This is a genomic window from Deinococcus cellulosilyticus NBRC 106333 = KACC 11606 (assembly GCF_007990775.1).
Lineage (GTDB): Bacteria > Deinococcota > Deinococci > Deinococcales > Deinococcaceae > Deinococcus_C > Deinococcus_C cellulosilyticus.
In genome coordinates this window covers 1-57,671 of the sequence record NZ_BJXB01000005.1, presented here as the reverse complement: position 1 = coordinate 57,671, position 57,671 = coordinate 1, and the positions used below count along the sequence as shown (strand labels likewise).

At 57.3% G+C, this 57,671-nt stretch carries 55 protein-coding genes (1 of these 55 running past the window's edge); 29 read left to right on the top strand and 26 right to left on the bottom strand.

The window, feature by feature from the left end; all coding sequences use genetic code 11:
- From DC3_RS06795 to DC3_RS06745, 11 genes are all read right to left on the bottom strand, one after another.
- Window positions 1-1,376, bottom strand: the 5' portion of a protein-coding gene (locus tag DC3_RS06795) for an ABC transporter ATP-binding protein (protein WP_146883346.1). Its footprint begins 403 nt before the window's first position; only the first 1,376 of its 1,779 coding nucleotides appear in the window; it begins with the start codon at window positions 1,374-1,376; its stop codon lies beyond the left edge, outside the window.
- 4 nt (window positions 1,377-1,380) lie between these two features.
- Entirely contained in the window at window positions 1,381-3,135 is a 1,755-nt protein-coding gene (locus tag DC3_RS06790) for an ABC transporter ATP-binding protein (RefSeq protein ID WP_146883344.1), read from the bottom strand.
- Between the two features lie 334 nt (window positions 3,136-3,469).
- Window positions 3,470-4,816 (bottom strand): M1 family metallopeptidase, encoded by a 1,347-nt coding sequence (locus DC3_RS06785; protein WP_146883342.1) that lies wholly within the window; start codon window positions 4,814-4,816, stop codon window positions 3,470-3,472.
- Window positions 4,813-5,691, bottom strand: a complete 879-nt coding sequence (locus tag DC3_RS06780; protein WP_146883340.1) for a carbon-nitrogen hydrolase family protein — start codon at window positions 5,689-5,691, stop codon at window positions 4,813-4,815. Before DC3_RS06780 ends, DC3_RS06785 begins: the two co-directional genes overlap by 4 nt.
- A 56-nt stretch (window positions 5,692-5,747) precedes the next feature.
- Complete coding sequence (locus DC3_RS06775) at window positions 5,748-6,332, bottom strand: GNAT family N-acetyltransferase (protein ID WP_146883338.1); 585 nt, start codon at window positions 6,330-6,332, stop codon at window positions 5,748-5,750.
- Entirely contained in the window at window positions 6,332-6,724 is a 393-nt protein-coding gene (locus tag DC3_RS06770) for a ketosteroid isomerase-related protein (protein WP_146883336.1), read from the bottom strand. Before DC3_RS06770 ends, DC3_RS06775 begins: the two co-directional genes overlap by 1 nt.
- A gap of 89 nt (window positions 6,725-6,813) precedes the next feature.
- Window positions 6,814-7,029, bottom strand: a complete 216-nt coding sequence (locus DC3_RS06765) for a hypothetical protein (RefSeq protein ID WP_146883334.1) — start codon at window positions 7,027-7,029, stop codon at window positions 6,814-6,816.
- 25 nt (window positions 7,030-7,054) lie between these two features.
- On the bottom strand, window positions 7,055-7,402 hold the full coding sequence (locus DC3_RS06760; protein WP_146883332.1) for a YraN family protein: 348 nt from the start codon (window positions 7,400-7,402) through the stop codon (window positions 7,055-7,057).
- Window positions 7,403-7,472: 70 nt separating this feature from the next.
- Window positions 7,473-8,132, bottom strand: coding sequence for an HAD family hydrolase (locus DC3_RS06755; protein ID WP_281292442.1), 660 nt, complete (start codon window positions 8,130-8,132; stop codon window positions 7,473-7,475).
- Window positions 8,129-8,620, bottom strand: coding sequence for a putative dsRNA-binding protein (locus DC3_RS06750; protein ID WP_146883330.1), 492 nt, complete (start codon window positions 8,618-8,620; stop codon window positions 8,129-8,131). Before DC3_RS06750 ends, DC3_RS06755 begins: the two co-directional genes overlap by 4 nt.
- A 378-nt stretch (window positions 8,621-8,998) precedes the next feature.
- A complete protein-coding gene (locus DC3_RS06745) occupies window positions 8,999-9,661 on the bottom strand; it encodes a PIG-L deacetylase family protein (protein ID WP_146883328.1) in 663 nt (220 codons plus the stop codon).
- Window positions 9,662-9,975: 314 nt separating this feature from the next.
- On the opposite strand from DC3_RS06745, the gene DC3_RS06740 reads away from it, so the two are divergent.
- From DC3_RS06740 to DC3_RS06730, 3 genes are all read left to right on the top strand, one after another.
- Window positions 9,976-11,712 (top strand): ABC transporter substrate-binding protein, encoded by a 1,737-nt coding sequence (locus tag DC3_RS06740; RefSeq protein ID WP_246130578.1) that lies wholly within the window; start codon window positions 9,976-9,978, stop codon window positions 11,710-11,712.
- A 78-nt stretch (window positions 11,713-11,790) separates the two neighbouring features.
- Window positions 11,791-12,981, top strand: coding sequence for a prepilin peptidase (locus tag DC3_RS06735; protein ID WP_246130577.1), 1,191 nt, complete (start codon window positions 11,791-11,793; stop codon window positions 12,979-12,981).
- Between the two features lie 125 nt (window positions 12,982-13,106).
- Window positions 13,107-15,347, top strand: coding sequence for a diguanylate cyclase domain-containing protein (locus DC3_RS06730; RefSeq protein WP_146883326.1), 2,241 nt, complete (start codon window positions 13,107-13,109; stop codon window positions 15,345-15,347).
- A gap of 50 nt (window positions 15,348-15,397) precedes the next feature.
- Here the strand turns inward: DC3_RS06730 and DC3_RS06725 are convergent, their stop codons facing one another.
- From DC3_RS06725 to DC3_RS06710, 4 genes are all read right to left on the bottom strand, one after another.
- Window positions 15,398-15,976 (bottom strand): hypothetical protein, encoded by a 579-nt coding sequence (locus DC3_RS06725; protein WP_146883325.1) that lies wholly within the window; start codon window positions 15,974-15,976, stop codon window positions 15,398-15,400.
- A gap of 175 nt (window positions 15,977-16,151) precedes the next feature.
- Window positions 16,152-16,607: a hypothetical protein gene (locus tag DC3_RS06720; protein WP_146883323.1), complete on the bottom strand. Its 456-nt coding sequence runs from the start codon at window positions 16,605-16,607 to the stop codon at window positions 16,152-16,154.
- A 169-nt stretch (window positions 16,608-16,776) separates the two neighbouring features.
- A complete protein-coding gene (locus tag DC3_RS06715) occupies window positions 16,777-17,841 on the bottom strand; it encodes a M20/M25/M40 family metallo-hydrolase (RefSeq protein ID WP_246130575.1) in 1,065 nt (354 codons plus the stop codon).
- 190 nt (window positions 17,842-18,031) lie between these two features.
- Complete coding sequence (locus tag DC3_RS06710; RefSeq protein ID WP_146883321.1) at window positions 18,032-18,358, bottom strand: septum formation initiator family protein; 327 nt, start codon at window positions 18,356-18,358, stop codon at window positions 18,032-18,034.
- A 158-nt stretch (window positions 18,359-18,516) separates the two neighbouring features.
- Between DC3_RS06710 and DC3_RS06705 the strand changes: the two genes are divergently transcribed.
- From DC3_RS06705 to DC3_RS06695, 3 genes are all read left to right on the top strand, one after another.
- Complete coding sequence (locus DC3_RS06705) at window positions 18,517-18,927, top strand: acyl-CoA thioesterase (RefSeq protein WP_146883319.1); 411 nt, start codon at window positions 18,517-18,519, stop codon at window positions 18,925-18,927.
- Complete coding sequence (locus DC3_RS06700) at window positions 18,927-19,814, top strand: ROK family protein (RefSeq protein WP_146883317.1); 888 nt, start codon at window positions 18,927-18,929, stop codon at window positions 19,812-19,814. Before DC3_RS06705 ends, DC3_RS06700 begins: the two co-directional genes overlap by 1 nt.
- Before the next feature lie 147 nt (window positions 19,815-19,961).
- Window positions 19,962-21,002 (top strand): NHL repeat-containing protein, encoded by a 1,041-nt coding sequence (locus DC3_RS06695; protein WP_146883315.1) that lies wholly within the window; start codon window positions 19,962-19,964, stop codon window positions 21,000-21,002.
- A 188-nt stretch (window positions 21,003-21,190) separates the two neighbouring features.
- Here DC3_RS06695 and csaB read toward each other — a convergent pair whose 3' ends face one another.
- The 3 genes from csaB to udk form a co-directional block, all read right to left on the bottom strand.
- A complete protein-coding gene (csaB, locus tag DC3_RS06690; RefSeq protein ID WP_146883313.1) occupies window positions 21,191-22,177 on the bottom strand; it encodes a polysaccharide pyruvyl transferase CsaB in 987 nt (328 codons plus the stop codon).
- Window positions 22,174-23,955 (bottom strand): DUF5693 family protein, encoded by a 1,782-nt coding sequence (locus tag DC3_RS06685; protein ID WP_146883311.1) that lies wholly within the window; start codon window positions 23,953-23,955, stop codon window positions 22,174-22,176. The genes csaB and DC3_RS06685 overlap by 4 nt, the downstream gene beginning before the upstream one ends.
- 298 nt (window positions 23,956-24,253) lie before the next feature.
- Window positions 24,254-24,874: a uridine kinase gene (gene udk / locus DC3_RS06680; RefSeq protein ID WP_146883309.1), complete on the bottom strand. Its 621-nt coding sequence runs from the start codon at window positions 24,872-24,874 to the stop codon at window positions 24,254-24,256.
- A gap of 320 nt (window positions 24,875-25,194) precedes the next feature.
- Between udk and DC3_RS06675 the strand changes: the two genes are divergently transcribed.
- From DC3_RS06675 to DC3_RS06640, 8 genes are all read left to right on the top strand, one after another.
- Entirely contained in the window at window positions 25,195-26,457 is a 1,263-nt protein-coding gene (locus DC3_RS06675; protein WP_186815891.1) for a S41 family peptidase, read from the top strand.
- A complete protein-coding gene (locus DC3_RS06670; RefSeq protein WP_146883304.1) occupies window positions 26,454-27,710 on the top strand; it encodes a S41 family peptidase in 1,257 nt (418 codons plus the stop codon). Before DC3_RS06675 ends, DC3_RS06670 begins: the two co-directional genes overlap by 4 nt.
- Before the next feature lie 165 nt (window positions 27,711-27,875).
- Window positions 27,876-29,087, top strand: coding sequence for an adenylosuccinate synthase (locus DC3_RS06665; protein WP_146883302.1), 1,212 nt, complete (start codon window positions 27,876-27,878; stop codon window positions 29,085-29,087).
- 337 nt (window positions 29,088-29,424) lie between these two features.
- Window positions 29,425-30,345 carry a GTP cyclohydrolase FolE2 gene (gene folE2 / locus DC3_RS06660; protein ID WP_146883301.1) on the top strand — a complete coding sequence of 307 codons (921 nt, stop codon included), beginning with the start codon at window positions 29,425-29,427 and terminating at the stop codon, window positions 30,343-30,345.
- A 349-nt stretch (window positions 30,346-30,694) separates the two neighbouring features.
- Window positions 30,695-31,879: an MFS transporter gene (locus tag DC3_RS06655; protein WP_146883299.1), complete on the top strand. Its 1,185-nt coding sequence runs from the start codon at window positions 30,695-30,697 to the stop codon at window positions 31,877-31,879.
- 54 nt (window positions 31,880-31,933) lie between these two features.
- Window positions 31,934-32,386 carry a GNAT family N-acetyltransferase gene (locus DC3_RS06650; RefSeq protein WP_146883297.1) on the top strand — a complete coding sequence of 151 codons (453 nt, stop codon included), beginning with the start codon at window positions 31,934-31,936 and terminating at the stop codon, window positions 32,384-32,386.
- A gap of 171 nt (window positions 32,387-32,557) precedes the next feature.
- On the top strand, window positions 32,558-33,385 hold the full coding sequence (locus tag DC3_RS06645) for an SDR family oxidoreductase (protein WP_146883295.1): 828 nt from the start codon (window positions 32,558-32,560) through the stop codon (window positions 33,383-33,385).
- Window positions 33,386-33,725: 340 nt separating this feature from the next.
- Window positions 33,726-33,968, top strand: coding sequence for a hypothetical protein (locus DC3_RS06640; protein ID WP_146883293.1), 243 nt, complete (start codon window positions 33,726-33,728; stop codon window positions 33,966-33,968).
- Window positions 33,969-34,062: 94 nt separating this feature from the next.
- Here DC3_RS06640 and DC3_RS06635 read toward each other — a convergent pair whose 3' ends face one another.
- The 3 genes from DC3_RS06635 to DC3_RS06625 all read right to left on the bottom strand — a co-directional run bounded on the left by DC3_RS06635 (window position 34,063) and on the right by DC3_RS06625 (window position 35,832).
- Window positions 34,063-34,254, bottom strand: a complete 192-nt coding sequence (locus tag DC3_RS06635; protein ID WP_146883291.1) for a hypothetical protein — start codon at window positions 34,252-34,254, stop codon at window positions 34,063-34,065.
- 127 nt (window positions 34,255-34,381) lie between these two features.
- Entirely contained in the window at window positions 34,382-34,948 is a 567-nt protein-coding gene (locus tag DC3_RS06630; RefSeq protein ID WP_146883289.1) for a hypothetical protein, read from the bottom strand.
- A gap of 101 nt (window positions 34,949-35,049) precedes the next feature.
- On the bottom strand, window positions 35,050-35,832 hold the full coding sequence (locus DC3_RS06625; RefSeq protein ID WP_146883287.1) for an enoyl-ACP reductase FabI: 783 nt from the start codon (window positions 35,830-35,832) through the stop codon (window positions 35,050-35,052).
- 129 nt (window positions 35,833-35,961) lie between these two features.
- On the opposite strand from DC3_RS06625, the gene pgeF reads away from it, so the two are divergent.
- The 13 genes from pgeF to DC3_RS06560 all read left to right on the top strand — a co-directional run bounded on the left by pgeF (window position 35,962) and on the right by DC3_RS06560 (window position 52,169).
- Window positions 35,962-36,666 (top strand): peptidoglycan editing factor PgeF, encoded by a 705-nt coding sequence (gene pgeF, locus DC3_RS06620; protein ID WP_146883285.1) that lies wholly within the window; start codon window positions 35,962-35,964, stop codon window positions 36,664-36,666.
- A 32-nt stretch (window positions 36,667-36,698) separates the two neighbouring features.
- Window positions 36,699-37,172, top strand: a complete 474-nt coding sequence (locus tag DC3_RS06615) for a YqeG family HAD IIIA-type phosphatase (protein WP_146883765.1) — start codon at window positions 36,699-36,701, stop codon at window positions 37,170-37,172.
- Window positions 37,169-39,841 carry a type II/IV secretion system protein gene (locus DC3_RS06610; protein ID WP_146883283.1) on the top strand — a complete coding sequence of 891 codons (2,673 nt, stop codon included), beginning with the start codon at window positions 37,169-37,171 and terminating at the stop codon, window positions 39,839-39,841. Before DC3_RS06615 ends, DC3_RS06610 begins: the two co-directional genes overlap by 4 nt.
- Before the next feature lie 147 nt (window positions 39,842-39,988).
- On the top strand, window positions 39,989-41,218 hold the full coding sequence (locus DC3_RS06605) for a type IV pilus twitching motility protein PilT (RefSeq protein WP_146883281.1): 1,230 nt from the start codon (window positions 39,989-39,991) through the stop codon (window positions 41,216-41,218).
- Between the two features lie 56 nt (window positions 41,219-41,274).
- Window positions 41,275-41,592, top strand: coding sequence for an ArsR/SmtB family transcription factor (locus tag DC3_RS06600; RefSeq protein ID WP_146883279.1), 318 nt, complete (start codon window positions 41,275-41,277; stop codon window positions 41,590-41,592).
- Between the two features lie 174 nt (window positions 41,593-41,766).
- Window positions 41,767-44,958: a diguanylate cyclase gene (locus tag DC3_RS06595; protein ID WP_186815890.1), complete on the top strand. Its 3,192-nt coding sequence runs from the start codon at window positions 41,767-41,769 to the stop codon at window positions 44,956-44,958.
- Window positions 44,959-45,150: 192 nt separating this feature from the next.
- A complete protein-coding gene (locus tag DC3_RS06590; RefSeq protein WP_146883275.1) occupies window positions 45,151-46,035 on the top strand; it encodes a LysR substrate-binding domain-containing protein in 885 nt (294 codons plus the stop codon).
- A 242-nt stretch (window positions 46,036-46,277) separates the two neighbouring features.
- A complete protein-coding gene (locus tag DC3_RS06585) occupies window positions 46,278-47,504 on the top strand; it encodes a M16 family metallopeptidase (RefSeq protein ID WP_146883269.1) in 1,227 nt (408 codons plus the stop codon).
- On the top strand, window positions 47,494-48,699 hold the full coding sequence (locus tag DC3_RS06580; RefSeq protein ID WP_146883267.1) for a M16 family metallopeptidase: 1,206 nt from the start codon (window positions 47,494-47,496) through the stop codon (window positions 48,697-48,699). Before DC3_RS06585 ends, DC3_RS06580 begins: the two co-directional genes overlap by 11 nt.
- 217 nt (window positions 48,700-48,916) lie before the next feature.
- Entirely contained in the window at window positions 48,917-49,636 is a 720-nt protein-coding gene (locus DC3_RS06575) for a metallophosphoesterase (RefSeq protein ID WP_146883265.1), read from the top strand.
- On the top strand, window positions 49,629-50,525 hold the full coding sequence (locus DC3_RS06570) for an MBL fold metallo-hydrolase (RefSeq protein WP_146883263.1): 897 nt from the start codon (window positions 49,629-49,631) through the stop codon (window positions 50,523-50,525). Before DC3_RS06575 ends, DC3_RS06570 begins: the two co-directional genes overlap by 8 nt.
- A gap of 195 nt (window positions 50,526-50,720) precedes the next feature.
- Window positions 50,721-51,371: a metallophosphoesterase family protein gene (locus DC3_RS06565; RefSeq protein WP_146883261.1), complete on the top strand. Its 651-nt coding sequence runs from the start codon at window positions 50,721-50,723 to the stop codon at window positions 51,369-51,371.
- 267 nt (window positions 51,372-51,638) lie between these two features.
- Window positions 51,639-52,169, top strand: a complete 531-nt coding sequence (locus tag DC3_RS06560; RefSeq protein WP_146883259.1) for a YciE/YciF ferroxidase family protein — start codon at window positions 51,639-51,641, stop codon at window positions 52,167-52,169.
- 300 nt (window positions 52,170-52,469) lie between these two features.
- On the opposite strand, the gene DC3_RS06555 is transcribed toward DC3_RS06560, so the two are convergent.
- Both DC3_RS06555 and DC3_RS06550 read right to left on the bottom strand, forming a co-directional pair.
- On the bottom strand, window positions 52,470-52,778 hold the full coding sequence (locus tag DC3_RS06555) for a hypothetical protein (protein WP_146883257.1): 309 nt from the start codon (window positions 52,776-52,778) through the stop codon (window positions 52,470-52,472).
- Between the two features lie 314 nt (window positions 52,779-53,092).
- The gene (locus tag DC3_RS06550) at window positions 53,093-53,365 is read right to left on the bottom strand and encodes a hypothetical protein (protein ID WP_146883255.1); all 273 of its coding nucleotides are present in this window, start codon (window positions 53,363-53,365) and stop codon (window positions 53,093-53,095) included.
- Between the two features lie 298 nt (window positions 53,366-53,663).
- On the opposite strand from DC3_RS06550, the gene DC3_RS06545 reads away from it, so the two are divergent.
- Window positions 53,664-53,987 carry a hypothetical protein gene (locus DC3_RS06545; RefSeq protein ID WP_146883254.1) on the top strand — a complete coding sequence of 108 codons (324 nt, stop codon included), beginning with the start codon at window positions 53,664-53,666 and terminating at the stop codon, window positions 53,985-53,987.
- A 60-nt stretch (window positions 53,988-54,047) separates the two neighbouring features.
- On the opposite strand, the gene DC3_RS06540 is transcribed toward DC3_RS06545, so the two are convergent.
- Complete coding sequence (locus tag DC3_RS06540; RefSeq protein ID WP_146883252.1) at window positions 54,048-54,365, bottom strand: hypothetical protein; 318 nt, start codon at window positions 54,363-54,365, stop codon at window positions 54,048-54,050.
- 297 nt (window positions 54,366-54,662) lie between these two features.
- On the opposite strand from DC3_RS06540, the gene DC3_RS06535 reads away from it, so the two are divergent.
- Window positions 54,663-55,442 (top strand): DeoR/GlpR family DNA-binding transcription regulator, encoded by a 780-nt coding sequence (locus DC3_RS06535; protein WP_146883250.1) that lies wholly within the window; start codon window positions 54,663-54,665, stop codon window positions 55,440-55,442.
- Between the two features lie 86 nt (window positions 55,443-55,528).
- Here the strand turns inward: DC3_RS06535 and DC3_RS06530 are convergent, their stop codons facing one another.
- Window positions 55,529-56,764, bottom strand: coding sequence for an ROK family transcriptional regulator (locus DC3_RS06530; RefSeq protein ID WP_186815889.1), 1,236 nt, complete (start codon window positions 56,762-56,764; stop codon window positions 55,529-55,531).
- Between the two features lie 307 nt (window positions 56,765-57,071).
- Window positions 57,072-57,635, bottom strand: a complete 564-nt coding sequence (locus DC3_RS29940; RefSeq protein ID WP_146883246.1) for a DNA-3-methyladenine glycosylase I — start codon at window positions 57,633-57,635, stop codon at window positions 57,072-57,074.
- Between the last annotated feature and the right edge of the window lie 36 nt (window positions 57,636-57,671).

Genomic DNA, 57,671 nt, shown 5'->3' with positions numbered 1-57,671 from the left:
CTGCGGTCTCCCAGCAGGATGTTGTCCTGCAGGGTTTCACTGAAGAGTCTGGGCACCTGTGCCGTGTAAGCAGAGTGAGGGGGAGTGAAGAAGGTTGCTGCATCCTGCACCAGTTCTCCGTTCCAAAGCACAGTTCCGGAGTCTTTGGGCAACAATCCCTGCAGGGCACGGATCAGGGTGGTCTTCCCTGCCCCGATGCGTCCGGTGATCACCACGAAGTCCTTGCGCTGCACGGTAAACGTGATGTCCCTGATGCCACTGCTGGAATCAGGATACTGGTAAGAAAGACCTCGCACTTCCAGCGCTTCCAGAGGGGTGTACTCCGAAGAGGTGGGCACATACTCTGGCACTTCTCCCAGGAATTCCAGAGGGGTGCGGTTCACGATCTGCTCAGGCTCGGCGTCCTGCAGCAGGTGCTCGATGCGGTCAAAGGCCACCCGGACCCGTTTGTGCTGGGCCATCACGTCACCCAGGAAGGTCAGGCATCCGGTGATGTTGGGCAGAAACTGCATGAACAGGGCAAAGTCCCCGACGGTGAAATCCCCGGTGCGCATCTTGGAGGCGGCCAGCATCAGGACCACACCCATGCCGATGTTCACCAGGCCCGTGTTGGCACTGCGGATCAGTTCGATCAGGAGGACATCCTTGAGGGCCGCTTTGCGTCTGGTTTCACCCAGGGTCTCAAAGTGATGGGTCATGGGTTCTTCTTTGGAAGCCACTTTCACGGCCTGCACGGCATTGAAAGACTCTCCAATGAAGTCGGTCACAGCAGAGGTCGCTTCCCGCATGCGCTTGCGGTAGGTGCGGATCACCGGAGACAGGCGGCGCATCAGGAGCGTCATCAGGAAAAGAGGGGTGGTCACCAGGGCCGCAATGATCGGGTCCACGAAGTACAGAAGCCCGATGGCAATGGCGGCCTGCAGGAAGATGCCCCACACGTCAATCCAGTTCTCGGCATAGCGGGTCACGTCTTCAGCATCGTCCCGGAAGCGGGAAACGGCTTCGCTGCTTGATTCGGGCATCAGGCGAGAACCCGGGGCATTCAGCAGGTAATCCATCATGTTGCGGCGCAGATAGGCCGTGATCATCAGGTAGTACTTGCTGAAGGTGTCGAAGGCCACCCGGAACACCAGCACACGGCTCATGTACACGGTGACGAGCAGGGCAATCAGGGTCCAGACGTTCAGGCCTGCCTGTGATTCACCCGAAAGTTTGTCGAAGATCAGTTTGAAGAACCAGCCAAAACTCGCTGGAATGGCATGAAAGGCCGTCCAGGTGATGGCGTTCCAGATGAAGTGGCCCTGGCGATAGGACAGCACATGCCGCATGTACTGCCAGGTTGAGAGGGTGCGTCTTGGGGGGGCTTGTGTGGCCATGGGATCAGACTCCTAATTTCTCGAGTTCTTCTTCCAGGTTGTCGGCCCGGCTGACTCTGAGCATCTGGGAATAACGGCTGGAACGGTCTTGTTTGAGGGCTTCGCGTTCACCAAACTCCAGGATTTCGCCCTGGGAGAGCACCATGATCTTGTCGGCACGTTCGACGGTGTCGAGACGGTGGGCAATGATGATCCCGGTGCGGCCTTTGAGCAAACGCCCTATCGCCTGATTCAGGTGACGCTCGGTGGCCGGGTCCAGACGGCTTGAGGGTTCATCCAGAATGACCAGTCCGGGGTCCTGCAGGAACACGCGGGCAAAAGCCAGAAGCTGGGATTCTCCTGCACTGAGTCCTGCACCATTGGCCTGCAGTTTGGTGTCCAGCCCCTCAGGGAGGGCATCCACCCAGCTGTCCATCGCAAGTTCTTTCAGCACAGCGTGAATTCTGGAATCCGGAATGCTGGGGTCAAAGAAGGTCAGGTTCTCGCGGATGGAGGCGTGGAACAGTTGCACGTCCTGCGTGACCATCCCGACTTTCTGACGCAGTTCCTTGAGAGGCACTTCTCTGGAATCCAGCCCTCCAAGTTTGAGGGTGCCTGAAGTGGGGTCATAAAGCCTGAACAGCAGACGGACCAGGGTGGATTTTCCACTCCCTGTGCGGCCCAGCAGACCCAGCACCTCTCCGGGTTTCAGGTCGAAGTTGAGGCCCTTGAGGACCAGGTGGTCTCCGTAAGCAAAAGTGAGGTTGTCGAAATTCACACTCAGGGCACCCTGAGGCAGGTGCTGTGTTCCGTTGTCCTCGATGTCGATTTTCTCATTCTGCAGTTCTTCCACTCGCAGAATGCCTGCACTGGCTTTCTGGAATTCCTGCATCTGGCGGGTGATTTCATCCAGCGGAGCTTCCAGCATGCGCATGTAATTGAAAAACAGGTACACGGTGCCCAGGGTGATCAGACCCTGCTGGAAGAAATAAACGCCCACCCCGAGGGTCAGGCAGTAACCCAGTGAAAACAGCACCATCATGCTGGTCCAGATGGTCGAGCGCATGTACCAGGATTTCAGGTTCTTGTTCAGCCAGTCTTTGGCCACGTGGTGCATGCGGTTCATGGTGTAACGGCCTGCGCCGTTGGCCCGGATGTCATCAAGACCTGCAAGCCGTTCTTCAATGAACCCGAACATGCTGGCACTGGCTTCCCGTTCCAGACGGGTGGCAGGTACGGCGACTTCGGCACGCTTTTGAAGCACAAAGAAAATCACCACCACATAAGCGGTGATGATCAGACCGACCCGCCAGTCTTCCCGCCAGAGCAAGGCCAGAATGCCCACTGCAAGCAAGGCACTGGAGGTCACGCGCACCACAAACTGGGAGAAGAAGTTGGAGATGCTGGTGACATCACCATCAATGCGCTCGATCAGTTCTCCGGGGGTGCGGTCCTTGTGAAAACGCATGTCCAGGCGCATCACCCGACGGAACAGATCCACCCTGAGGGCGTTGGTGGTGGTCCAGCCAATGTCGGCACTGAGGTAGGTGGACAGGGTGCTGAACCCCTGGTTGAGCAGGGCAAACACCAGAAACATCACTGCAAGCTGAATCAGGGTTCCTTCGGGACCTTTCTGCGTGGCAGCATCAATGAAATTGCGGGTGATCTGCGGAATCCACAGCTGCAGCCCGATTCCGGCCAGCATGGCAAGGAGCAAAACGGCCACCTTGCCTTTCAGTGGACTGAGGTACTGTCCGAGAATGTTGAGATAACGTTGCATACACACTCCTGAAGGCTGTCGGTCGGGTGGCCTGGGGCCCTCCAACCCGGGAAAAACGCGTCTTTCAGATGAAGAGACATCCCATTTCTGTCATTTAGACAGCTGTAAACCCAGCTTAAAAGAGTGTGACCCGAAAGACACTCGGAGTAATGGACGGGTGGGTTCAGCTAAATGGCCTATGGAGCGTTCAGCAGTCAGCAACCAGCGGTCAGGGGAAACACACAAATGCACTGAATTTGGAGCCTGAGGGTCGCCCACTGACAGCATTTAAAGGCCCCTTGCAGCAAGTGCAGGGGCCTTTCTCTGAACGCTGATCGCTGACTGCTGATGGCTCTTACTGCCCGGGGTAAGGGGGCAATGCCTCCTGATAGATCCACTGCTGGCTCCAGGTGTCGATCAGGGCACCCTGACCTGTGACGGTCTTTGCGATGCGCAGGAAGTCTTCGATGCCAGCGGTTTTGTGCATGTAACGGCGGTAATAGGTGCGGATGGTGCGGAAGAACTTTTCGTCTCCCACCTGCTTCCTGAGCACATGCAGGGCCACCGCCCCCCGGTCATAGACCCCTTCCCCGAAGAGTTCTTCTGGGGTTTCGATGGTCAGGGAGCCATCCCTGCGTTGCTGTACATCCCGGTAGGCCTGCCGCATGTCAATTTCCAGGGCATCAATCCTGGTGATGCTGTGGTTCACCCACAGGGCATGGAAGTAGGAGGAGAAGCCTTCATTGAGCCACATGTCCCTCCAGGTTTTCGGGGTCACGCTGTTCCCGAACCACTGGTGGGCAATTTCGTGGGCCACCACGAATTCCAGTTCTGCAATGCTGGAACCATAAATGGGACGGGTCTGGTTTTCCAGGGCGAAGGGCAGATCGGGACCCACCACCAGACCTCCTGCGGCCTCAAAAGGATAGGGACCGATCAGGCTTTCGAAGTAATCCATGATCTGCGGAGCAAGGGCAAGGGTATCTTTTGCCTTCTGGGAGGTTCCAGGAGCAAAGTAGTTCAGGACCGGAAGGCCTTTTGAGGTTTGCAGCTGTTGCAGCTCAAACTGTCCCACATTCACTGTTGCCAGATAAGCTGCCATGGGCTTCTTGTTGTCCCACACATAGGTGGTTTCGGTTGTCCCATTCACTGTTTCAGTGAGCAGGCCGTTTGCCACGGCCACATAAGGCTTCGGAACGGTCACCTTGAAGGTGTACAGCGCCTTGTCTGGAACGAAGTCATTCACCGGAAACCAGGTGAACGAGCCCACCGGTTCACTGACCACATAGGTGCTGTTTCCTGCCTGCGTCCAGCCCAGATCCCAGTCGGGGGCAGAAGGGTCAGCGATGCCTCTGGGCATGCCGGAATAGCTGATGTTGAGGGTGACTTCCCTGGACAGGGACTTGAGGGGCCCGATGTGCAGCCTGTCATTGCTCTGGGAGAAGGCCACCTCCTGCCCTCCGACCGTCACCTTCGAAACCGAGAGGCGACCCGAAAGATCAAGGTCCACTTCTCTGAGGCCAGATGCCAGTTTGACCCGCACAGCAGCACTCCCCTGCAGGACATTCTGCACAGGATCAATGCGCAGGTCCAGATCGTAACGGACCACATCGAGTTTTTCGTTCCCATACGCTGGAAACAGGGCGTCCTGTGCAAAAGCAGCAGGAGAAAGCAGGAGGAGCAGGGACAGCAAACGTTTCACGCGAAATCGACCACCTTGAGGTCACGCCCTGGCAGCTGGTGCGGCCAGTCGCGGTTGTTGAACACCTGTCCGTTCCGGCGCACTTCTCTGAGTGCACTGAGGTCCAGATTGGCGTACAGCCACTGGGGAGCGTTGAGTTCTCCCTCTGTCAGAATGCCGTTGGGCGGAAAGCCATAATCGGGAGGCGTGTACACCGCAGCCTGTCCCAGATTGATGTCGATGGCCTCCGACCAGGGTGCTCCCCCCACCAGTGGAGACTGCAGCACGAAACACTGGTTTTCCAGCGCACGGGCCTGTGAGCCGACCCGCACCCGGTAAAAACCGTTCATGGTGTCGGTGCAGCTCGGGACCAGCAGGACATCTGCGCCGGCATCGGTGAGCTGGCGGGCCAGCAGCGGGAACTCGCTGTCGTAGCAGATCAGGACGCCCACCTTGCCATGCCGGGTCTCAAACACCTTCAGATGGTCTCCCCCCTGGATGCCCCACTGTTCGTTCTCGAAGCGGGTCATGATGCATTTGTCCTGAAAGTCCATGCTTCCATGCGGGTTGAAGAAGTGGGCCCGGTTCACGGTGCCCTCTTCCGTCTGCACGGGAAAACTTCCGGCCAGGATGTACACGCTGTGCTCCTGGGCCAGCCTGCGGTGCAGGTCCAGCACCTCCGGGAGCAGGTTCTGCATCTCATCGATCTGCCTGAGCACCACTTCACGGATGTCATCGGTGAACAGCGAGGCGAGTTCCATGCTGGCATACTCCGGGAAGACCAGCAGGTCTGCACCCGCCGTGCTGGCCTCATCGACCCAGCGGGTGATCTTCTCTTCGTACTCCTGCCAGGAGTGCAGAAAGCTGACGGGGTATTGTGCAAGGGCTACTTTCAATGGTCGACCTTTCTGTGTGAGGGGAGCACCTCATTTAGAATTGTATTTTCAGATCCCTAGAGTTCTCTAAGCCAGAAGGTCATCCTTTTGAGGGACTCTTCACGCTCCGTGATCTCCTGCCAGGACAGGTGGGTGTGCAGGTCCTCGCGCTTCTGGTAGCCGCGTTTCTGCCAGAAGGCATCCAGAGGTGTGTAATCGGCAGGACGCAGCGGATGGTCTTCTTTCCTGTCCACAGCGCAGAAGGTGGCGTACCTGAACCCCCCGAGCTGTTTTGCATGGGCTTCCCGGGCCTCGAAGAACTTCACCCCAATGCCCTGACCTCTGTACTCTGGCAGAAGCACCGATTCGGCCAGGTAGAACACCTCAGAAAGATCAAATCCAGCCTTGAGGAAAGGGGCTTTGATCTCCTCCATCTCGTCTTCAATGGGCAGGGCACTTGAAGCCCCAACGATGGTGTCCCCATCCCGGGCCACCACGATCACGCTTCTGGGACAATCCAGGTAAGTCTGCAGGTACTTCGCCTCGTATTCAGCACTGCCCTCATAGAGGTACGGAAAATCCCTGAACACCCGGATGCGCAGACGGGCCAGTTCGGGGATCACGCTTCCCAGGTCTGGTCCGCTGATGGCTTCCAGGGTCATCAAACGGACACCTGACGAATCCAGTCGGTGAGGTTGTAGCAATTGGTGATCCGGCGGATCTTGCCATTTTCAATTTCAAAGAAGGCGCCTCCGGGCAGAGAATAGGTCTGGCCTGTGGCTGCCGGAAGCCCCTCATCGTCTGCCAGATAGGTGCCATCCACCACGTACTCTGCAGCAGCACGGGTGCCGTCCTGGCTGTACATCACCTGAATGTCCCTGAGCTTCTCGCTGTAACTGCGGTTCATGCGCTCCATGAATGCTTTGAACGCCTCCAGCCCAACTTCTCTGGGACCCTGGTTCAGGTCGTGCACCACATCCTCGTGCACCAGAGAGAAAAAGGTGTCCCAGTCACGGGCGTTGAAGGCCGCATAATACTGTTCAATCAGGCTCATGGGGTCATTCTACGGGATTCCATTCAAGAAATCGTGCCTCAGAAAGCAAAACAGCTGGAAAATTCCAGCTGTCTGTCTGCACCCCTGTTTCAGCGCCTGCGCATGGCCTGGGCCAGCAGGAAACCGGCCAGACCTCCACCCAGCAGGCACCACAGGATCAGCCATCCGGTTTTGATGTACCCATACAAAAACAGGAAGCTGATGCGGGCGGTGGCATTGTAGCCCAGCATGTTTTGCAAGAAGAAGATCACGATGAGGAGAACAATCACAAGTCCAGCAATCAGTGGTCCGTTCGCTCTGTTCATACCTCAATGTACGAGGTCTGGGCGGCTAGTGTTCCCCACCCGTCACAATCGACTCTTCATGTTTCAGCTGTCCTGCTTGCACATCTCCGGTGATGGTGATGGCATCAAAACGGCAACTCACATCATCACGCCCCAGGAAACGCAAAGCCGTGCGCCACAAGAGCCTCACTTTCCTGGGGGTGATGGTTTCCAGCGGATGCCCAAAATCGGTCTTGCTGCGGTGCTTCACCTCCGTGAACACCACCGTCCCATCTGGAGCCCGGGTGATCAGGTCCACCTCTCCTCCCCGGATGCGGTAATTGCGCTTCAGGAGCACATGCCCGAGTCCAAGCAGGTACTTGAGGGCACGGTCCTCTGCTTCCTTGCCTTTCACAGAAAACAGGTTACAGGGTGGGAGGGAAAAAGGGAGGAGGGAGATGACGGAGGGGAGGGGTACGGGGATCTTACTGTGAGCCCACTTCCCGCATCCACTCCAGAAAATCCCGGACCACCCATTTTGCTCCTGCTTCACGGAGTTTTTCTTCGGTCTGGGTGGTGGAAAGGGCGCAGACGGTGGCTCCAGAATTCACACCACTCTGAACACCGAAAATGGCATCTTCGTGCACCAGGCAGTCCCGAGGGTCAAAGCCCAGCAGAGCGGCCCCCTTCAGGTAGGGCTCGGGGTGGGGTTTGCCGTTCTGAACGTCCTCACCCATGATCCTGAGGGGGAACGCGTGGGACAGGCCCAGTTCGGTGAGGCCAAATTCCACATTCACCCGGTCTGCACTGGTGACCATCGCGTAGGGGATGCCTGCGTCCTGCAGGAGTTGCAGGTAGGCGCTCAGACCTGCAACCTCCTGCATGTTGCCCTTTGCAGCCTTGCGATAGAGGTCCTCCTTGAAGTTGTGCAGGTGCTGTGCCTCTTCAGGGGTGGGTTTCTTTCCGGTGAGGCGTTCCTGGATTTCGGGGTTGCGTCCCCCGTCCACTTTGGTGTCGAGGTCGTGTTCGGAGAGGTCGAGGCCCAGCAGTTCCTTTGCAGTTTCCTTCCAAGCCTGACGGTGAAAGCGGTTGTTGTCGACCAGGACCCCGTCCATGTCGAAGAGCACACCTTTGAAGGGAATCACGCTTCTTTGACTTCCACCTGGGGAACTTCTGCCACTGCACCGAGCTCTTCCAGCAGACCCTTGTACAGGTCCAGGGTCAGGCGGCGCACCATGTCGATGCTTTCCGGGCCACGGCGGCTGGAATCCACACGGCTGTTGGCCACGACCAGGGCCTGGGAGAGCACATCTGCATAAATGGGGTAGGGGCCTTCCATGGTGCCTCCAGCGTAACCGAGCCTGAGGGGGCGGTCGGTGGTTTTGCGTTGCGGGTCCTTGGTTTTGATGGGACCGAACTGTGCGGTGAGGGATTCAAGCGCCAGCAGGCTGGCGGTGCGTTCGCTTTCGCGTTTGCTGCTGCCCTGTCCGGTGGCACGCACCTCATCGTTGATGATCACATCGGTGATGAAGAGGGGTTCGTGTTCGGGTCCGGTTCCACGGGTCTCAAATTTGGGGTTGCGGAGTTTCTGGGCACGACAATAGTCGATCAGGTCGCCTTTGGGGTTTTGCATGGGATTCCTCTTTGAAGAAGGTCATGGGTCAGGTGCATCCACCTGAAAGCACACGCCTTCAGGGATGAGGCGTGCGGAAAGAGCTGGTTTTTGTGGGTGGTCCACAACAATCACTCTATGCAGAACCAATATAGCACTTTGGAGGCAGGAGCAGTCAGCAGTCAGCGATCAGCAATCAGCGTTCAGCACAGGAGGATTGCAGAGTTCCTGGCTCATCAGGACTGGGGGATGCAGAAAGCAGAAGGCAGAAGGCCATGACCACCAGATGGATGAAAAAACCAGACCACGGGACTGGCTTTTGATCTGGGCCCTTCTGCAGCTTTGCAGTTGAGAAAGCTCAAAAACATCTTTTGCTGACGGCTGACCGCTGAAAGCTTCTCAGGTGGGAATCACGGTCTGTTCCTGCAACTCTGGATGGTACTGGTGAAACGTTTCTTCGGGAATGCGTTCAGCGGCCCTGCGGAAGAAATCCACGGTGGAGAGGGCCTGGGTGCGGTGCATGCTGATGGCCCTGAGTTTCTGGGCGATGTGGTGGATCACATTGAAACGCACGTTGGGGTACAGGTGAATTTTGGCGAGTTCCTCGTTGTAGGGCTCATCCCCGGCGTAGAACCAAAGGGTGCAGGGTTTCCCGAGCCGTTCGAAAGCCTCCAGCACAACCTTGCTGGTGGTGACATGGTCGGGGTGCCCGTTGCTGCCGTTGGGCTGGAAGGTGAGCAGGATTTCAGGGCGGTGTCTGCTGATGGCGTCCATGCACACCTGCACCAGTTCTTCAAAGTCGTGCTGCTTGAGGCCGCCATCGGGGAAGTGGTGGTGTTCGTGGACCTGAATGCCCAGCACTTCCAGGCAGTTTTTCAGTTCCTGGCTGCGCACTTTTGCAAGTTCTTCGGGTCCATCTGCAAGACCCAGGGTGCGGCCTTTTTCCCCGTGAGTGAGGGTCACGAGACCGACCGTTTCGCCTTTTGTGGTCAGGTTCAGGATGGTGCCTGCTGCACCGTACACCTCATCGTCGGGGTGGGGGAAGATCATCAGCAGTTTCATGCACCCACTTTAACCTGCCTGTCCTGCCCAGAGAGGTGAAGTGCTTCAGACAGGTGGAGCCTGCGCTCTGAACGCTCCAGAACCCCACACATGCACCTCTCACTGGTGTTTCATCTTGAAAACAGGGCTGTGCATGCACAAAACAGCAGGCCCAGGAGGGACCTGGAAGGGAGGCCATGCACAAAGACAAGAGAATCTTAAAAATTTACTCAATCAAAAAAGCATTGCTGTTATACGTCTGAGACATTATTCTTGATCTCTAGTTCTGGGCCTCTCCCCATTTCTGTGGTGCACTGCCCGGAGGAGGACACCCTGTGAAAAAGCATCTGCTGCTGTTCGGCCTGACCGCTGCACTGGTTTCCTGTGCAGGACAGGGCGATAAAAATGCCGGGAACCTGGTGACCCTGAGTTTCGGGGACTGGTCCCGTTTTGACCCTGCATACTGTTACGACTCTGCCTGTGGTGAGATCATCCAGAACACCCTGGAGACCCTGCTTTTCTATGACGGGGAGAGTGCAGACACTTATGTTCCGCTCCTTGCTGCCGAAGTTCCTTCTGTGGAAAACGGTGGAATCAGCGAAGACGGCCTCACCTACACCGTCAAACTGAATGCGGATGCCAAATTCTCAGACGGCAAACCTGTGACCGCAGAAGATGTGGAGTACTCCATCGAGCGCATGATGGTCTATTCCACCGACATCGGGCCTGCCCTGCTGCTCACCGAACCCTTGCTGGGCAAGGCAGAACCTGTGCGGGATGGGAATTTCACCTTTGAACAGATCGACCAGGCTGTGGAAGCCACGGACGAGAACACTGTGGTTTTCCGTCTGGCCAAACCCTTCGCTCCTTTCCTTGGGGTGCTCGCCACCTATCCCAGTGCCATCTACTCCAGGGAAGATGCCATTGCCAGAGGGGACTGGGACGGCACGGCAGACACCTGGGAGCAGTTCAGCAACCTCGCAGAAGGATCAGGCAAGCTGGACCAGGGTCCGGTGGGATCTGGCCCCTTCACCATTGAGCGTTACGATGTGGGCAAGGCAGTCTCGCTCAAACGCAACGACGATTACTGGCGTGAACCCGCCAGGCTGGAGCGCGTGATCATCCAGAGTGTGGAAGATGAAAACACCCGCATCCAGATGCTGGATGCCGGAGACGCCGACATGGCCCTCCCCAATGCCATGACCCCCACGGCCCTGCCCCAGCTGGAAAAGAAAGACAACCTGACGGTGGAGAAGGCCTCTGGTCTGAGCCTGGTGGGTCTGTTCATGAACCAGAACATCGACCCCAAAGGGACCAATTATCTGGGCAGTGGAAAACTGGACGGCAAAGGCATTCCGGCCAACTTCTTCAGCGATGAGAATGTGCGTAAAGGTTTTGCCACCGCTTTTGATTACGATTCGTACATCCGGGAAGTGACCCAGAACCTCAGCAAGAGGGCAGGCACCATCCTGATCGAGGGTCTGCCGGGTTACAGTGAGGACCTGCCTGCCTACACCTATGATCCTGAAGCGTCTGCGGAATACTTCAAGAAAGCCTGGGGAGGCGAAGTCTGGGAGAAGGGGTTTGAGCTTCCGGTCTTTTACAACACTGGCAACACCGGACGCCAGCGTGCCCTGGACATCCTGAGGACCACCCTGCAGAAAATCAACCCCAGATTCAAGCTGGAAGTGCGTGAACTGGCCTTCAGCCAGATCCTCTCCCAGTCTGCCGCCAACCAGATGACCGTCTGGGCCGGAGCATGGGGTGCAGACTACGCCGATCCCCACAACTTCGCACAGCCCTTCTTGCAGTCCACGGGCAATTACGGTGCCCAGATCGGGTACAAAAATCCAGAGCTCGACCAGCGGATCACCGAAGCTGTGGCCTCCACAGACAACGATCGCCGGGTGGAGTTGTATCAGGAGATTGCCCGCACAGGGTATGAAGATGCAGCTTTCATTCCGCTGGGTCAGCCCCTCAGCACCTATGTGCAGAACAAGAGGATTCAGGGCCGCCTGAAGAACCCCATGTTCGCTGGAGACTACTACTACACCATCAGCAGAGGCGAATGAGTTTCAGCCCACCACCCCGGGAAACTCCCGGGGTTTTTCGTGGTTTGCCTGTGGATCGAATGCCTGTAAACTGAAACGGTGAATCCCACAGCATTCCCCACTGAATTCCCCAGTGCTTTCATCATCACCGTGGCCGTGATCCTGGGTGCACTCGTTGGCTCTTTCACCAACGTGCTGATTTACCGCATTCCGCGTGGTGAATCCATTGCCTTCCCCCCGAGCCACTGCCCGAACTGCAACCACCAGTTGCATCCCATGGACCTGTTTCCGGTGTTCTCCTGGCTTCTTCTGGGCGGGAAGTGCCGTTACTGCCGTGCACCCATCAGTGCGCAGTATCCGATCATCGAAACCATTTCTGCAATCGGGTATGGTCTGCTGGCGTATTTCTTCCCCATTCAGGATGTGGGGGCAAGCCTGCTGGGACTCTTTTTCTTTTTCACGGTCTTGCTGGCCATCAGCGTCATTGATCTGCAAACCTACACCATTCCCGATTCCCTGAGCCTGGTGGGTCTGCTGGTGGGTCTGGGCTTTGCGTGGGTGAATGAAAAACAGGGAGGGTACTTCTTCCATCTGCCCGGGGTGAAAGATGCTTTTACAGCAGCCCTTTACGGTGCGGGCATTCTGGCCCTGGTGGGCAACCTGGGCTCTTACCTGCTGAGGCGCTTCAGGGAAGCAAAATACCCTTCATTTCCCATCGATTACCAGACCCTGAACCTGGGTGCACTGGTGGGCATGTGGTTGGGTCCATGGTGGGCTGCCGGGGCTGTGCTGCTGGCCATGCTGATCAATTTCGCCATGAGGCGTTACCTGCGCATTCCCGATTTCATCACCTTTCCTGGCATCCTGATCAGCCTGGTGGTGAAGGTGAACATGGGTCTGGATGCCAACCTGATCACCACCATGCTGACCACCCTGCAAGGCCTGATGGCAGGGGCAGGCATCGCTTCCCTGATCGCTGGTTTTTACTGGTGGCTGGCCCCTGAGGTGGAAGAGGACATTGCTGAAGAAGACCTGGACCCCATCGCCATGGGATTCGGGGATGTGAAACTGATGGCCATGATTGGCGCTTTTGTGGGCGTTTCAAATGTGTTTGTGAGTCTGGCCCTGGCCATTTTCCTGGGGGCCATTCTGGGAATCCTGATTTACGCCGTCTCGAAAAACCGCAGGATCAAATTCGGGCCTTTCCTGGCCCTGGGGGGTTTTGTGGCCCTGCTGTACGGACCCCAGATCACCGACTGGTACACAGGGATGCTGCTGGGCGGAATGTAAAAAGGAAATGGGCAGATGAGGATGGGCATCACTGCCCATCTTTTTTCTTTTCAGATCTGACAACACCACAGAAGAGTCCTGTGACGGTTCACCTGCCAGAATGGAAACACGATGGGGGTTCCATCATGAATCTGCGACTGCGAAGTCTTCTGGTGCTGGGCGTCAGCTCGGCTCTGGTGGCCCTCGTGTTGTTTTTTCTGGTGGAGGCCTTGCTGCAATACACCTTTTCCAACACCGAGCGCATCATGGAGCGCACCCGTCTGGAACGGGTGGTGGAGGACCTGCACCATGAGGCCCAGACCCTCGATGACATCAACCGGGCAGACTGGGCCCTGTGGGACGACTCTTACGATTTCATTGAAAAACCCACACAGGACTTCATTGGCAGCAACCTGACCCTGGAAGCCCTGCATGGTCTGCGCATCAATGTGATGTCCTACCATGACCTGACGCTCAGGCGGGTGTATGACGTGTGGATGGACTGGGACAGCAAAAAGTACCTGAAACGCCCATCCTGGATGACCCCTGGGTTGCTGCAAACCCTCCAGAAGGCAGAGAGGGGCCTGATCCAGACCCCCAGTGGCCTGATGACCTTTTCGGTGGCTCCGGTCCGCGACAGCCTGTCTCTGAAAAAACCCAATGGTTACCTGCTGATGGGCCGCCTGATTGACGCCCGGGCACTGAATGTCATCGGGGAACGCAGCCATGTGAAGCTGGAACTCCTTCCCCTCCAGAAAGAACCGGACCTTTTTGAGCGTCTGCAAACAGAAGAGGTGCTGGTCTTTGCCAGAGGCAACACCTTCACCTCCTACCTGCTGCTGAAAGACTCGCTGCAGCACCCCATCTACCTGCTGAAGAGCACTGGAGGACGCCTGCTCTCACCTGTGCTGGACCACACCCGCCAGTACCTGCTTTTGACCATCGTGGTGATGGTGCTGTTCACCACAATGGTTCCCCTGATTCTGCTGAACCGCACGGTGCTGTCCCGCATGGCAGGGCTCAGTGAGGCTGTGCGCCAGATCCGCCTCACCCGTGATCCCAGGGCACGCCTCAGGGAAGAAGGCAGGGATGAACTGGGCATGCTCAGCCAGGACATCAACCACATGCTCTCCAGTCTGGAGGAATCCCGCCAGCAGCTTGAGCTGCGGGAGCAGTACTTCCGCATCCTCAGTGAAACCAGTTCAGATGCCCTGATGCTGATGGATCAGCACGCCAGAATCCGCTACATTGGGGGTTCCCTCCATCACCTGTTCCCTGAGCTTGAGGTCAGGCTGGGAGAGGGGATTCCCATGCAGGTGGTTGCAGAGGACCGTCGCAAAGTGCGGGCTTTCTGGGAAGAAGTTCGTCAGGCTCCGGGAGAAGAAAAGCAGCTTGAGGTGCGCCATGTGACCTCCACCGGGCATGTGTGGCTGGAGATCTTTGCCCGCAACCTGCTGGATGATCCGGTGGTGCAGGGGGTGGTGGTCAACCTGAGGGACATCAGTGACCGCAAGACCGCCGAGCTGGAAATCCAGGCTTCCCATGAGCGTTTCTCCAAGATTTTTCACTCCAATCCCCTGCCCTCTGCCCTGCTCTCGCTCGACCAGCACCGCTTTCTGGACATCAACACCGCCTTTGCAACGCTTTACGGACATCCAGCGTCCACCCTGCTGGGCATGCGGGACATCGACATCGACCTGTGGGCCTTTCCTGAGGAACGCAGAAAATGGCTGGACGCCCTGAAGAGCGAACACGAAGTCAAAATGGAAGTGCACCACCTGCTGAAAAATGGTGAGCAGCGGGTTTTCCTGCTCAGTGGCCAGATGCTGGACATCCAGCACCAGCCCTGTGTGATGCTGGTGGCCCTCGACATCACCGAACGCAAGGCCCACGAGGCGCGGGTGCAGCACATGGCCTACCATGACGCCCTGACCGGACTGTACAACCGCCATTACCTGTGGGCTTACGGTCAGAACCTGCTGGACGGTCAGGAGCAGGCTGCATTTTTCTTCATGGATCTGGACCGTTTCAAACAGGTGAACGACACCTACGGCCATGAAAGTGGCGATGAACTGCTGAACATCATCGTGGAACGCTTGCAAGGTGTTGCTCCTGAAACTGGCATCTGGTTCAGACTCTCCGGAGATGAATTTGGCCTGCTGCTCCCAGGTGCGCAGGAAGCGCAGGCCCACATCCTGGCAGAAAAGATGCTGCAGGCGGTGGATGAGCCTGTACACCTCTCTGCGGGCACCGCAAGGGTGGGCATCAGCATTGGGATCGCTCTGGTCCCGGAGCATGGCCGCGACCTCCAGCAGATTGTGCGCATGGCTGATGCTGCGATGTATCAGGCCAAGACGGTGCGCAACACCTTTGTCTTCAAACAATAAAAAACGGGCCATCAAGCATGGATGGCCCGTAAACGTTCAGAACAGAAGTCTTAAACCATCTCGATGAATTTCATGATCTGCTGCCTGCGCTGGCTGTATTCCTCACTGCTGATTTTCCCGGTGGTGAGGAGGTCGAGCAGGTTGTCGAGTTCCTGCAGGAAATCATTGACGCTTTTGAGGGGGCCAGTGGTTCCCATGGGGACTTCGGGTTCTGCTCTGCTGGCCGTGACGGCAGCAGCAGTTGAGGGTGCAGCAGGGCTCTGGCTGGTCAGCACGGGAGCCGGACTGGGTGCAGCTTCAGGGGCAGCCCCAAAAATCACATCTTCGGTGATCTCGATGCGTCTCTCATCGAAATAGTCAGGGGTGCGACAACTGGGACAGCGACGCATGCTTTTCAGTTCCTGGGATGCAATGGCGCGGTTGCTGAGGGTGGTGTTCTCCCGGGAACTCTGTGAGAGGCCAATTTTGAATCGGTTGCGGACCATTTTGCCAAGGTCCACGTTCATGATGTCGGTGACCATGCCTCCGACATCCGAGGCTTCTTTGGAAAGCCGGTCTTCATGGGCTTTGTCCACGGTCCATTCGGTCAGACACTGTCTGCAGGTTCGTTGCAATTTCACGCCAGCCACGCCCCCATGATAACATTTCTGCCGAAATTGCTGTATCCACAATTGAGCGAAGCCTTTTTTACGTTTCAAACATTGAAAAAATCATGCATTCCATCTCACGATTCCAGTGTTTCATGCAAAATTCAGGTCTGGGGAACACCAGACCTGAATTTTTACGGATGTTCTGGACTGGAGGTCAGTTGGGGAGGCGGAAAATCATGTATCCGCCATAACCTTCGTTGGCCCGTTTGGTTTCAAAGGCCTTCATGGTGATGGTGATCGTGCCTCCGGGGGCTTTGAAGTCCACAATGGCGTAATTGTCCTCATCTGCGTCTTTGCCCAGCACATTGCCTGCAGCGTCGGTGACCACCAGATCCATATCGGTGAGCACTTCTCCATCGCCAAAGGCCACGATGACGAGGTGTTCACCTTCCACGGTCAGGTTGGGATCATCGTAATCCCAGGACCATTCTTCACCGGACTCATCAAAATAGGTGAAGCCCCCTTCCCAGAGTTCGGCTTCAGGAAGTTGTTTTCCAGCTTCCGCAAAAACCGTCTGGTAGGACTTGAAGATGGACGTTGCTGGGGTGGCAAGTGCAGAAGTGGACAGCAGCACAGCAGCAGAGAGCACCCAATTGCGCAGATGTTTCATGTGGCCTTCTTCCTGTAGCAACCTGAGTTGTGAGCTACCCTCTCATCTTATGCACAACAAGCTGATCCTGAAATGACGCGAATCACAGGACCTGTTGCTGGCTGGGCCAGCCAGCAACAGGTCTTACAATTCCAGTGGAGATCCCCAGAGACAGAGCGGCAACCCAACCTTACTCAGGCAGTTTCTGGTAAGCCTCCACCACCTGCTGCAGCAGGGCCAGACCGGTCTTCATGCTGGAAGGCTGCACCCATTCGTCCTGCCTGTGGGCATTGCCACCGAGGTACACGCCCATTGCCACCGCAGGAATGCCGTAAGTCACAGCAGCATTGGCATCCGTGCTGCTGGCCACCTGACGGAAATCCAGATCCAGCCTTGACCCTGCAGATTTGATCAGGCGCACAAGGTCGTGGTTTTGCAGGTCACCCGCAGGCCGGTTCCCCACCCGTTCCAGGTCCACACTGGCCCCCACTTCACGGGCAGCATTGCGGATCACATCCAGGGCTTTTGCTTCCAGATGGGTCAGGTTGTGCACGTCCAGGGAACGCAGGTCCAGCAGGAATTCTGCGTGTCCGGCAATGGTGTTCACGCTGGTGCCCCCTGAAACCGTCCCCACATTCAAAGTGGTGCGGGGCTCTCTGGGAATCTGCATGGCATAAAGCTGGGCAATGGCTGCACCCAGCGCATGCACTGCAGAAGGGGCGTTGTCTCCCCAGGAGTGCCCTCCGGGGGTTTTGAAGGTGACTTTGTAACGTTTGGACCCCACGGTCTGGGTCACCACCATGCCCAGGTAGCCATCCAGCGCAACATAACGGTGGATGCCCTGGTGGTGGTGCTGCAGAAAGTGCTTGATGCCCTTCAGGTCCCCGAGGCCTTCCTCGCCGACATTGGCAAGCACCCACAGGGGCTTGCGAAGCTGATCTGCTTTGAGGGTCTTCAGAAACCGGGTCAGAACGGTGAGGCTTGCGCTGTTGTCCCCCACCCCGGGACCCACCAGACGGCCATTTCTTTCCTGCACCACATGAGGCACATCAAACCCAAAAACTGTGTCCAGGTGGGCACTGAGCAGCAAGGCCTTCCCCTCGGTGGGACCGAGTTTCAAGAAGACATTTCCCACCTCATCCTGCTGCGGGGTGTACCCGAGTTCCTGCCACATGGCAGCAATCAGGGCAGCCCGCTGGTGTTCCTGATGGGAGGGGGCGGGCGTCTGGGCAATACGCACAAGGTCAGCTAGCACGAGACTGGTTATACCATGAGCCGTCAGCTTTCAGCGGTCAGCGATCAGCCAAAAGCCTCTGAGTGCTCTGAGCTGTTGGACCGGCATGAATCAGCTTTTTTTGCCACCAGCACTTCGAAATGCTGTCCAGGCATACATTTCAAAGACACAGTGTTTTTCTCTGACCGCTGAAGGCTGATCGCTGACCGCTTTATGGCCTTAAAACAGGCAACCTGCACTCCGCCTCATTGACATCCTGCAGGGCCTTGTTGTCCACCAGAACCTCTTCGTTTTCGCCCACAAAACCCTGGCAGCGGGCAAGCTGCCGCAGGAATTCAGGATTGAAGGATTTCTGGCGCATGTTTTTGAGGTCATCGACGTCCTGCTTCAAAAGGGCCACCCTGGATTCGAGTTCCCCGATCTGCTGATGGAATTCCACGGTGCGGTAAATGCTGTACCCGATCAGCACCGTCATCTGAATGATGCCCAGCCCGGCCAGAACACTTAAAAGAACCATGAGGATGGGAGGGCGTTTCATCAGGAATCAGTATAAAGAAGTTTGGCTGGTGTTGATGTGGGGTCGCTGTGGGATTCTGATGGGTGCAAACACCTGAAAGCACTTTCTCAGCCCAACCGCATCTAGACATTTATCTTTGTTATCGTCAAACACGAAGTGGCCTTGTTACACTGAAGCGTATGCCCAGCCCACTCGTCACTGACATCCAGATCCGGTTCGGAGATACCGACATGCTGGGTCACATCAACAATGCTGCCTATGTGCAGTACCTGGAAGTGGCCCGCATGCAGCTGGTCACCGAAGCGAGACTGGCAGGCATCCCGAATTTCAATTTCGTGCTGGCCCACATCAGCCTGGATTTCAAACGCGAAATCAAGCTGGGGCAGCGTGTGCAGGTTGAAACGAAAATTGTTCGCATCGGAAAGAGCAGTTTCGAGATGGCCTATCAGGTTCTGGCAGATGGCGTGGTGTGCACCACTGCCAGAAGCGTGCAGGTCGGGATTGATCCCCAGACCATGAGCTCTGCCGTGCTCCCTGACCCTGTCAGGGAATTTCTGTCCCGCTTTTTGACCCCACAGGAGGAAGTTTAATGTCACTGATCGGCGTAGACCTAGGAGGCACCAAGATTGCAGTTGCAGTGGTGCAGGAAGGCAGCATCACCCATAAGAGCGTGGAACCCACCCCCAAAGACGGCTGGGTCAGCGTTCTGGATCAAATCGCAAGACAGGTGGAAGAACTCAGGCAGCACGTGCCTGACCTGGAAACCGTCGGCGTGGGTCTCCCCGGGCCTCTGGATTTCAAACAGGGCATGGTGAAATTTGCCCCCAACATTTACGGTTTTGAAAATGTGCCTGTGCGCAGCTACCTCGCTGAGAAACTGAACATGCACGTGGACATCGAGAACGACGCCAACGCCGCCGCCCTCGGTGAAGGGGTGTACGGTGCAGGTCGCGGCACCGACTCCAGCGTGTTCATCACCATCTCCACCGGGATCGGTGGGGGCATCGTGCTGAATGGCCGCGTCATCCGTGGGGCGCACGGTGTGGGCGGAGAAATCGGTCACGTGACCGCCCTGCCTTATGGCACCGTCGCGGGTTCCGGCGTGGTCGGTGGCCTTGAAGCCCTCTGCAGCGGCACTGCCATTGCCAGAGATGCCAGCTTTGCCCTCAACAAGCCCACCACCACTGCAGAAGCCTTCCAGCTTGCGCAGGACGGTCACCCCATTGCAAAACGTGTGGTGGAAACCGCCATGACCCACATCGGTACGCTGGTCGCCAACCTGCAGCTCACCATCGACCCTGAAGTGTTCGTGCTCGGGGGTGGGGTCAGCAGCGTCGGAGATTACTTCATCAACTTCGTGCGGGATGTGGCCATTGACCGACTGGGCAACTTTGATGTGCGCCCTGAAATCCGTCTGGCCGCCCTTGGCACCGATGCTGGCGTGATTGGCGCAGCCCTCGCTGGACGCAAGTTCTAAACCTTCTGCTCATCAAGACACCCCTTCCATTCTGGAAGGGGTGTTTGTTTTTGCAGTACGCAGAGCCAGAAACAGCTATTCTGAGAGAACCACGCCTTTTTCCTGCCCTCTGCCCCGGCGTGTGAAAGTTCTGCAAGGAGGTTTCACATGAGACGATGGCTGGTTTTTGCGGCACTCAGTGCAGGCCTGTTCTTTTCCTGCAACCCCTCCAACCCTGTTCCCATACCGCAGGTCAGCACCTTTGCAGGAAGTGGGACAGAAGGCACCGCAGATGGCAAAGGTGCTGCTGCCCAGTTTCACAACCCGGTCAACCTGGCTTTCGATGATGCCGGAAACCTCTATGTTGCCGACTTCCATGACGACAACCCCGGACGCATCCGCAAAATCACACCAGATGGCACCGTGAGCACACTGTTCACCGATCCCACCTTCAGCAGGCCATTTGGGATCGATTACCACATGGGCTTTCTGTATGTCAGCACCGACAGGGACAGCACCGGACAACCCAGAAGCAGCCTGTGGAAGATTGATGTCAGCAACGGGAACCACACCATTCCGGTGGACAACATCAACGAAGGTCGGGAGCGTGGGCTGGTGGTGGCCGCAGATGGCAGAATTTACCTCTCTGACCGCACGAACAACGTGATCATGCGCATCGACCTGAGTGGGGCAAATCCCGAAGTTGTGCAACTGGCCGGATTGCGTGGCCCTGGAGCTTACCAGGATGGCACAGGGGATGGAGCCAATTTCAACACCCCTTATGGCCTTGCCGTGCTTGGAAGTGATGTGCTGGTGGCAGATTCTGGCAACAACTGTGTCCGGCGGGTGACCCCTGCCGGGGTGGTGACGACCTTCGCGGGCGTGTGTGGACCCGGTGGGTACAAAGATGGCAACCTCTCTGAAGCCCTGTTCAAAGGCCTTCAGGATCTGGCAGTGGACGGTGCCGGAAACGTGTATGTGTCAGACAATGGAAACCATCGCATCCGCAAGATCAGTGGGGGCAAAGTCAGCACCATCGCAGGCAGTGGAACGGCTGGATTCAAAGATGGCCCACTGCTCGAAGCCCAGTTCTATGGTCAGGAAGGAATCGATGTGAAACCCGGAGGCTCTGCCCTGTTCGTGGCGGATGGAAACGGAGGAAACGAGCCGCAACCTTACCGCCGCATCCGTCAGGTGCCTCTGCCCTAGGAGCGATCAGCTTTCAGCCGTCAGCAGTCAGCAAAAACATCTCTGGAAGATGCTTTTGAGCATATGAAGGTCCAGCATCAGCAGATTGCAGGAATGAAAATTGGGGGATGCTTCCGTGTCCGGTGACAGGTTTCATCCCCCAATGCTTCACAGCTTGCTGACCGCTGAAAGCTGATTGCTGATCGCTTTTACTTGCCTTCCACAGCCAGCCTGAAACTCTCTCTGGCCCTGAGGGTCATGGCTTCCACACCTGTCCAGTCGGGTCTGGCGTCCCGGATGATGGTGTGCAGCAGTTCAGATGGGTTGAAATCTCTGGGGAAGGTGGGCATCAGGGCGTCATCGCAAAAACCCTCCACTTTGGGATCATAGTGGATGCCGGTGAATTTGACCCGTGCAGCTGCGGCCAGAATGACCGCATGCAGGCGCACGCCGATCACGTGCCCGGCAGCAGAAATCTGATCGAGGGCCAGCTGTGGATCACTGGTGGAGAGCACCTCCACATTCTGCCCGGCCTGCTCAAGGGCACGTGCGGCCACATCGTCCACATGGGGGTGAAAAGAGATGATCTGCACCCTAAAGCCCCTTGCAGTCAGGTCCCGCACCACGGGTTTCAGGCGGTCCGTGATGTCCTTTTCGTCCCCTCTGGGGGCAATCACAATGCGGTTGGGGTCTCTGGGCAGGGTCTTTGAGGGTTTCAGGAGGAGGGCAGGATCACCCCCCAGATGGGCTTGCAGCCCCAGGCTTTCCAGCAGGTTTTTGCTTTTCTGGTCCCGCACGATGTTGACCGTGCGGGCCAGGGGTCCCTGAATGCGCTTTTTGCCTTCTTCGGTCAGGGGTCCGATGCTCTGGTTGAAGACCGCCACCCGCTTGCCCAGCATCTTTGCCGTCTGGATCACAGTCAGGTAATAGGTGAGGTTGCGGCTGCTGGTTTTGTCCTGCAGGAGGCCTCCCCCACCGGAAAGCAGCACCTGGCACCCTGCCAGAGCAGAGAGCAAGCCCAGAGGTTTCATGCGAGGGAACGCCTTTGCTCCGGTGAAGGCCTCGGTCTGGTCAGGGTTGTTGCTGAGCACCCAGGGCTCATGACCCATGGCCTTCAGTTCACGGGTGATGGCCAGCAAGATGGCCTCATCTCCAGTGTTGTCGAATCCGTAGTAACCGCTGAGCAGCACTTTCATGCCCGCACCACCCGGTACTGCTTGAACCAGTTCACAAGCCAGCGCACGATGGGCAGCAGCACAAAGCCAACCACTGCCCCAAAAGCCACACCATTCACGGCACGCAGCAGACTGATCAGGAGGGGCGTGTGGAAGTGCTCAAAGGTGTTGACCAGACTGGCCTGACCAATCACCCCCACCGTCATGAATGCGATGGTGATGTAAGGCGGGAAATGCCCGCTCAGGCCCAGAATGGCAGCAGGGTGCCCCATGATGTCCTTGAAGCGCGGACGGACCATGCCGTTTTGCAAGAACTCCCGCAGGGCGGCTTCCGCCTCGGACACACTGGCCCCTGTGGCATTTCCACGGCGAAGCACCACCAGGGCAATCACCACCAGACCGATTCCGGCCACCACAAGGTCTCCAGCCTGAATTTTGGTGTTGTACAGGTCGCTGAGGGTCTTGCGGATGTCCTGGTCGGGAAACAGGCTGCCCAGGTACAGGGCCACGGGCATCAGAAGGGTCAGGGAAACCCCTTCAAAAGGGTCCAGACCCAGCATGCCTCCACGGGTGGTCCCGATGGCCGTCAGGAAGAACACCCCCATGAAGCTGATCAGGGTGGCCCTCAGCCAGTCCCAGGGGGTCTTGCGGTAAAGCAGAAAGCCCAGTGCAGGAAACACCATGGCGGCAAGCAGGGAGAAAGCCATCAGGTTGGGACCGGCCACCACCACAGCCAGACCGAGGGTGCCCAGTCCAGCCAGACGACCCAGCCATTGCAATGGATAAGACATCACCACCAGCAGCAAGGCCACCAGAGGACCCACGCAGCTCAGGGCACGCAGCAGTGTGCTGGGGTGGTAATCCTCAGGTGTGGGCTGGCCCAGACGAATGCTGGCGAGTTCCAGCCCCTTCATCACCTTGTCGATCATCAGGTTGGTGTCTTCGATGGTGTTGAAAGGCCGCACGTAAAGCACCTGCATGTACCGCTCACGCGCCCCGAGCACCACCTTGGAGCCGAACTCCTCGGGATCAAGGGTCGCCTGGTAATCCCGGCTCAGGCTGAACACCCGCACCGCAGGCAGCACCCTCGCCATGTCGGAGAGGCCTTTCTGCTCGGTGAACTCGATCAGGCCCACGGCAGCACCCGACTTGCGGATGGCCTCCAGATAGGGCTCCTGGTTTTCAGGGTGGTCGTAATTGTAGAGGTTCAGGCCGTTGAAAATCAGGATGGGTACATCAGGAAGGTACTGCTCGGGACGGATCACCGCAGGGTGGTTCCAGGGACGGTAGCTCACCACCCAGCCTTCACTCTTGCGGCGGTTGATCTCTTCAAGGTTGGGGCCTGCAGGATAGGAGGCGAGGTCCACCGGGAAGCCGTACCACGTTTGACCGGCGACCTCTGCCTTCTCGGATTTCAGGGTGTAGCGGGTCACCAGATCCTCTGCTGACCCGGGTTTCAGGCTGCGGTAGTACGCCCAGTTGGGACGCAACTTCGCCTCGGGGTGCAGGGCCATCAGGGCATAACCCCCGACCATCATGAGTTCTCCCCGGTCAATGCGGTCTTTGACCATGTCCTCGTAAATGGCCAGACCGTTCACCCCACGCTTCCGGTATTCGGAGAGCAACTCATCGTCGGTTTTGCCAAGGGCAAGGGCCTGGTCGTGCAGGGTGGGCATGTCCATGGTCAGCACCGTCACCTGCTGGGCCCGCTCAAATTGAATGCGGTTCCAGCCCAGAATCAACGCTGGAATCAGACTTAAACACAAAAGCGCATAAAGCAGCGTTCTGAGGGATTTCACAAAGGATCACCAACCACCTTCCTCATGCAGAGCATTTCACAGCATCTCTGGCAGAGCATAAACCGTCTACCAGAGTACCCGATGAAAGCCTGCCTTGGAAAAGAAGCTGCCTGATTTGCCTCAGGGTGAGCACAGAGCCACTGACCGGGCAGTGTCGCTGACAGAACGCATGTTTTCAGCCATCAGCCGTCAGCAAAACAGGCCCATCAGACCGATGGACGGCATATCAGGTGCAACGAACCTGATCAAACAAACCCGCCTGATTGGGACCAGGCGGATTCTGTCCTGCGTCTGGTCTTTAAGACTGTCCGAGGCTGCGAATGCGGGCCGAGAGCATCTCCAGCGCAGGCTCATTGTGCCCCCCGTGGGGAATGATCACGTCTGCATAACGCTTGGTGGGCTCGATGAACTGCAGGTGCATGGGGCGCACATAATCCATGTACTGGTCAATCACGCTCTTGACCGTGCGCCCGCGCTCTTCGGTGTCCCTGAGCATCCGACGGATGAACCGCACATCGGCATCGGCATCCACGAAGATCTTCAGGCCCATCAGGTCCCGGATTTTTTCCTCGTACAGGGCAAAGATGCCGTCCAGAACCAGCACAGGGCTGGGTTTCAGGTGGATGGTCTCTGCAGCGCGGGTGTAGGCCACGAAATCGTAGGTGGGCATGTCGATGCCCACACCGTTCATCAGGGCGTCCAGATGCCTGAACAGCAGTTCCCAGTCGAACGCTGCGGGATGGTCGTAATTGGTCTGCAGGCGCTCCTCGAAATCCATGTGGGCCTGGTCCCGGTAATAGTTGTCCTGCACAATCACGGTAACGCGGTCTGCACCCACGGTGCTCACGATGCGCTCGGTGACGGTGGTTTTTCCACAGCCGGTGCCTCCGGCGATGCCGATCAGAAAGGGTTTTTGCACATTTCACACTCCTGGCAGCAGCAGAAGGTGGTGCTGTGCCACGCATCAGGGTTCTGTCCGGTCTGATGCGTTACCAGCCTAACATGCCTTTTGATGCAGAAAGCGAGGTCAGGTTCTGTGGCGGATGAGGTGGATAAAGAATTCCATAAGAGACCGCAGACACGATGTTTTTCTGATTTTCAGTTTAAAGTAAGTGAACCCTGTATACACTGGTTCCACACCTGCATTCATCGGTCCAGTGCCTCTGGGATTCAGGCAAAAAAACAGCTCCAGAACAGAGCAGAAAACACAGGCACAACCAGATGCAGGAGGGTGGGATCATGCGTTGGAAACAGATGACAGTGTGGTGGTTGCTGGGTGGGGTCGGTCTGGCCGCCAGCCCGGCAGAGGATCTGTACACCCAGTCCACAAAGGTGCTGCAGGATTACTACTTTGGGTACAGCACCCAGAATCTGGGGACGCTGATCAACACCTACAGGACGGAGCTTGAAGACGCCTGCAAACCCCGGGTGGACACCTGTCCGGTGGAAGTGGGCCGTTCCACCCTGGAACACCTGCTCAGTGACCTGAATGACCCCCACACGTACTACCTGTATCCAGAAGAAAGCGTTGAGCGGGATCGTGCCCAGGCAGGTCAGGGTTCCCTCACCCCCAGAATTGGCCTGACCACTGCCCCTCTTCCCAGCAAAGAACGGGTGGTGCTGTTCGTTCGGGACGATGGTCCTGCCTTCCGGGCAGGCATCCGCGCAGGAGATCTGGTGACTGCAGTGGCAGGGAAGGATCTCCGGGAAACCGCCGCAGATGGTGGGAACCTGATTGCCGAGTACACCCAGAAAAACCAGCCGTTTGAACTGACCGTCCAACGAGGCAGCAACGTCCTGAATTTCACCGTGCAGGGAGAAGTGCTGATGCAGGCCCCTCTACCCACACTCACCACGGGCACAGGGCTCCCGGAAGGGGTGGGACTGCTGCAGATTCCCGACTTTGAAGCCTACCAGGAGGTGGGCACCAAAGTGCATGCCCTGGTGCGGGAAGCCAACACCCGGAACCTCAAGGCCCTGATCGTGGACCTGCGCAACAACGAGGGAGGCCTCCTGATGGAGTGGATCAGTGCAGTCGCACCTTTTGCTCCAAATCCTGCTGTGCTCAGCGTGGCGAAAGATGAGGTCAGCAGGCTGGAGTACCGCCGGGGCAGCCTGCAGTTGCGGGTCAATGATGTGCTGGCCACCACCTTCTACTCGATCCGTTCCCCTGAAGAATGGAATGGAAAACTGGCTGTACTGGTCAACAAGGACACGGCATCAAGTGGAGAATACTTCGCATACTTCCTGCAGAAAACCGGCGTGAAAATCATCGGGGAGCCCACTGCAGGACTGCTGAACACCGCCTCGCAGACTTTTGACCTGCCTGATCAGGGAGCACTGGTCATCACCACCGTCAAATCTGCCAGTCCAGATGGCACCCCCTACCCCGAGCGCCTGACACCAGATATTCTGGTTTCTGATGACCTGACGGCCCGGGCAGGTACCCTGCTCGACCCACTGGTCAGACGTGCCCTGGAGGAATTTGAATTGACCTTATGAACATGAAAATGGCTTTGCTTCTGGTGCCCTGCCTGCTGACCGCCTGTGCCCAGAAGTCCAGGACACCTGCAGTGTGGTTTGATGAAGCCACCCGCGTGCTGCAGAAGAATTATTATGGTTATCAGGTGGAGAAACTGAAACCCCTGGTTGAAAAGCACCAGAACCAGTTCCAGACCCGTTGTTCCTCTGGCTGCTCCTGGCAGGACGCCGAAAGAGCGCTGCAAAACCTCCTCACCGAACTTGGAGATTCGCACACCTCATACCGCACCCCGGAGCAACTGAAGCAGGACCAGACCGATCAGCGTCCCGATGTGGGCATGCGCATGGCTTTTTTGCCCGAGAAACAGGCCCATGTGATCCTGCGGGTGCAGGAAGGCAGCCCTGCAGCAAAAGCGGGCATGCGGCGTGGAGATGCCATCACCGCAGTGAATGGTGTCCCATGCACACCTGCCAACCAGAAGCTGCTGAAAAAGACCATTCAGAGTGGAAAACCCTTCAAGGTCTCCTTCGAAAGCAAAAACACAGGCCAAAAAGAGCTGGCTTTACAGAGCACTGTGGCCTCGACAGGTTATGTGCCAACCCTGAGCACCCAGAACCTTCCTGCTGGAGTGGGCCTGCTCACAGTGCCTGATTTTGATGCCTGGGAAAAAATCAGCCCCAGAATCCATGCCCTGGTCAAACAGGCCACAGATGCAAAGCTGAACACCCTGATTGTGGACCTGCGAGACAATCCTGGAGGTTACGTCTATGAGATGCTCTCCAGTGCCTCTGCCTTCATGAAGCAGGTGGATCTCATTGACGCCTATCCCAAAAGCCAGGTGCATCTGGTGGGATGGGAAGGCAAGATTCGACAGGTGGGCAAACTCTACCTTCCTTTCATCTATAAAGCTCCCCCTGCAGCATTCTGGAAGGGCAAAGTGATCGCTCTGGTGAACCGCAGAACAGCATCCGCAGCAGAGGTTCTTGCCTACAACCTGCAATTGCAAAAACGCGCCCTGGTGATCGGTGAACCCACCCGGGGCCTGATGAACACCACCACCGACAATTACAAACTCTCCAATGGGGGCGCACTGAGCATCACCATCACCCGCAGCCTGGACACCAACAAAAAGCCCTACCCCGAGCGCATCACACCAGACCTGCAGGTCAAAGACGACCTGCTGGCCCTGATGGACACCGGAAAAGACGTGATGCTGGAACGGGCCATCCGGCTTGCACAGTCTGGCACAGCAGTGCCTGAGGGGGTCAGGTAGACACCTTCCTGAAAGGGCAGGCCTGAACATGTTACACTCAGTCACGGTGCGTGGTCACCGTGCTTTTTTTTGCATTCCTGCAAAGCATTTGGGTGCAGCACAGGTGAGCCCACGCTTGAAAAGGTCAAATCTCGGTGCAAAGCCGAACTGAAGGAGAACACACACATGCCAGGAATCGCAATCATCGGGGCGCAGTGGGGAGACGAGGGCAAAGGCAAGGTCATTGACTTCCTCTCACCAGACGCGCACTTTGTCGCCCGTTACCAGGGGGGGGCCAATGCAGGTCACACCGTCAAGGCCAAAGGCAAAACCTACAAACTGAACCTGCTTCCCAGCGGCGTGCTGCGCGATGGTGTCGTCAGCATCCTCGGTGACGGCATGGTCATCGACCCCTGGAAGTTTCTGCAGGAACGCGAATCCCTGATTGAGGGTGGCCTCAACCCCACCCTGTACATCAGCCAGAACGCCCACCTCGTGCTGCCCCACCACAAGAGCGTGGATGCCCGCAAGGACTTCGTGGGCACCACCGGACGCGGCATCGGACCTGCTTACGCGGACCGTGCCCGCCGTGTGGGTGTGCGCATGGGCGACCTGAAAGACGACTCTGTGCTGCTCGAGCGTCTGGCCCACCTGATCGAGGCCAAACCCAACTCCACCAGAGAAGTGGGCTGGACTTCCCCTGAAGCGGCCATCCAGGACCTGCAGGAAATCCGTGAGAAGCTCTCTCCCTTTGTGGCCGACACCGGAGCCATGCTGCGCCAGGCCGTCAAGGACAACCGCAACATCCTCTTTGAAGGCGCACAGGCCACCCTGCTCGACCTGAACTACGGCACCTACCCCTTTGTGACCAGTTCCCACCCCACCGTGGGCGGGATCATCGTGGGCACCGGCGTGAGCCACAAGGCCATCAGCAAGGTTTATGGGGTTGCCAAAGCCTTCCAGACCCGCGTCGGGCACGGACCTTTCGCCACCGAAGTCTTCGGGGAGATGGAGCACCGCCTGCGTGGCGACGGCAGCAAACCCTGGGATGAGTTCGGCACCACCACCGGACGCCCCCGCCGTGTGGGCTGGCTGGACCTCGAACTGCTGAAGTACGCCGTGGACCTCAACGGCTTCGATGGTCTGGCCATCAACAAAGTGGATGTGCTCTCCGGCCTCGAAACCATCAAGGTGTGCGTGGGATACGGCAGCGAAGGCCAGCCCATCTACAGGGAAATGAAAGGCTGGGGAGACACCGAAAATGCCACCAGCCGTGAAACCCTGCCGAAAGAAGCCCAGGCTTACCTTGACCTGATCGAAGAACACACCCAGTGCCCTGTGGTGCTGTTCGCCACTGGTCCAGAGCGCGAAAAAACCTTCGGCGAAGTGCACTGGTAAGACCTCCTGTGCTCGCTTTGCTTGCACTGTCCCCCTCTTGAGGGGGACTTATGTTGTCTGGGAGGGCTGAGGCCAGATCCCCTCTGCTGATGTTGGATGCTGGTGGTCTGAGAGTTCTGAGGTCAGATTCCCCAGACCACCAAACCCAGTGAAGATCTAGACCATTTTTCGTAGTCCAGAACGCGAAATCGGAAAACAGTTTGATCTCCACTTTACAATTGCACCTGTTCCATCCCCCTATACTGACCTGAAGCTGAGTGTCAGCTTTCCGTCAAGCTTTGCAACCGAAGTTTATCGGGGTCGAGGCGCGCAACACACACTCCTCAAGGAGACATACATGGCAAATCACAACCCCACCCTGACCCAGGGTTCCTCCCGTCTTCCCTCCAAACAGGAACGGCACCGTCTGTTCGGCTCTGTCGATCCCATTCCTGGCAACAAACCCACCGAAAAAGAAAAAATGGTGGATTTGCAGAACACCCCGAAAGACTTTCTGTTCGCTCTGGACCAGGTCGGCATTTCCAGTGTCAAGCATCCTGCAGTGGTGCACTCCACCCTGAGCCCCACCGTGCAGACCACCGTGGCGAATTTTGCCCTGACCACCAGTCTGGTGCAGAACTCCAAGGGCATCAACATGAGCCGCCTGACCGAGCAACTCGACCTGTACCACCAGCAGGGCTGGGACCTGAGCCTGAAGCACCTGTGCCAGTTCGCCGAGGAACTTGCAGGCCGCATGAAGCAGAGTGCTGCCACCATCGAGGTGACCTTCCCCTGGTTTTACGAGCGTCCTGCTCCTGTCACAGGCATGACGGGCCTGATGCATGCCGAGGCCATGATGCGCGTGCACTTCGATGAAGTGGAGGGCTTCACGGCCACAGTGGGCCTGAAAGCCATGGTGACCACCCTGTGCCCCTGCAGCAAGGAAATCAGCGAGTACAGCGCACACAACCAGCGGGGTGTGGTGACCGCAGAAATCGAACTGACGGACGCACAGACCGACTGGGACTGGAAAAAGGCCCTTCTGGAAGCCGAGGAAACCAACGCCAGTGCCTGCATGCATCCCATCCTCAAGCGCCCTGACGAAAAAAGAGTCACCGAGAGTGCCTATGAGAACCCCCGTTTCGTGGAGGACATGGTGCGCCTGGTGGCCGCTGACCTCTATGAGATGCCCGAAGTTGCCGCTTTCTTTGTGGAGTGCCGCAACGAGGAAAGCATCCACCTGCACGATGCCATTGCGCGGGTGCGGTACCGCAAATAATCCCCCTGCTTCTCGCTTTGCTCGAAGCTGCCCCCCTTAACCAAGGGGGGTTGTCGTTTGACTGACCTGGAAGTCATCCCAGACGACCTACAATCCCCCTTAACAAGGGGACAGCGCCAAACGCAGTGCGGCGCAGGGGGATCTGGCCCAAGTGCTCTCAAACGCCCACCAGGTCCCCTTTCCCTCAGGGGGACAGCCCTGAGCTTCAGCAAAGGTCGGGGGGATCTTTAAGCCATCTGGCTCACTGTTGTACAGGTTCCTCCTGAGTTCACGTTTTGTGCACAGTCGGAGGGGGTATGCTCTGGTCATGTCCCGTCTTCCCGCCCTGCCCACGAGGCCGAAACGCTAAATGTACCGTTCTGATCTCACGGTGACCCGCATGAACCTGCTGCTGGCCCTGCGGAATGTGGTGTTCTATTCTGGCTTTGCCAGTTTTGCATTGTATGTGCCCCTGTATGCAAGACATTTTGAGGTGCCCACGGCGGTGATCGGTCTGGGCAGCCTGATGACGGCCATTGCCAGTTTCCTGTTCAGCACGTTCTTTCTGGCAAAACTGGTGGAGCGCATTGGGGACCGCAGGCTGCACCGTCTGATGTGGATTGCCTCTCTGCTGATCGTGCTTTTGATCTTTCTGCTGGGCAAAGAAACCCCTTACCTGTACCCGATCATCACTGCAGGTCTCGGGGCCGCAATGATGACCCTGATGCCGCTGAATGACATTGCTGCCACCACCAGTCTGAAGGGGATCAAGCCCACTTATGGTCCGGTGCGGGTGGCGGGTTCGCTGAGTTTTCTGGTCACCACACTGATCATGGGGCCTCTGGTGGACAGCCTGGGTTATGCCGTGGTGCCGTTCTGGATGCTGGGAATCACTGTACTGGCGCAGGTCATCAACAACAGCGTAACCTTCCAGAAGGTGCCCAGAGATCAGGGGGCAAATCCGAAAGCCATGCTGGGGTCAAGACGTGCAAGCCTGATCATGCTGCTGCCTGTTCTGGCCACCATCATTCTGCTGTCTGCATCCCATGCGGCATACAACAATTTTGGTTCGGTGCTGCTGGAAGGGCTCGGGCTCACCGGAACACAGCTTTCCAGGGTGTTCGCTGTGGCTGTGGTGGCAGAATCCCTGGCTTTCTTTGTGGCAGACCGTTTTCGGCTGCCCTTTTTCACGGTGGCGGCTCTGGCTGCAGGTCTGGCGGTTTTTCGCTGGTGGTTGTGGTTCAGCCAGCCGGGCTATCTGGTGCTGATCCTTTCGCAGGGTTTTCACTCCATCACCTTTGCCACCATGCAACTGGCCTTCATGCGGTACTCCCAGACGCTGGACAACCATACAAGGCAGCTCCTGATCAGTGTGTATGGGGGGGTGGGGATGCAGCTGTTTCCCGGGTTCACCACTTTTGTGCTGGGCTTTTTCATTGATCGGTACAACACGCAGGTTTTTCTGCTGTCGATGGCCCTGGCTGCCCTCTCCCTGGTGCTGGCCCTCTTGCATGTGCGGCGGGTTCAGCCCACGTCTTCACAGGTGGCCCCCTGAGTTGAAGTCCAATTGGCTCTCGGCTCAGAGGCCACTGGCGCTTAGCATGGGGGCATGACTGAAAACACCATCCAGATTCGGCCCATTCACACCCAGGACCATGACCACTGGCTTCCGCTCTGGGAAGGCTACCAGCGGTTCTACCATGCAGACATTCCCTCTGAGACCACGTCCCTCACCTGGTCCCGGTTTCTGGACCCCAGAGAGCCCATGTTTGCCGCCCTTGCCTGGGACGGGGATCAGGCCATTGGTCTGGTGCATTTCATCTACCACCGTTCCTGCTGGACGTCTGGCAACTACTGTTACCTGCAGGACCTGTTCGTGAATGGAGAGCGCAGAGGGCAAGGGGTGGGCCGCAAATTGATCGAGCACGTCTATCAGCAGGCCCAGGAAGCCGGATGCTCACGGGTGCACTGGCTGACCCACGAAACCAATCAGGACGCCATGAAACTCTATGACCGCCTTGCGGACAGGTCGGGATTTGTGCAGTACCGCAAGCTGCTTTAAGAGTTGGTCAGTCAACAGTACACAGTTCACAGTGAGAAAACCTGTGCCAGAGCCCTCAGTCTGCTGTGAACTGTGAACTGTAAACGCCCTTCTCAAGCCCTGACCTGCAAGGCTGCCCATTCTGGTCTTAAAGCACAGACTTCTCAAGCCAGAGAAGTGTAACGTGACCGTATGCAAGGCAAAACCGTGGTGATCACCGGGGCCACCGGCGGCATTGGCAAAGTGACAGCGCAGGCCCTCTCTCACATGGGGGCAAAAGTTGTGGTGCTGGCAAGAGACGCAGCCAGAGGGAAAGATGCCATCAAAAGCCTCTCAAAGGATTGCGAACTGTACATTGGTGACCTCGCCAGTCAGGATGACCTGCGGCGCATCTGCAGTGAAATCAAGAGCAAACACGAAAAAATTGATGTGCTGGTCAACAATGCTGGAGCCATCTTCTCCGAGCGTCTGGAAAGCCCGGATGGCATCGAGATGACCATTGCCCTCAATCACCTGAGTTATTTCATCCTCAGCACCCTGCTGCTCGACCCCCTGATGAAGGCCGAGCAGGGACGCATTGTGAATGTCAGCAGTGCTGCCCACCAGATGGGTTATGTGGATTTCACGGACTTTCAGTACCAGGAACGCCGGTACAATGCCGTTCGGGCCTACAACGACACCAAGCTGATGAATGTGCTGTTCACCTACGAACTGGCCCGCCGCCTGAAAGGCACCTCTGTGACCTGCAACTGCCTGCATCCCGGGGCCGTCAAAACCGGTTTTGGCAAAGATGCAGGAGGCCTGCTGGGAAAACTCTTCAAAATCTTCAGACCCATCATGGTCACCCCCGAGCAGGGTGCCAGGACCAGCATTTATCTGGCCAGCAGTCCAGAGGTGGCAGACATTTCGGGGAAGTACTTTGTGAATGCAGCTCCAGCGAAATCCAGCGTGCGCAGTTACGACGAAGGGCTTGCTGCTCGCCTGTGGTACACCTCCAAGGAACTGACCGGACTGGACTGAATGAGAAATCCTTAAGAGGCCTTGAGCCGAAATTTACACTGTGGGATTTGATTCTCTGGGTTTTGAGGCCGCAAAGTAAAGTGGTTCTACCTTTCCTCCCTGATGAACAGCACCCCCATTTGATCCGAGCGGGTGCTGTTCATTTTGTGGCTTCTCGGGGCAACCCTTTGAGAAAGATCCTTTCCCTTCAGGCTGGCCTCAGACCCGTTCTAGACATTAAAACTGTCCACAGGGTTATGCACAGCTGTGGACAACTTTTTGCAGCAGGGTGGACTTCACCTCCCCTGAAGTCTTGAAGCAAGGTGACATTTGTGAAAGCCAGGGCTTGCTAGAATGCAGCATGACCCTAGAAGTGTTCGGAAGTACCATCACGGTGAACGTATACGACCAGAGGGACAAACTGGCGGTTCTGGCAGATTCCAACATTGCCCAGATGCTGCTGGACGCGCACGACATCGAAGAACCCGTGGCTGTCGATGGGCACAGGTGCCTGGTCACCTACATCGAAGACATGGACCTGAAGGGCGTATACACCGACAAAGACGTGCATTTTCTCGAAGTGATCTTTTCGCCTCTCCACTGAGTTGCACTGCAGAACACCGCACAAAACAGCACCACAAGCAGTCCAAAAAAAGATCCCCACCTGTTCCAGGGTGGGGGTTTCAATTTGTTTTCAATCAGATCAGTTTGGGAAGTTTGATGGGTCTTGCATGTAAGAAAGGAGTGCGCAGCGTACGTTGACCTTGAGATTTCATTTTAAAGAAATTTTGATGGGCATGGTTCAGCATTTTATCCAGTGCGATGATCAGCATGAAAATGAGGGCTCCGAATAAAAGTCCTGCAGTGAGTGAAATCAGAAAGAGCATCATGACCTCCTGAATAAGTCTTGCATGTCTACAGCTTAATCAGGGGCACTGAAACTTCTCTGAAGGTCACTGAGCACGTTCTGAGAACTTCTGAGGGAAAACTGAAAAAAGAAAGCGGACACCCAGTTGGTCAGGGTGTGGTCCGAACGATCTTCTGTTTGAGGTTGAAGCTGTGGGTTCGTACGGCTCCCTGAAAGTTCCAGACCAGCTTCAAAGTGACAGGATCGGTTTCCGAGAGAAAGGGGCTGGGAAGCACAATTTTCTGGGGCTGGCCTGTGAAGCCAGGACCATTGAACTTGATCTCTGAAATCTGCATCTGGCTGCGAGGAGCAACTTTCAGCTCAGTCGAGGTGTGCCCTTCAAGGATCTGAGGCTCAGAGCGCTGATCCAGATCTGTCCCATATTTCTCCAAGTACAGTGAGGTGGAGGGCATGGTGGATGAACTGATTTCAGAGTTGTTCCATAACAGCTGGACAGGGTAAGGATTGTGGTTTGAGACTTTGAAACCAATGTAGAGAAACAGAACAGGTTCAAATCTGTATTCCAGTCCATCTTGCTCAACAGTAAGGGTTTTTACCGCTTTGCCCTCTTCATCCATCAGCACCAATTGTGTGTCGGATTTGGGCGACTCTGAAGCTGCCGGGGCACACGCAAACAGACCAACAGTGAGGCCCACCATCAAGAACATTTTTTTCATCTTTTCACCTTTTCTCCGAGAGTACCATAAACTTGACACAGCCCACCCAAACAATAAAAAAGCCCCATACGGGGCATCAGAGAAATGTTTTTGCTGGTGAATCACTCAAACGACATGCCCATGATGTTGTAACCAGCGTCCACGTAGGTGGTTTCACCGGTGATGCCACTGGACAGGTCGGAGAGCAGGAAGAGGCCGAGTTTGCCCACCTCTTCGCTGGTGGCGTTGCGTTTCAGGGCGGCCATTTCTGCGGCTTTGGACAGCATGCTGGTGAAACCAGGGATGCTCTTGGCGGCCACAGTGCGCATGGGGCCTGCAGAGATCGCATTCACACGCACATTTTTGCTGCCCAGTTCATAGGCGAGGTAACGGGTGGAGGCTTCCAGAGCGGCCTTGGCGATGCCCATCACGTTGTACTTGGGGACCACTTTCTGGCTGGCATAGTAGGTGAGGGTGACGATGCTGCCGCCCTCATTGAGCAAAGGCTCGGCGTGACGGGCCACGGAAACCAGGCTGTAGGCACTGACGGACAGGGCAGTGTTCCAGTCTTCCTGGGTCGTGTCCACGAAACGGCCTTCCATGCTGGCACGGGGGGCGTAAGCAACGGCGTGAACAATGTAGTCCAGAGAACCGAACTCCGCTTTGATCTGGGCAAAGAGGGATTCGAGTTCCGCCTCATTGGTGACATCGCACTGTCCGGTGAGGGTTCCCTCATAGGGGGCCAGGAGTTTTTCCAGGGCAGGCTTGAGGCGCTCCCCCTGGTAACTGAAGATGCACTTTGCACCGGCTTGCAGCAGTTTTTCGCCAATGGCCCAGCCCAGAGAGTAACTGTTGGTGACACCCATCACCAGAGCGGTTTTGCCTGAGAGATCAATTCCAATCATGTAAGGTAGGTTACCACGCCTTCCCATGAGATCCACCTGCAAAGTCCAGGTTTTTTTGCTGTGCGTCAGGTCAAAAAAGAGCGATTTAAACTTTGTGTAACAAAATTTTAGATAGAATACAGTCTGTCCATGTGGTTGATTTCAGAGCAGCTTCCAGCACAACACGGTTTCAGCACCCGCAAAGGCGGAGTGTCTTTGCCCCCTTTTGACAGCCTCAACTTCGATGACCGTCAAGATGATCCTGCACAGGTGGAAGAAAACCGCCGTCTGGGTCTGGCGGCACTGGGTTTCAGGCCCGAACAGGTGGCCCGCCTGAACCAGGTGCATTCCTGTGATGTGGTGCAGGCCCATCCAGGGGTGCAGACCGGGGATGCCCTGGTGAGCCGGGATCAGGGTGTGGTGCTGGCCATTGGAACAGCAGACTGCTACCCCATTCTGTTTCATGACCCGGTGAATGGGGTGATCGGGGCTGCCCATGCTGGTTGGAGGGGCACCGTGGGCCGAATCGCGCAGCGCACCCTCAGGGCCATGCAGGACCTCGGGGCAGAGCTGAAGCACACCCGGGCAGCGATTGGACCTGGCATCTCTGTTTCGCAGTACCAGGTGGGGAAGGATGTGGCAGACCAGTTCATGCGGGAAGGTTTTCCTGCACAGTGCCTGCAGAGAGACCACCATCTGGACCTGCTTGCTGCCAACGTCTTTGTGCTTGAGGAGGCTGGACTCCAGCCAGAGCAGATCTGGACTGCTGGCCGCTGCTCAACAGAACCCGAGTTTTTCTCTTACCGCCGTGATGCTGGAGTGACGGGCAGGATGTGGGCGGTGATTGGACAGTGAAACGCATTTTCAAACCATTGAGACCGACTTTCATGGTGCGCCATGTGACCGAACTCTCGCCGGACTTCCTGCAAGAGTGGGACATTAAGGGTCTGATTTTGGATTTGGATAACACCTTGGTACCCTATAAGAGCAACGAGACAGCCCCTGAAATTCAGGACTGGGTCAAATGCATGCATGCATCTGACGTGAAGCTGTACATGGTCAGCAACGCCATGCATGATCGGGTGGACTATTGGGTGCGGGAATTCTTGTTTCCCGGGGTGGGTCTGGCTGCCAAGCCGCTCCCCAAGTTTTTCAGGCGTGCCCTAAAGGCACTTGGACTTCCGCCGGAGCAGGTGGCGATGGTGGGAGATCAGTTGTTTACAGATGTGCTGGGTGGGAACCTGGCAGGCATGCGCACAGTGATGGTGTCACCCCTGAGTGACAACGCCCTGCCGCACACCAAAGTGACCAGAAAACTGGAACGCCTGGTTCTGCACTTCTTGAAGGAGAACGCCAGATGAGTTTGAGCATCAGTGACCGTAGGTTGGGAGCCATGCTGCTGGAGCAGGGTCTGATCAGCGATGAAGACCTGCACCGGGCAATTGAGGCGCACACCGCCATGGGTGGCGGACGCCTGAGTGACATTCTCATTCAACACAACATCGTCAGTGAACGTCGCATTGCCAAGGTGATCGAGGAGAATCTGGGCATCCCCCTGATTGACCTCCTCAAGGAGAGCCTGGACCCCTCTGCATACCAGTTGCTGCCCGGTCAGACGGCGCAGCAGCACAATGCATTTCCTTTTGCTGCGGACCATGCCAGACGCATTCTGAAAGTTGCATTTCTGGACCCCCTCCACAACATGTCTCTGGAGACCGTGGAGGACGACACCAATTACTCGGTGGAGCCTTACCAGGGCCTGCGCTCCCAGTTGCAGTGGGCCATTGCCAAGCACTACCCGGAACTGAACCTGTCCATCCCTGAGGTGACCGACATCGGTCATTCCGAGGTGGCCAAAGTCGGGCAGATCATGCTCAGGCGCGGGTTCATCAAAGAAACCCAGCTGACCGAGGCCCTCTCCGAACAGCAGAAATCCGGTGAACCGCTGGGGCGCGTGCTGGTGCGCATGAAGTACATCTCGGAAGAGCAACTCTACGAGGTGCTTTCCGAGCATGCCGGCGTGCCCTTCATCCGCAACCCCAAAGATTACGAGCCCAGCGATGAAGTGCTGGGGCACATGCTGCGCTCGGATTCCATCCGTCTGCAGGCCGTGCCTCTGGAAGAGCACTCGGGAGCCCTGCTGGTGGGCAGTTCTGATTTCCGCAACCGTGCAGACATTGAGGCTGCAGTGGGTCGCCCGGTCAAACTGGCCCTGATTTTGCCCCTCGCCCTGCAGGAACTGATCGAGCGCTTCTACCCCGAGAAGAGTGCACTGGGCGAAACCCTGATGCAACAGGGCAAAATCACCCGTGAACAGCTGCTGGAAGGCCTCAGCATCCAGCGGCGCACCCGCTCCAACAAGCCCCTCGGGGAAATCCTGGTGGACCTGGGGTACCTGAAAGTCGAAGACCTGGAATCTGCACTGTCCAACCAGAAATCCAGCGGCACCCGCCTGGAAGACACGCTGGTGCAGTCCGGCAAGATCAGCGAGGAAACCATTGCCCGTTCCCTGGCCTTGCAGCTCGGGTACGAGTATGTGAACCTCAACGAAGCCCAGGTGCAACTTGCTGTCGCCCAGATGGTCTCGGAGTCCACGGCACGCCGCTACACCGTGATCCCACTGCGCATGCAGGGGAACGCGCTGGTGGTCGCCATGAAAGATCCCCGGCACATCTTCGCCATTGACGACCTCAGGGTCATGACCGGGCGTGAAATCATTCCGGTGGTCGCACAGGAAAAAGACATCCTGAAGATCATTGAGCGCATTCACGGCAACACCGACATCTCTTCTCTGAACAAAGAACTGGCTGCCATGCGCAAAGATGCAGCCAAGGAAGAGCAAAACAGCGTTCTCGATGCCCTGGATGACAACGCCATCGTGAAGGTGGTGGACACCATCATCCGTGAAGCAGCCCTGCAGGAAGCCTCAGACATCCACATCGAGCCCAATCCCACCTCCCTGAAAGTGCGCTTCCGGGTGGACGGTGCCCTGCGCGAGTACCAGGAGCTCCCCAAGAGTGCAGCCAACAGCATTGCAGCACGCATCAAGATCCTCGGGAACCTGGACATCGCAGAACGCCGGATTCCGCAGGACGGACGTGTGCGCTTCCGCAAAGGGGCCATTGACCTCGACTTGCGTCTCTCGACCCTCCCCACTGTGTACGGCGAGAAGATCGTGATGCGTCTCTTGCAGAAAGCCTCCAACATCCCAGAAGTCGAGCAACTGGGCTTCAGTGAGCACAACTACCAGCGCTTCATCGACACCATCGAAAAACCCTACGGCATCTTCCTGATCACCGGCCCCACGGGTTCAGGGAAGTCTTTCACCACCTTCTCGATCCTGAAGCGCATCTCCACACCGGACAGCAACACCACCACCGTGGAAGACCCGGTGGAGTACGAAATTCCTGGCATCAACCAGACGCAGGTGAACGTGCAGGCCGGAATGACTTTCGCCCGGGCCCTCAGATCCTTCCTCCGTCAGGACCCGGACATCATCATGGTCGGGGAAATCCGTGACGGTGAAACCGCCCAGATCGCCACCGAAGCCGCCCTCACGGGACACCTGGTGATCGCGACCCTCCACACCAACGACGCTCCCGGTGCCATCACCCGTCTGGAGGAAATGGGCGTGGAGAGCTTCAACATCTCTGCCGCACTGATCGGGGTGCTGGCCCAGCGTCTGGTGCGCCGGGTCTGCCAGAACTGCAAGGTGGCCGTGAGTGCAGACCCCGAAGTGCTGCGCAAACTCGGGCTGCAGGAAAAAGACATCAAAAATGCCACCCTGTACCGGGGCACGGGCTGCGCCAAGTGCAACCAGACCGGGTACAAGGGACGCATGGCAATCCACGAACTTCTGGTGGTCGATGAGCACGTCAAAAAAGGCATCAACACCGGAAAAGCTGCCACAGAGATCAAAGAAATTGCCATGCAGCACTCCGGCCTGAAAACCCTTCGAACCGACGGCCTTGAAAAAGCCCTGCAGGGCATGACCACCCTGGAAGAGATTCTGGGGAACACCAACGAGTGATCAGAAACAAAAAAGAAGAGGGCAGAGCCCTCTTCTTTTTTGTTTCTGACACAAGAATTTCTCTTTGTTTGAAGGTCATTACATTTCAGTAAGAATTTTGCACGTATGAAAAGCTACAATGGGAACAGCATCGCCTGGAGGACAACTATGGCTCTAGATTTGGCAGAAATCCTGCGGTATTCCGTAGAAAGAAAAGCATCGGACATCATCATCACCGTGGGGATTCCCCCCCAGTTCAAGATTCACGGCCAGTACACCGGCGCAGACTTTGAAGACGTCACCCCTGTGGACGCGCGACGCATCATGTACAGCATGATGAACGAACGCCAGCAGAAGATCTTTGAAGAGAAGCGCGAGATGGACTTCTCGTTTGCCATGCGCAACCTGGGCCGTTTCCGTGTGAACGTGTTCATGCAGCAGGGCGTGGTGGGTGGGGTGCTCCGTCTGATTCCCACCGAGGTGAAAAGCCTCTCTGAACTGGGCATGCCCGACACCCTGCTGGAGCTGGCATCCGCACCCCGTGGGCTGGTGCTGGTGACCGGTCCCACAGGTTCTGGCAAATCCACCACCCTGGCTTCGATGATCGACTGGATCAATGTGAACAAGAAGAAGCACATTGTGACCATTGAGGACCCCATCGAGTTCACCCACCCCCACAAAAACAGCATCGTGAACCAGCGTGAAATCGGTGCTGACACCTGGGACTTCAACAACGCCTTGCGTGCCGTGCTCCGTCAGGCCCCCGATGTGATTCTGGTGGGCGAAATGCGTGACTACGAAACCATCAAGGCTGCAGTGACCGCTGCAGAAACCGGACACCTGGTGATGGGAACCCTGCACACCAACAGTGCGCCGGAGTCCATTGACCGTATCGTCGACGTGTTCCCTGAAGAGCAACAGGAGCAGATTCGCGTGCAGCTTGCCAACAACCTGGTGGGCATCGTGACCCAGCAACTGATGCCCAAAAAAGGTGGGGATGGACGTGTGATCGCCTATGAGGTCATGATTGCCAACCCGGCCATCCGTGCATTGATCCGCGAAGGGAAAAGCTTCCAGATCACCAGCATCATGCAGACCAGCATGCAGTCCGGCATGGTCACCATGGACGCCTGCCTGGCAAGCCTCGCCAAGCGTGGTGTGATCACCGAGGAAATGGGCAACGAGCGTGCTGTTGATGCCAAGGAGTACAACCGTCTGCTCAAAAGTGACAGTGTCACCCTCCCCCAGGTCCCTGGAGCTGCTGCTGCGGCTGCCCAGCCCCAGCAACCTGCTGGCTTTGGTCGTGGCATGTCTGCACCCACCCAGCAACCCACCAGCCTGGGACGTGGCACCCAGACCCCGCCCACTCCGCCCTCCGGTGGCTTTGGTCGCAAGTGATTTCCCACCGCCCGCGCAGAGACACGCGGGCGGTTTTCTGCACCTGATGAGGCACCATGGAGCAAGTCAGCAGCGTTTTTAAAGCCCTGTCCGATCCTTACCGGCTGCGCATCGTGATGTTCCTGGCCGAGCCGGACCCTGAACGCCTGAAAAGCCCCACTGGGGTGTGCAGTGCTGACCTGCAGGACCTGCTGGGCCTGTCACAGCCCACCATCAGCCACCACCTGAAACTGCTGGCCCAGGCGGGTCTGGTGGCCCCACAGCGGCAGGGGAAACTCACCTACTACCAGCTCAATGCCAGAGGGTTCAAGGATGTGCAGCGGTTTGGCAAACACTACCGCAAGCGGGCGAAAATCCAGACCAGAAGTAAATGATCTGTAACGATGCCAGAACGGAAAGAAGTCCTGTGCACCGCAGAAAAAATTGCTAGAATACCCTCAGAGGTCTGGAAAAGCACGGGGACTCCAGGGCAGTGCAGAAGCGCTCCCTCCAGGATCACCCAGGCCGCATGCCGCACGAATCAGGATCACCCAGGAGACATCACACGCATGGAACAGTACCCCTCGGAGTTTGACAGCCGACTCAGGCAGCTCCTCAACAACCAAACCAATGCGGCTGAAGCCCTCAGGTCCCGCTATCCAGAAGCCGCCAGCAACGTGGCAGCTTACGCCACCCACGTGCAGGAAGTGCTGGACCAGACGGGCCTGGCTGCCCAGGGAGGCGGTGTCTTCCAGCGTCTGGGCGAAGTGATGCTGGAACATGGTCATCTGGATGCCGCGATCCGTTATTTCACCGAAAGCCTGAAACGCAACTTCATCGGTCCAGAACCCGTCTCCTACGAGGTGGCTTTTCAGAGCCTTCACGACCTTGGGGTCAGTTACCTGCGCAAGGACCGCACGGACGTGGCGCTGGATTTCACCCAGCGTGCCCTGCAACTGGCCCAGGCCCGCAGCGACCAGTCGCGCCTCTCGGACACCAATTACCTGCTGTACCAGCTTTTCGTGAAGATGGGCAACCAGGACCGTGCCCGCAGGTACCTGGAAGCTTCAGGTCGCACCGCAGACGGGCAGCCCCCGGCACCTTCCCTGGCCACCATGACCGCCAGTCTGGATTACCACCCGATGCTGGAGGATGTGCTCAGCGAAGGGGAGCACCCGAACCTGGTGTCTCTGGTCAAGGAGAACTTCGGTCAGGCCCTCGCAGACCCACCTGCCTACATCCAGCGGAGCCTGCAGGCTCTGGAACAGCACGGTCAGGGGCAGCAGTCCATCGCCTGGCTGAACGCCCTGGGTTTCGTGATGGTGGACTCCGGTCACCCCCAGGTGGCCCAGCGGTACTTCCGTGAAAGCCTCGGGCGCAACTACCAGAAGGGTGAGCCGCAAAACTGGCAACTGGCTTTCGAGGCGTTCCGTGAACTGGGCCGGGTGTGTCTGGAACTGAAGCAGACCGAAGCTGCCCTGGAATTCACCCAGAAAGCCCTGATGCTCGCAGACCACAACGGCGTGATGCAGTACAAATCCCTGGCGCACTACCAGCTTTCGGACATCTTCGAGAGCCTCGGGAACGAGGAGAGGGCCACCTTCCACCTCGCCGAGTCGATGATGTACACGCAGCAGGCTTCGCTTCCCATGCAGCGGGAAGAAGAGCCCAGTGCCCCCAGCGTCCCCTACGATGACCGCCTGGCCGATGTGCTCCGCCATGAGGCGGCCAATCGCACTCTGGCTGCCCAGTTCGGAGAGGCCTTCCAGTCTCCCCTGGTGTTCATCGAGCATGCCCTGAAAGTGATGCAGGACAACGGCCTGCAGGACCAGGGGGCACGGTACTTCCTGACCCTCGGCATGGTGGTCGGAGAGTCCCGCGAGGACCTCGCTCCCCGCTACTACAGCGAGAGCCTGCGCCTGAACTACACCAGTGGAGCCAACCCCAAGGACTGGCCTGTGGCGCACCAGACCTTCATGTCGCTCGGGTACCTGAACCTCAAACAGAACCGCACCGATGTGGCACTGGAGTACGCACAGCGTGGCCTGTTCCTCGCCAGAGACAACAAGGACACTGCCCGCACCGCCCAGACCCACCAGCTTCTGCATGAAATCTTCAGGCAGATGGGAGACGAGAAACGCGCAGCCTACCACCTGTCGGAAATTGACCGGGTGAACCAGGATGCAGGTGCAGCCCCCAAAACCAAGGCCACCCCGCGCTTTGACCGCCGCCTGGAGAACCTGCTGCAAGGCCAGACCAAGGCCTTAGATGCCCTGCAGTCTGCCTATGCAGATGCCGTGCCCAACCCCATGCGCTACAGCGAGCACCTGATCCGCACCCTGCACGACAACGGTCTGGATGCCTACACCGCAGAGGCCCTGAGCATTCTGGGTTCCGCCCTCGCGGACCTGCAGCACTACGATTCCTCCACCCGCTATTACAGCGAGAGCCTGCGCCTGAACTACAACGGTCAGGCCAACCCGCAAGTGTGGGAAGCCGCCTACAGTGCCTTCATGGGTCTGGGCCGCGTGCACATCAACAAAAAACGTGCCGATGTGGCGCTGGAATACACCCAGCGTGCCCTGTACCTTGCCCGCGACCAGAAAAACGAGGACTTCACCTCGCAGGCCCACCTGCAACTGAGCATGGTCTTCGAGCTGATGGGCGACAGCAACCGGGCCAAACAGCAGCTTGAACTGTCCCAGACCATCTCCTTCGATGAAAGTGGAGCTGCCCCTGCACAGACCCCCACCAGTGCCCCTGCAGCCAGCACCGCAACACCTGCTGCTTCCGCACCTGCCAGTGACCTCGAAGCCCTGCAGGAGCAGCTTGAAAAAGCCCAGCGTCAGGTCAGCGACGCCGAATACCGCATCAAACTGCTGCTGCAGTCCCTGCCTCTGGCGGTGGTCGCCACCGACAATGAAGGCAACATTGCCTACTGGAACCGTGAAGCTGAGCGCATCACCGGAATGCCCGCCTCCATGACCATGGGGCACCCCCCACGCACCGAACTGCCCGGTCCACGCAATGTGGAGCGCAGCGAAGTCAACATCAAGAACTTCTCCAACGAAAATGTCTCGCTGGAATGGTCGGATGCCAGCAGCAAACTTCCCATCTCCGGCTGGTCCCAGTGGGGTTACGCCAGACTGCAGGACTCCAGCCTGGCGCAGATCGAGACTCTGCAGGACAAGGTCAAGCAGCTTGAAACCCGCAACAAGGAACTCGAGGCCCGTTCCCGCCAGGAAGTCACCGACGTGCGCGGCCAGATCGACGCCAACACCCGCGACGCCATGACCAGCCTGTACAACCGCCGCTACATCGACCAGCAGCTTCCCTTCCTGATCGAGAAGTCCCAGCGGACCAACACCTACCTGAGCCTCGCGGCCTTCGACATTGACAACCTGCGCACCATCAACGAGAGCTACTCCTACGAGATCGGGGATGATGTGATCAAGGCCTTCACCAACATCCTCAAGGAAGAAATCGGCCCGGCGGCGATCCTGGCCCGTTACGGCAGTGAGGAACTCGTGGCGGTCATGCTGAACACCGTGGACCTCGCGGCCTACCAGACCTGCGAGAAGGTGCGCAATGCCGTGGAAGCCTATGACTGGACCAGCATCGCCCCCAACCTGGTGGTGACGGTCAGCGCAGGCATCTCCTGCACCGCCCAGACCGACGAACCCGAGAACCTGCTGCGCCTCGCCATGGAAGCCATGCGGGACGCCAAGAGCACCGGGAAGAACAAAGTGGTGATCTCCTGAAATGGGAGATCAGGCAGGCTGCACGGCCATGCCGTCAGATGAAGTTCACAGTTTACAGTAGACAGCGAAATTCAGAGAAGCCAGAGCCGTTCTGGCTTCTTTTTTAATGCAAAGACCCTCCACTCACCACTGTGAACTGTAAACCCTCCATTTCCCACACAACACCCGTCCATCTCGGTCTAGCATGTTCCCATGCTTGATCGCCTGAAGCTGCAACACCTGCGTTACTTCATTGCCGTTGCAGAAGAACTGCATTTTTCCAGGGCTGCCCAGAAGGTCGCCCTGAGCGAGTGGGACCTCAGTGAACAGGTCCGTACCCTTGAGGAGATGCTCGGGGTGAGCTTGCTGGTCCGCAACCCCCACCAGATGGAGCTCACCCCTGCCGGGGACCTGCTGCTGCGCGGAGCAAGCCAGCTCATGAAAGACACCCTGCAGCTGTTCCAGCAGGTGCAGGAGGTGGGAGAGGCCATGCAGGAACAGGTCCGACTGGGGTACCATGCACCAGAGATGGAGCCTTTTCTGTCTCCTTTGCTGGCGATGCTGCTGACCCAGTCCGGGCAGAACCTCTCTCGCACCAGCCTTCCTGAACAGGACTTGCGAGAAGCCCTTCTGAACAGGGAGATTGATGTGGCCGTCGGGCTCCTGACCCAGTTGCAGGATGACACCCTGGCCTGCCAGACCCTCAAAACAGGTCACTGGGTGGTGGTCCTTCCAGAAACCCATGCTCTGGCCTCTGAAGCCACCGTGCCCCCCCAGAGCCTGCGCAGTGAACCTCTCCTGCTGCTGGCACAACCAGCATCTGCACCCCATCCTGCACTGGAAGCTTTACACGGTCTGGGCATCCATCCTGAAATCGCCTATGAACCCAGCCAGGCTGAGACTGCAGAGGCCATGGTGGAACAGGGAACCGGTCTGTGGCTCACCTCCTCGTTCATGGTGGAGAATCTGCCACCAGGACTCACGACCCGCCCCATCCCTGATCTGGGAGAACTGGAACTGGGTGTGGCCTGCCGAACAGAGGAAGAAGGGCCTGCCCAGATTGCAGGGTTGCTGGTGAGGCTCACAGGCAGAAGCTGAGCGGTCAGCGATCAGCCATCAGCCAAAGCTCACCTTGTGCTTTCGCAGCAGAACACCAGAAGGTTTGAACTGTATTGAAAAGCATCCGTCTCTTTGCTTCGATGAAAGCAGGCATGTGCATTGATGCTGAAAGCTGACAGCCACCGAAAGAGCACTCTCATCTCAGGCGCTCTGGTCTCCCCCACCCAACTGTGCCCCCCCAACTGTGAACTGTGAACTGTAAACTGTAAACTTGAAAGTCAGTGAATGGCATTCATACCCACAGGTTCAACAATGGTTTTCGACTTGCTCTGGAAGAGCGTTCCACCCTCGGCGTAAGCCTGGAATTGCACCTGCCTTTTGGCAGCGCCCTGGACCCGGAAGGCAAAGCGGGCCTCAGTGCCCTGGTGGCCGAGTGGATTTTTCGGGGGGCAGGCCCTTACTCTGCCCAGGACCTCCTCAACCGCCTGGATGACCTGTCCACCGGACGCGGCAGTGGTGGAGTGAGCAGCGAGCACATGCCGTTCAAGACCTCCTGCCTGCCCGAGCACCTTGAGGCGGTGCTGCACCTGCTGGGTGTGGTTCTGCGCGAACCGCAGCTGCAGGCCAGTGAACTGCGCAGCCTGAAAGCCCTGGCCCTGGCGGATCTGGAGACCATGCAGGACTCTCCTGCAGACCAGGCCCAGCTGCTCTTCCGGGAAGCCCTGCTCGGGAAAGGCTACGGGCATTACGCCAGTGGCACCCCGGAAAGCCTCAAAAGCATCCGCCATCGGGATGCTGTCAAACATGCAGGTCGCCTGTCTCTGGAAGGGGCGGTGCTGACGGTGGTGGGGCCTCTGGACTGGGAAAGGCTGCTGGACACCGTGAATTCCATCTTTGGGGACTGGCAGGCAGCTGCTCCTGAATTTCCCACAGCCCACCTGAATCCCCCTTTTCAAATGCACCAGCCCAGCCCCACCCAGCAAACCCACATTCTGCTGGCCCACCCGGCGTTCAGACCCAGTGATCCCGAATGGTACGCCTTCATGCTGGCCGTGAATGTGCTCTCGGGAGGTTCCTCCAGCCGCCTCTTTGACGAGGTGCGTGAAAAACGGGGACTGGTGTACGGGGTGCATGCGGGCATTCAGGTGATCCGGGATGTGGCCTACCTGCAGACCTACGCTTCGAGTTCGCCTGGGAAAGCCCGGGAAACCCTGCAGGTGACCCTGGAGGTCATCGCTGGCCTGAAGAACGGCATTTCCGCAGCAGAACTGCAGCACGCCCGCACCGGGGTCCTGAGCGACCTGATCATGAGCGGCGAGAACTCCCGTTCCCGTGCTGCCCAGATGGCCCGTGACCTGTGGCGTCTGGGGCATGTGCGCTCACTGAAAGAGATCCAGCAGTGCGTGGAAAAAGTCACCCTTGAGCAGGTGCAGGCCACGCTGGAAGGCTGGACCCCGGAACTTCTGGGGCTTTTCACCCTCGGACAGGAGGCCCTGCATGTTTCTTGAAACCACCCTGCCAAACGGCCTGAAAGTCATCGGAGAGAAAAATCCAGAAGCCCTCAGTGTGGCAATGGGCTTCCTGGCCCGTGCAGGCTCCAGAGATGAACCCCTCGAACTGAACGGGGTGTCTCACTTTCTGGAGCACATGCTCTTCAAGGGCTCCGAGACAATGAGCGCCCAGCAGATCAACCACCAGTTCGATGCGCTGGGGGCAAACTACAACGCTTTCACCAGCGAAGAAGTGACGGTGTACCACGCGGCAGTGCTGAAAGAGCACTCCAGTGCCCTGCAGCACCTCCTCACCGAACTGCTGAAACCCGCATTCCGACCTGAGGATTTCGAGGTGGAAAAACAGGTGATTCTGGAAGAAATCCAGATGTACCAGGATGACCCCATCACCCGCCTGTTTGATGCTGCCAGAGAACATTTCTGGGGGGCACATCCCCTGGGCCGCAGCGTGCTGGGCACCCCGGAGACCGTGGGCAACCTGCAGGTGGACGCCATGCGGGAGTACTTCCAGACCCTGTACGCCCCCAACAACCTGATTTTTGCCGTGACCGGAGCGTTCGACTGGGATCAGGTGGTGTCACAGCTTGCAGATGAAACCGCACGCTGGACCCCCCGCGAGGTGCACCGCAAATACCCGGAGTTCAAACCCACTTTTGAAACAAAAACCCTCAGGGAAAAACAGCTGAACCGCACCAGCATGGCCCTGATGGGATGCGGCCTCGCGGCCACCCATGAAAAACGCATCCCCATGAATGTGCTTGCAGAGTTGCTGGGAGGGGAAAACAGCCGACTGCACTGGGCCCTGGTGCATGTCGGTCTGGCCGACGAGGCCACCTTCAGCCATGTGGATGGAGACGGCATCGGCTACCTCGAAGCCTTCATCTCGACCCACCCCAGAAAAGCGAAAGAAGCCCTTCAGGTGTTCCGCAAAGTGATTGAAGAAGCCCGCGAAAACCTCAGTGAGGCCGAGCTTTCCCGTGCCCGCAACAAACTGGCCCTGCAGTCCGCCCTGCGCTTCGAGACCCCCTACAACCGCCTGTTCCACCTGGGTCTGGAACACCTCTACACCGGGCATTACCTGAGCACCGAGGAGGCCGTGCAGGCCATCCAGAAGGTCACCCTGGAGGAGGTGCAGGACCTCTTGAGGTCCAGCCTCTTTGACCAGTTCAGCCTGACCGTGCAGGGGCCATAAGGTCAACCTTTCTGCCAACAGGGCGTAGCACGCCTCTTGTGCCCAATGCGCAAAACACCATCCATGTTTTGCTGGCACGCTACGCCCCTACATCTGCCTTCTGCCTTCTGCCTTCTGCCTTCTGCCTTCTGCCTTCTGCCCATTGCAGCGATCATGACTGGAATCAGGGAGGTCCGGGGCGTATGATTGACTCCAAACCATCCGATCAGGAGTCATCATGCACAGAGACAAGATTCTGGTCGTTCCTGACCTTCATGGCAACCTGCATCACCTGAAGTGGGTGGTCGAAACTTTTCCAGAGCACCATTATGTTTTTCTGGGAGACCTGATGGATCGGGGGCCGGATTCTGCCAGTGTGGTGCAGAAGGTGCGGGCCCTCGTGGATTTTCGCCGGGCCGAGTTGTGCATGGGCAACCATGAGGACCTCGCCATCAAAGGCATCCTGGACGGCAGCACCGAGGTCTTTTACATCTGGATTGCCAATGGTGGGCTGTCCACCCTGCGCAGTTATGGCCTGCAACGCGAAAAGGATTTCCGGGGCACAGAACTTGAAGACGACCTGGAATGGATTCGTGAAAATGCGCTGGATTACACGGTGCACCACCACGCCCTGATCGCCCATGCCGCCAGACCCCGTTTTGGCACCACCCCGGAGGGCAAAAACCAGATCATCGGGGACCACCACATCTGGGACAGACCGACCCTGCACGAGCTGCAACCCCTTCCAGACAATGTGTTCTACAGTGTGCACGGGCACACACCCTTTTCCCATCCGATCCTTCTGGAAGATGATGCGTATTTTCTGGACCTCGGGGGCTTCCACAGCGACCGTTTTGTGGTGATGGAGTTGCCTTCCCGCGAGATTCACCCGTACCACCGGGACATGCAGGTGCAGCGCATGACCGCACGAGAACTCATGGAGGACCGTTATGCCTGACCTGATCACCCTGGAGCCCGGCATCCATTATTTTCCGGGTGGCGTCAACATCGGGATCATCGAGGACGTTTATGGCAAGTGCCTGATCATTGACACCGGACTGGACAGCGACCATGCCAGAAAACTGCTGAAGGCCCTGCAGAGCTGGGACCTGACTCCGGCAGCCATTCTGAACACCCATTCCCATGCGGACCATTACGGCGGGAACCACCTGATCCTGCAGAGGCACCCGGAAATTGAGGTTTTTGCCCCTCCGCTGGAATCGGCGATCATCCAGCATCCGATTCTGGAACCGCTGTACCTGTTCGGAGCACGGCCCATCAAGGAACTGCAGGGCAAATTTCTGATGGGCAAGGCCAGTCCTGCCGTGTCCATTCCTCAGACGGGCCTCACCCAGATTGCCGGAATTCCGCTGGAACTCATCTCCGTGCCGGGCCACGCCTGCGAGATGTATGCGGTCAGGATGGGGAGTGTGCTGTTTGCTGCAGATGCCCTGTTCGGTGAGGAGGTGCTGCAGAAGCACCCGCTGACCTACTGCGTGGATTCAAAAGCACAGAAGGACAGTGTGCGCACCCTTAAAGGGCTGGAAGGCATCGAAATCACCCTTCCCGGTCATGGCAACCCCAGCCGTGACCTTCAGCACCTGTGTGAAATGAACCTGCAGAGCTTCCAGAGCACCACGGACGCTGTGTTGCAGTCACTGGAACAGCCCTCCACCATCGATGAGGTGTTGCAGCACACCTGCACCCTCCTGGGCATCCACATGCACAATCCTGCCTCTGTGCTGCTGAACCGCAGTGTGGTCAGTGCCCACCTCGCAGAACTGCTGGAAGCCGGACAGGTGAAACAGGAGGTGCGGGAGAACCGCTGGGAGTTCAGCCGGGTTTAGACCGATGCCAGGGGCCGAGGGCATCAAGACCTGATCTGACTGAATCTCGAAAACCCTTGCTCTGGCTTCTCAAGCTCTACCCTTCAGCTGAAGCATCCGCTTCTATTGCCCTCGGCCCTCGGCTCTGCGCCCTCGGCATTTGTTTAAAGCATCACCACCTCGCCCCCGTGGAAGCGCTTATAATACCTCGAACACATGAAGCGGATTTTGTTGCTGGCGGACCATGTCCATCCTTTTGTCTACCGGGAAGGGTTTCCCCAGGGCATGCCCGAGGTGGATCTGGTGCTGGCCGCAGGTGATCTTCCCGCCTATTACCTGGAATTTCTGGCCTCCACACTGCCTGTGCCCGTGCTGTACATTCCAGGAAACCACCGGGATGAGTTCACCCTCAACGACCAGCACGAACTGGTGCCCCCCGGAGGGGTGGAGAACGTGCATGGTCGGGTGGTGGAGGTGGCAGGCCTCACCATTGCAGGCTGGGGTGGAGTGCCCCGGTACCGGGAAAGCGATCACGGCCATTACACCCCCTGGCAGGCGAAAGTGGGCATGTGGCGTCTGGGCATGCAGATGAAAATGAAACGCATCCGCAAACTCGACATCTTCCTGACCCATGCTCCCCCCCTCGGAGAGCATGCAGGCTCGGATTACGCCCACCGGGGATGCCCGGACCTGACGCACTTCATGCACCAGCATCAGCCCAGATACATGGTGCACGGCCACATCCACGAGTATGAAGGCAAAAAAATCCAGTATCAGGATGGTCCCACGCAGGTGATCAATGCTTATGGGTACCGGATTCTGGAAGTTGAAGATGCAAAAACCATCCAGAATGAAGCCCTGGCGTAAACATGTGGGATGCATGTTCGTCTGATCAAGATTCGATCAAGGTTTGAGGGAAGCTTTGTAGCAAACCACGACAACTCTGGTTAAAGGTCAACTTAAGATGGTTCTGGCAGTGAAAAGCAGACGTTCAACAGCAGATGTCTTTTCACTCAAGCGGTTTTTTCTGCGGACCTGCCCCTTTTACACCACACTTTCTTTTTCAATTGCTCTGGCCCATGCAGCATGTCGGCTGCAGGAAAAACACGTCATCCCATTCCAGGAGGTATGAAGATGAGCTTTAACCAGAATGGTAAAGGACTGCACTCTCAATCACAGGGTTTTGAAAAGGCTTTTCTGGATCAACTTCAGGACGTTTATGATGCTGAAACCCAGCTGCTGACCGCCCTGCCCAAAATGCAGCAGGCCGCCACTTCCCAGGAACTGAAGCAACTGTTCCAGCAGCACCTCGAACAGACCCGCCAGCAGAAAGAGCGTCTGGAACAGGTGTTCCAGGCCATCGGTCAGCCTGCCCAGGCCAAGACCTGCCCTGCCATGCGCGGTCTGATCAAAGAAGCTGAAGAGATCATCCAGGAAGAAGGCAGAGACCCCGAAGTGCTCGATGCGGCCCTGATTGGCGCTGCACAGAAGGTGGAGCACTACGAGATTGCCACTTACGGCACCCTGCGCACCTGGGCTGAAGTGCTCGGTCACCAGGAGGCAGTCGCTTCTCTGGAGGCCACCCTCAGCGAAGAGAAACAGGCCGACCAGTTGCTGACCAGCGCAGCAGAATCCAACATCAACCGTCGCGCAGCCAACAGCTGATCTGAGCACTGGACTGTGAATTCAGAAAAGAACCTGCAAATGCAGGTTCTTTTCCTGTGGACGTTCACCTGTAGAAGAAATGAAATGGGCGTGATGTCTTCATGGTAAAACCCTGAAAGTTCCGACATGCAACTGGCACGTTCAACTCATGCCGCAGCGTTACACTGAAGTCAGCTTTTCCCCCACTCCCGAAGCGTCAACAGGGTGCACGCTCCGGGAGTTTTCTGTTGCCTGTTGCAAACATTCCATTGCAAAACTGGCCTCCTGATGGAAGGCCAGTTTTGATTTTAAGGATTGAGGTTACCCCACCATGGGCGGGGCAAAGAACTTGTTGATCAGGTCGGAATTGTGGGCCTGCAGTGCGGCCAGCAGGTTCTGACACCGTTTCTCGAAGGCACGGGCAGCTTCCAGAATCACCACCAGTTTCAGAACACCACTGTTTTCCCGACGCAGATACACATAGCTGATTTCGGAGGAGGGGCCCGAGACCACCCTGTCGATGTCGCGGACCCTCAGGGTTTCGACCCCTCCACCGCTGATGATCACCAGGATGAAGTCTCTGAGGTTCTCGTCCAGGCTGTCCGGTTGCACATTGCTGTTCTGTTTCATGGACCCCACCACCCTGTGCCCCTCTTGCCGTCTTTCCTGCAGGGAAACCAGGACAGCAAGGCTGACTTTACTGTAGTCAGTGGGTCTGAGGCCGCACTGAGAGCGCCATCTCACAAATGAAATGAAGGGTTAGGATTCCCTTCATTAAGGTGAAGCCGTTCAAAAACCGATTTGCTGGACGGGGCTCCTGAAATGTCAGGATTTCTTACCATTCAACTTCAGCCATTCACACCAAAAGGCACAGGAGGCCTCTGCTAAGGTGAAAGCAAGCTTTACAGCTTCCCCCGAGTTCTGGAGAATCTCTCGGGGGTTTTTCAGGCTTCGGGCAGAGATTTCTTGGGTGTCGAACGGCGAGAAAGCAGAACTTTGCAGCCCAGGAAGGCACCCATCAGGCCACTGGCCGTCAACCCCACCAGTGCACCGGTCCACAACATCGACATCAGGGTTCTGAAGGTCAGTTCGGTGATGTTCATGCTGGTGCGGTTCAGCATCTCGCTGGTCACATCCAGCGGGAAGGCCATGATCCACAGGGCCCGCACCGTGACACCGAGCAGGAAGGACACCAGAAAAACCACGAGCAGTTTCATGGCTTGATTGTGCCAGTTGAAGCTGACGAAGGTCACCCGATGCCCTTTAGCAAGCTTTAAATTGAACCTCAATTTGAATTCAGATGACCGAGTCGCTGGAAATCCATCGCACAGAATTGTAAGCATTGTGATGGTTCAAAATCTCTGGAGACATCCAAGCAATCTGGTTTCTTTGATGAAGACAAAGGACATTGCTTCTTAGAAATCCCCAAAATAACTCATCAGGACATTTTATATCCTGAGATCAGGCTTCTTTTTCGGAGCCTTCCGCTCGATTTCAATTCTTAAAGGAGTTCAAATGACCACCCAGAATTCACAACAACCCACCGAGCAGAAAGAACTGCAGCAACCCACCGAACTGACCGTTCAGTTTGAAAAGGTGGAACTCGAACTGATCACCCATGTTGCTGAAAGACAGGGCCTGACTGTGGCAGCCATTGTCCGGGAACTTGCCATTGATGAGCTCAGGGACCGCATTAAAAATGGTCGACTGCCTGTCACCGAAGACTTTCCGGCGCACCTCAAACAAACCGCCCAGATTCTGGGGGCCACCCAGACGGATCTGGCCCACAACATGATGCACGAACCCAACCGCCAGAAAACCGACATTCCCAATGAGTAAGTCACACGTAAAGGGCCTGACAGATGTCAGGCCCTTTACGCTTGCAGGTTCAGATCCTGCTCACTGAATTTTCTGTTCATTGCCTTTCAGTTCTTCCTGAATCAGGAAGCCTGCCCGCTCAAAGTCCCGAAGGCCACGCTCGAAAGGTTCGCTGTCCCATCCTGCGCCCAGAGGACGGTACAGGTCCACCTGCACATCGTCCTGATCGCAGTGAAACACTGCACGCACCCGTCTGCTGCCATCCTCGGTGCCCAGCACGAAGCCATCGGAACCCGGGGTTTCGGGGTTCAACTGCAGGTCACTGTTTTTGAACCGGTCTTCAATGCTCTGCTGGAAGTGTTGTTTTGCAGTGATGATCTTTTGTTCCTGTGCGTCCATGTTCATCCTCCTGTAGGGGAATTTTAGGTTCCACACGGGAAATCACCGCAACAATCTTTACAGAAGCGGTTCCAGGTAAACACGACCCAGTCCAAACGTAAAGGGACACCACCACAGATCTGTGACCGAAACCTCCATTTTCGCTTATGATGGAGTTACCTCTGTTCTCCGGGTCCACACTGTGTTCTGGTTCTTGTGGTCCCCTCCTGGCTGAATCGAGCCACCCCGCAATCCACCTTCGCGGCCTGGCCTGCGCTCTGGTCCGTCGAATTCAAACCCAACGTGTAAGGAGTTCTCGTGAGCAAACTCAGCACCCAACAACGGCATGCTCTGATTCTGGATGTGGTGACACGCAAGGGAGAATGCCGACTGGAAGAGCTCAGTCAGCTGGTGCAGGTGTCCATCGCCACCATGCGCCGCGACATCGCCACCCTGGAGTCGCGCGGTCTGGTGGAACGCACCTGGGGCGGTGTGTGTGTGGCCACACCCGTCAAATACCTGCCGTCTTTCCTGGACTCCTCCAAAAAGCACGCTGCCGAAAAACGCGCGATTGCCGCCGTTGCTGCCAGTCTGGTGCAACCCGGCATGGTGATCGGGCTCTCCGGAGGCTCCAGTTGCACCGAACTGGCCCGCTGGCTGCGCGGCAAGAAAATCACCGTGGTCACCAACGCCCTGAACGTCGCGATGGAACTCTACAGCCACGGCCACACCAAGGTGATCGTCGCAGGCGGACAGCTCAACATGTACTCCTACGAACTCGTCGGAGACAACGTGCGCCAGACCCTGCAGGAACACCGCCTGGATCTGGCCTTCCTGGGCTGCACTGGCATCACCCCCGAGTTTGGTTTCTCCATGCGAGACGAGCCTGAGGCCATTGCTGCACGGGTGGTCTGTCACGCTGCAGAACGCTGTTATGTGCTCGCAGACCACAGCAAAGTGGGCAGGCACACCCTCACCCGCTTTGCCACGGTGCGTCAGGTCACCGCCCTGATCACCGACGATGGGGTGCCCGAACAGCAACGGGTGGCGCTGGAAAACGCAGGGCTGAAGGTGCTGGTGGCACCGGGGCTGGGGTAAATCCCCCTGGCCTCAGCAACCCCAGACAACCAAAAATCCCCCTTTCGTCAAGGGGGACAGTGCAAGCAAAGCGAGCAAAGGGGGATCTAAACCTCAGTCAACAGCGGTTGCTTCGCGACCTCGTAAAGGTGTTTGAGACCGTTGGGGTCAAACAGTTCGTACAGGGCCAGAACCCCTGCACCGTACAGGGAGGTGCGGGTGTTGAAACGGGTGAGGCGCACGTTGGTCTGTTCTCTGTTGATGAGCATGGTGCGCTGTTCCAGCATCTGCTTGAGGGGGTCGAGCAGCACGCCTTCGGCCAGACACAGGTCCCCCCCGAGGATCACTTCGCTGGGGCTGAAGAGGTTCACCACATTGGCGATGGCGATCCCGAGGTGGCGTCCGGCGTCTTCGACAATGCGGGTGGCGAGTTCATCCCCATCTTTTGCCGCCAGAGCCAGTTGCTGCAGGGTGCTGTCTGCACGCAGGCACGTTTGAGGGTACTGGGGAAGCAGTTCCAGCATGCGTTTGAGCAGCATGGCTCCTGAAACGTAGCTCTCCAGGCTGCCGGGGTAACCGCTGGGTCCCACCGGGCCGTTTTCGTTGATGCTGGTGTGCCCGATTTCTCCGGCCCCTCCAGAAACGCCCCTGTAGATCTTGCCGTCAATCAGAATGCCTGCCCCGATGCCGGTGGCACATTTGAGGTAGATCAGGTGCTGATCGCTGAGCCCACTGAAGTGCAGTTCTGCAAGGGCCCCAAGGTTGGCGTCGTTGTCCACGAAGGTGGGAATGCCAAAACGCCTGGAGATGGCTGAAGCCACCTGTTCCTCGTTCCAGGAGGGAAGGTTCGGGGGCTGGATGACCTGTCCGGTTTTGTAGTTCACCGGGCCAGCGATGGACACCCCGATCATGGCGATGCGGGGCACTTTGCCGGGGTGTTTCTTTTTGAAGCCCTGGATCACCTGGTCGAGTTCATCGTAGGTGTCTTCAGGGGTGTATTCGCGGTGGTGTTCGCAGGTGGTTTCTTCGATGATGTTGCAGCGCAGGTCGAGCAGGGCCACCCCAAGGTGGCGTTTGCCGATGTCCACGGCGAGCAGGTAAGCGGCATTTTCGTTGAGCCGCAGGATGGTGGGTTTGCGTCCCCCCAGGGAGGCCCCGAGGCCGAGTTCCAGCACCAGGTTCACGTCGAGCAGTTCAGAGACGATGCTGGAGATGGCACTTCTGGACAGTCCGATGCGGCGGGAGAGTTCCGCCCGGGAGATGTCCTCGTACCAGAGTTTGCGCAGCAGAATGAGGGTATGCTGCATCCGAATGGCATTCAGGTCTAGGGTTTCTGACCGCATGGTACGCACTCCTGTAGGGGTAGGTATTCTTGAGTTTAGCATTTTGTTTGTTTGAAAAACAAACAACCGTGGGTGGCGCTCCTGTGCTCAAAAAGCACCTCACGCACCCAACCCCTAAAGCTCCCGTTCCCTCCATAGTACAGGGTTTTTCTTTCACCATTCTGAAAAGAACACACAGGGCTCTCATCATGGAGCTTTGCTGTGTCCAGAAGATTCAGCAACAGGAGCAGGATTTCTCCCGGAATTTTTGGGAAACAGGTTTCAAAACCTGAATTCCGCAAACATCATCCACCAGAACCAAAAGCTTTTACAAGCCAGCTGTCCAGGGAGGCGAAAGCTCCAGAACCTTTCCGTAAACCGGGCAGTCCGGGTGGTGCGCCCCAGGAAGGTATCCAGTGCTCATCAGGAATTCCCCCACAATCTCCCCTCCCGTGAACCTGAATGTGCCTTTGAAAAGCCTGACCCATTCAGCCTTTGACCTGGGATGGTGATGGTCCAGCCATGCCCTGAAAGACCCGTGTTCCTGCTGCAAAACCAGGATGCGTCTGGCATTCTCAATGGTGGCCTCGATTTTCAGACGGTTTCGGATGATTCCCGCATCTTTCATCAGGCGCTCCACATCCTCTGCTGTGTAAGCAGCAACGGTGGGCAGATCGAAACCATCGAAAGCCACCCGAAAATGGTCCTTTTTCTTCAGGATGGTGCTCCAGGACAGTCCAGCCTGGTTGATCTCCAGAACCAGACGCTCAAAAAGCAGGTGATCCTCCAGCAGGGGGAACCCATACTCGGTGTCGTGGTACAGGGTGTGCATCGGGTCCAGTTTTCCTGCACGCACGGCATGGCAGTAGGAGGCGGTGGTGGGCTCGGTCATGGGGATATTTTAAAGGCCGAGAGCCAAGAGCCGAGA

Bases quoted from the DNA above. Each gene is read 5' to 3' on its own strand.
- DC3_RS06790 (WP_146883344.1), bottom strand. From the start codon at position 3,135: ATGCAACGTTATCTCAACATTCTCGGACAGTACCTCAGTCCACTGAAA.
- DC3_RS06775 (WP_146883338.1), bottom strand. From the start codon at position 6,332: ATGACCCTGGAAGCCATCAGCGGACCAGACCTGGGAAGCGTGATCCCC.
- DC3_RS06770 (WP_146883336.1), bottom strand. From the start codon at position 6,724: ATGAGCCTGATTGAACAGTATTATGCGGCCTTCAACGCCCGTGACTGG.
- DC3_RS06765 (WP_146883334.1), bottom strand. From the start codon at position 7,029: ATGAACAGAGCGAACGGACCACTGATTGCTGGACTTGTGATTGTTCTC.
- DC3_RS06750 (WP_146883330.1), bottom strand. From the start codon at position 8,620: ATGCAAAACCCCAAAGGCGACCTGATCGACTATTGTCGTGCCCAGAAA.
- DC3_RS06745 (WP_146883328.1), bottom strand. From the start codon at position 9,661: ATGAAACTGCTGATGATCTTCCCCCACCCCGACGATGAGGTGTACGGT.
- DC3_RS06730 (WP_146883326.1), top strand. From the start codon at position 13,107: ATGAATCTGCGACTGCGAAGTCTTCTGGTGCTGGGCGTCAGCTCGGCT.
- DC3_RS06720 (WP_146883323.1), bottom strand. From the start codon at position 16,607: ATGAAACATCTGCGCAATTGGGTGCTCTCTGCTGCTGTGCTGCTGTCC.
- DC3_RS06710 (WP_146883321.1), bottom strand. From the start codon at position 18,358: ATGAAACGCCCTCCCATCCTCATGGTTCTTTTAAGTGTTCTGGCCGGG.
- DC3_RS06705 (WP_146883319.1), top strand. From the start codon at position 18,517: ATGCCCAGCCCACTCGTCACTGACATCCAGATCCGGTTCGGAGATACC.
- DC3_RS06700 (WP_146883317.1), top strand. From the start codon at position 18,927: ATGTCACTGATCGGCGTAGACCTAGGAGGCACCAAGATTGCAGTTGCA.
- DC3_RS06695 (WP_146883315.1), top strand. From the start codon at position 19,962: ATGAGACGATGGCTGGTTTTTGCGGCACTCAGTGCAGGCCTGTTCTTT.
- csaB (WP_146883313.1), bottom strand. From the start codon at position 22,177: ATGAAAGTGCTGCTCAGCGGTTACTACGGATTCGACAACACTGGAGAT.
- DC3_RS06675 (WP_186815891.1), top strand. From the start codon at position 25,195: ATGCGTTGGAAACAGATGACAGTGTGGTGGTTGCTGGGTGGGGTCGGT.
- DC3_RS06670 (WP_146883304.1), top strand. From the start codon at position 26,454: ATGAACATGAAAATGGCTTTGCTTCTGGTGCCCTGCCTGCTGACCGCC.
- DC3_RS06665 (WP_146883302.1), top strand. From the start codon at position 27,876: ATGCCAGGAATCGCAATCATCGGGGCGCAGTGGGGAGACGAGGGCAAA.
- folE2 (WP_146883301.1), top strand. From the start codon at position 29,425: ATGGCAAATCACAACCCCACCCTGACCCAGGGTTCCTCCCGTCTTCCC.
- DC3_RS06655 (WP_146883299.1), top strand. From the start codon at position 30,695: ATGTACCGTTCTGATCTCACGGTGACCCGCATGAACCTGCTGCTGGCC.
- DC3_RS06650 (WP_146883297.1), top strand. From the start codon at position 31,934: ATGACTGAAAACACCATCCAGATTCGGCCCATTCACACCCAGGACCAT.
- DC3_RS06645 (WP_146883295.1), top strand. From the start codon at position 32,558: ATGCAAGGCAAAACCGTGGTGATCACCGGGGCCACCGGCGGCATTGGC.
- DC3_RS06640 (WP_146883293.1), top strand. From the start codon at position 33,726: ATGACCCTAGAAGTGTTCGGAAGTACCATCACGGTGAACGTATACGAC.
- DC3_RS06635 (WP_146883291.1), bottom strand. From the start codon at position 34,254: ATGATGCTCTTTCTGATTTCACTCACTGCAGGACTTTTATTCGGAGCC.
- DC3_RS06630 (WP_146883289.1), bottom strand. From the start codon at position 34,948: ATGAAAAAAATGTTCTTGATGGTGGGCCTCACTGTTGGTCTGTTTGCG.
- DC3_RS06625 (WP_146883287.1), bottom strand. From the start codon at position 35,832: ATGATTGGAATTGATCTCTCAGGCAAAACCGCTCTGGTGATGGGTGTC.
- pgeF (WP_146883285.1), top strand. From the start codon at position 35,962: ATGTGGTTGATTTCAGAGCAGCTTCCAGCACAACACGGTTTCAGCACC.
- DC3_RS06615 (WP_146883765.1), top strand. From the start codon at position 36,699: ATGGTGCGCCATGTGACCGAACTCTCGCCGGACTTCCTGCAAGAGTGG.
- DC3_RS06610 (WP_146883283.1), top strand. From the start codon at position 37,169: ATGAGTTTGAGCATCAGTGACCGTAGGTTGGGAGCCATGCTGCTGGAG.
- DC3_RS06605 (WP_146883281.1), top strand. From the start codon at position 39,989: ATGGCTCTAGATTTGGCAGAAATCCTGCGGTATTCCGTAGAAAGAAAA.
- DC3_RS06600 (WP_146883279.1), top strand. From the start codon at position 41,275: ATGGAGCAAGTCAGCAGCGTTTTTAAAGCCCTGTCCGATCCTTACCGG.
- DC3_RS06595 (WP_186815890.1), top strand. From the start codon at position 41,767: ATGGAACAGTACCCCTCGGAGTTTGACAGCCGACTCAGGCAGCTCCTC.
- DC3_RS06590 (WP_146883275.1), top strand. From the start codon at position 45,151: ATGCTTGATCGCCTGAAGCTGCAACACCTGCGTTACTTCATTGCCGTT.
- DC3_RS06580 (WP_146883267.1), top strand. From the start codon at position 47,494: ATGTTTCTTGAAACCACCCTGCCAAACGGCCTGAAAGTCATCGGAGAG.
- DC3_RS06575 (WP_146883265.1), top strand. From the start codon at position 48,917: ATGCACAGAGACAAGATTCTGGTCGTTCCTGACCTTCATGGCAACCTG.
- DC3_RS06570 (WP_146883263.1), top strand. From the start codon at position 49,629: ATGCCTGACCTGATCACCCTGGAGCCCGGCATCCATTATTTTCCGGGT.
- DC3_RS06565 (WP_146883261.1), top strand. From the start codon at position 50,721: ATGAAGCGGATTTTGTTGCTGGCGGACCATGTCCATCCTTTTGTCTAC.
- DC3_RS06560 (WP_146883259.1), top strand. From the start codon at position 51,639: ATGAGCTTTAACCAGAATGGTAAAGGACTGCACTCTCAATCACAGGGT.
- DC3_RS06555 (WP_146883257.1), bottom strand. From the start codon at position 52,778: ATGAAACAGAACAGCAATGTGCAACCGGACAGCCTGGACGAGAACCTC.
- DC3_RS06550 (WP_146883255.1), bottom strand. From the start codon at position 53,365: ATGAAACTGCTCGTGGTTTTTCTGGTGTCCTTCCTGCTCGGTGTCACG.
- DC3_RS06545 (WP_146883254.1), top strand. From the start codon at position 53,664: ATGACCACCCAGAATTCACAACAACCCACCGAGCAGAAAGAACTGCAG.
- DC3_RS06540 (WP_146883252.1), bottom strand. From the start codon at position 54,365: ATGGACGCACAGGAACAAAAGATCATCACTGCAAAACAACACTTCCAG.
- DC3_RS06530 (WP_186815889.1), bottom strand. From the start codon at position 56,764: ATGCGGTCAGAAACCCTAGACCTGAATGCCATTCGGATGCAGCATACC.
- DC3_RS29940 (WP_146883246.1), bottom strand. From the start codon at position 57,635: ATGACCGAGCCCACCACCGCCTCCTACTGCCATGCCGTGCGTGCAGGA.